At 63.1% G+C, this 56261-nt stretch carries 53 protein-coding genes (1 of these 53 running past the window's edge); 30 read left to right on the top strand and 23 right to left on the bottom strand.

The annotated features are described in order from the left end of the window. Positions 1-411, bottom strand: the 5' end (the start) of a protein-coding gene (pilM, locus tag ACK1VC_RS00300) for a type IV pilus biogenesis protein PilM (RefSeq protein WP_023048611.1). 471 nt of this gene lie to the left of the window's left edge; 411 of the gene's 882 nt are visible here — the first part of the coding sequence; the start codon lies at positions 409-411; its stop codon lies off the left edge, out of view. Positions 412-605: 194 nt separating this feature from the next. Between pilM and ACK1VC_RS00295 the strand changes: the two genes are divergently transcribed. Continuing rightward, on the top strand, positions 606-3056 hold the full coding sequence (locus ACK1VC_RS00295) for a penicillin-binding protein 1A (protein ID WP_371918298.1): 2451 nt from the start codon (positions 606-608) through the stop codon (positions 3054-3056). Positions 3057-3465: 409 nt separating this feature from the next. Here the strand turns inward: ACK1VC_RS00295 and ACK1VC_RS00290 are convergent, their stop codons facing one another. From ACK1VC_RS00290 to rpmE, 3 genes are all read right to left on the bottom strand, one after another. After that, a complete protein-coding gene (locus tag ACK1VC_RS00290; RefSeq protein ID WP_024717569.1) occupies positions 3466-4734 on the bottom strand; it encodes a malic enzyme-like NAD(P)-binding protein in 1269 nt (422 codons plus the stop codon). Positions 4735-4912: 178 nt separating this feature from the next. Further along, the gene (locus ACK1VC_RS00285) at positions 4913-5734 is read right to left on the bottom strand and encodes a thermonuclease family protein (protein WP_191087071.1); all 822 of its coding nucleotides are present in this window, start codon (positions 5732-5734) and stop codon (positions 4913-4915) included. Between the two features lie 2 nt (positions 5735-5736). After that, on the bottom strand, positions 5737-5952 hold the full coding sequence (rpmE, locus tag ACK1VC_RS00280) for a 50S ribosomal protein L31 (protein WP_016489630.1): 216 nt from the start codon (positions 5950-5952) through the stop codon (positions 5737-5739). A gap of 167 nt (positions 5953-6119) precedes the next feature. Here rpmE and ACK1VC_RS00275 point away from each other — a divergent pair, with 167 nt between their 5' ends. The 3 genes from ACK1VC_RS00275 (at position 6120) to ACK1VC_RS00265 (ending at position 10896) form a co-directional block, all read left to right on the top strand. Further along, positions 6120-8339: a primosomal protein N' gene (locus ACK1VC_RS00275; RefSeq protein ID WP_016489631.1), complete on the top strand. Its 2220-nt coding sequence runs from the start codon at positions 6120-6122 to the stop codon at positions 8337-8339. Positions 8340-8459: 120 nt separating this feature from the next. After that, positions 8460-10196 carry an arginine--tRNA ligase gene (argS, locus tag ACK1VC_RS00270; RefSeq protein ID WP_016489632.1) on the top strand — a complete coding sequence of 579 codons (1737 nt, stop codon included), beginning with the start codon at positions 8460-8462 and terminating at the stop codon, positions 10194-10196. 1 nt (position 10197) lies between these two features. Continuing rightward, positions 10198-10896, top strand: a complete 699-nt coding sequence (locus ACK1VC_RS00265) for an SPOR domain-containing protein (RefSeq protein ID WP_016489633.1) — start codon at positions 10198-10200, stop codon at positions 10894-10896. A gap of 66 nt (positions 10897-10962) precedes the next feature. On the opposite strand, the gene ACK1VC_RS00260 is transcribed toward ACK1VC_RS00265, so the two are convergent. After that, positions 10963-11379, bottom strand: a complete 417-nt coding sequence (locus ACK1VC_RS00260) for an NINE protein (RefSeq protein ID WP_016489634.1) — start codon at positions 11377-11379, stop codon at positions 10963-10965. Between the two features lie 166 nt (positions 11380-11545). Between ACK1VC_RS00260 and ACK1VC_RS00255 the strand changes: the two genes are divergently transcribed. Next, positions 11546-12172: a C40 family peptidase gene (locus tag ACK1VC_RS00255; protein ID WP_016489635.1), complete on the top strand. Its 627-nt coding sequence runs from the start codon at positions 11546-11548 to the stop codon at positions 12170-12172. A 53-nt stretch (positions 12173-12225) separates the two neighbouring features. On the opposite strand, the gene ACK1VC_RS00250 is transcribed toward ACK1VC_RS00255, so the two are convergent. Then, on the bottom strand, positions 12226-13221 hold the full coding sequence (locus tag ACK1VC_RS00250; RefSeq protein WP_060516924.1) for a type IV pilus twitching motility protein PilT: 996 nt from the start codon (positions 13219-13221) through the stop codon (positions 12226-12228). Between the two features lie 65 nt (positions 13222-13286). Here ACK1VC_RS00250 and ACK1VC_RS00245 point away from each other — a divergent pair, with 65 nt between their 5' ends. From ACK1VC_RS00245 to ACK1VC_RS00205, 9 genes are all read left to right on the top strand, one after another. Continuing rightward, positions 13287-13973 (top strand): YggS family pyridoxal phosphate-dependent enzyme, encoded by a 687-nt coding sequence (locus ACK1VC_RS00245; RefSeq protein ID WP_016489637.1) that lies wholly within the window; start codon positions 13287-13289, stop codon positions 13971-13973. 38 nt (positions 13974-14011) lie between these two features. Next, a complete protein-coding gene (gene proC, locus ACK1VC_RS00240) occupies positions 14012-14830 on the top strand; it encodes a pyrroline-5-carboxylate reductase (protein ID WP_016489638.1) in 819 nt (272 codons plus the stop codon). 10 nt (positions 14831-14840) lie between these two features. Further along, on the top strand, positions 14841-15431 hold the full coding sequence (locus tag ACK1VC_RS00235) for a YggT family protein (RefSeq protein ID WP_016489639.1): 591 nt from the start codon (positions 14841-14843) through the stop codon (positions 15429-15431). 88 nt (positions 15432-15519) lie between these two features. Further along, the gene (metX, locus tag ACK1VC_RS00230) at positions 15520-16659 is read left to right on the top strand and encodes a homoserine O-succinyltransferase MetX (RefSeq protein WP_016489640.1); all 1140 of its coding nucleotides are present in this window, start codon (positions 15520-15522) and stop codon (positions 16657-16659) included. A gap of 7 nt (positions 16660-16666) precedes the next feature. Continuing rightward, positions 16667-17287: a methionine biosynthesis protein MetW gene (gene metW / locus ACK1VC_RS00225; protein WP_016489641.1), complete on the top strand. Its 621-nt coding sequence runs from the start codon at positions 16667-16669 to the stop codon at positions 17285-17287. A 22-nt stretch (positions 17288-17309) separates the two neighbouring features. After that, the gene (locus tag ACK1VC_RS00220) at positions 17310-17744 is read left to right on the top strand and encodes a DUF4426 domain-containing protein (RefSeq protein ID WP_016489642.1); all 435 of its coding nucleotides are present in this window, start codon (positions 17310-17312) and stop codon (positions 17742-17744) included. After that, a complete protein-coding gene (rdgB, locus tag ACK1VC_RS00215) occupies positions 17741-18337 on the top strand; it encodes an RdgB/HAM1 family non-canonical purine NTP pyrophosphatase (protein ID WP_019097207.1) in 597 nt (198 codons plus the stop codon). The genes ACK1VC_RS00220 and rdgB overlap by 4 nt, the downstream gene beginning before the upstream one ends. Then, positions 18334-19509 carry a radical SAM family heme chaperone HemW gene (gene hemW / locus ACK1VC_RS00210; RefSeq protein ID WP_191087073.1) on the top strand — a complete coding sequence of 392 codons (1176 nt, stop codon included), beginning with the start codon at positions 18334-18336 and terminating at the stop codon, positions 19507-19509. Before rdgB ends, hemW begins: the two co-directional genes overlap by 4 nt. Positions 19510-19518: 9 nt before the next feature. Beyond that, on the top strand, positions 19519-19845 hold the full coding sequence (locus tag ACK1VC_RS00205) for a DUF3392 family protein (protein ID WP_016489645.1): 327 nt from the start codon (positions 19519-19521) through the stop codon (positions 19843-19845). A gap of 204 nt (positions 19846-20049) precedes the next feature. On the opposite strand, the gene trmB is transcribed toward ACK1VC_RS00205, so the two are convergent. From trmB to ACK1VC_RS00185, 4 genes are all read right to left on the bottom strand, one after another. Continuing rightward, positions 20050-20772, bottom strand: coding sequence for a tRNA (guanosine(46)-N7)-methyltransferase TrmB (gene trmB, locus ACK1VC_RS00200; RefSeq protein WP_191087074.1), 723 nt, complete (start codon positions 20770-20772; stop codon positions 20050-20052). 9 nt (positions 20773-20781) lie between these two features. Next, a complete protein-coding gene (locus ACK1VC_RS00195) occupies positions 20782-21594 on the bottom strand; it encodes a thiazole synthase (protein ID WP_016489647.1) in 813 nt (270 codons plus the stop codon). A gap of 54 nt (positions 21595-21648) precedes the next feature. Beyond that, positions 21649-21849 carry a sulfur carrier protein ThiS gene (thiS, locus tag ACK1VC_RS00190; protein ID WP_012274654.1) on the bottom strand — a complete coding sequence of 67 codons (201 nt, stop codon included), beginning with the start codon at positions 21847-21849 and terminating at the stop codon, positions 21649-21651. A gap of 102 nt (positions 21850-21951) precedes the next feature. After that, a complete protein-coding gene (locus tag ACK1VC_RS00185; protein ID WP_016489649.1) occupies positions 21952-22323 on the bottom strand; it encodes a DUF423 domain-containing protein in 372 nt (123 codons plus the stop codon). A 64-nt stretch (positions 22324-22387) separates the two neighbouring features. Here ACK1VC_RS00185 and mtgA point away from each other — a divergent pair, with 64 nt between their 5' ends. Further along, the gene (mtgA, locus tag ACK1VC_RS00180) at positions 22388-23098 is read left to right on the top strand and encodes a monofunctional biosynthetic peptidoglycan transglycosylase (protein WP_024717568.1); all 711 of its coding nucleotides are present in this window, start codon (positions 22388-22390) and stop codon (positions 23096-23098) included. Positions 23099-23232: 134 nt separating this feature from the next. Here mtgA and rpoH read toward each other — a convergent pair whose 3' ends face one another. From rpoH to ftsY, 4 genes are all read right to left on the bottom strand, one after another. Beyond that, on the bottom strand, positions 23233-24087 hold the full coding sequence (gene rpoH / locus ACK1VC_RS00175) for an RNA polymerase sigma factor RpoH (RefSeq protein WP_191087075.1): 855 nt from the start codon (positions 24085-24087) through the stop codon (positions 23233-23235). Positions 24088-24198: 111 nt separating this feature from the next. After that, positions 24199-25224, bottom strand: coding sequence for a permease-like cell division protein FtsX (ftsX, locus tag ACK1VC_RS00170; protein ID WP_016489651.1), 1026 nt, complete (start codon positions 25222-25224; stop codon positions 24199-24201). Further along, on the bottom strand, positions 25221-25892 hold the full coding sequence (gene ftsE, locus ACK1VC_RS00165) for a cell division ATP-binding protein FtsE (protein WP_009684915.1): 672 nt from the start codon (positions 25890-25892) through the stop codon (positions 25221-25223). Before ftsE ends, ftsX begins: the two co-directional genes overlap by 4 nt. Before the next feature lie 2 nt (positions 25893-25894). Further along, positions 25895-27439, bottom strand: coding sequence for a signal recognition particle-docking protein FtsY (gene ftsY / locus ACK1VC_RS00160; RefSeq protein ID WP_016489652.1), 1545 nt, complete (start codon positions 27437-27439; stop codon positions 25895-25897). Between the two features lie 231 nt (positions 27440-27670). Here ftsY and ACK1VC_RS00155 point away from each other — a divergent pair, with 231 nt between their 5' ends. From ACK1VC_RS00155 to ACK1VC_RS00130, 6 genes are all read left to right on the top strand, one after another. Beyond that, complete coding sequence (locus ACK1VC_RS00155) at positions 27671-29026, top strand: M16 family metallopeptidase (RefSeq protein ID WP_016489653.1); 1356 nt, start codon at positions 27671-27673, stop codon at positions 29024-29026. Beyond that, positions 29019-30509: a M16 family metallopeptidase gene (locus ACK1VC_RS00150; RefSeq protein ID WP_016489654.1), complete on the top strand. Its 1491-nt coding sequence runs from the start codon at positions 29019-29021 to the stop codon at positions 30507-30509. The genes ACK1VC_RS00155 and ACK1VC_RS00150 overlap by 8 nt, the downstream gene beginning before the upstream one ends. After that, positions 30509-31111: a 16S rRNA (guanine(966)-N(2))-methyltransferase RsmD gene (gene rsmD / locus ACK1VC_RS00145; protein WP_016489655.1), complete on the top strand. Its 603-nt coding sequence runs from the start codon at positions 30509-30511 to the stop codon at positions 31109-31111. Before ACK1VC_RS00150 ends, rsmD begins: the two co-directional genes overlap by 1 nt. 94 nt (positions 31112-31205) lie before the next feature. After that, a complete protein-coding gene (locus ACK1VC_RS00140; RefSeq protein WP_191087076.1) occupies positions 31206-32507 on the top strand; it encodes a M16 family metallopeptidase in 1302 nt (433 codons plus the stop codon). Continuing rightward, positions 32500-33873: a M16 family metallopeptidase gene (locus tag ACK1VC_RS00135; RefSeq protein ID WP_016489657.1), complete on the top strand. Its 1374-nt coding sequence runs from the start codon at positions 32500-32502 to the stop codon at positions 33871-33873. Before ACK1VC_RS00140 ends, ACK1VC_RS00135 begins: the two co-directional genes overlap by 8 nt. Positions 33874-33933: 60 nt before the next feature. Then, positions 33934-34926 carry a hydrolase gene (locus ACK1VC_RS00130; RefSeq protein ID WP_023048382.1) on the top strand — a complete coding sequence of 331 codons (993 nt, stop codon included), beginning with the start codon at positions 33934-33936 and terminating at the stop codon, positions 34924-34926. 46 nt (positions 34927-34972) lie between these two features. Here ACK1VC_RS00130 and ACK1VC_RS00125 read toward each other — a convergent pair whose 3' ends face one another. Both ACK1VC_RS00125 and ACK1VC_RS00120 read right to left on the bottom strand, forming a co-directional pair. Beyond that, entirely contained in the window at positions 34973-35827 is an 855-nt protein-coding gene (locus tag ACK1VC_RS00125; RefSeq protein ID WP_191087077.1) for a sulfurtransferase, read from the bottom strand. A 35-nt stretch (positions 35828-35862) separates the two neighbouring features. Then, positions 35863-36528, bottom strand: a complete 666-nt coding sequence (locus tag ACK1VC_RS00120) for a TetR/AcrR family transcriptional regulator (protein WP_016489660.1) — start codon at positions 36526-36528, stop codon at positions 35863-35865. A gap of 150 nt (positions 36529-36678) precedes the next feature. Between ACK1VC_RS00120 and ACK1VC_RS00115 the strand changes: the two genes are divergently transcribed. The 3 genes from ACK1VC_RS00115 (at position 36679) to ACK1VC_RS00105 (ending at position 39138) form a co-directional block, all read left to right on the top strand. Then, on the top strand, positions 36679-38109 hold the full coding sequence (locus ACK1VC_RS00115; protein WP_191087078.1) for a coniferyl aldehyde dehydrogenase: 1431 nt from the start codon (positions 36679-36681) through the stop codon (positions 38107-38109). A 189-nt stretch (positions 38110-38298) separates the two neighbouring features. Continuing rightward, a complete protein-coding gene (gene coaD / locus ACK1VC_RS00110; RefSeq protein ID WP_016489662.1) occupies positions 38299-38778 on the top strand; it encodes a pantetheine-phosphate adenylyltransferase in 480 nt (159 codons plus the stop codon). Positions 38779-38886: 108 nt separating this feature from the next. Continuing rightward, positions 38887-39138 (top strand): YfhL family 4Fe-4S dicluster ferredoxin, encoded by a 252-nt coding sequence (locus tag ACK1VC_RS00105; protein WP_016489663.1) that lies wholly within the window; start codon positions 38887-38889, stop codon positions 39136-39138. A gap of 161 nt (positions 39139-39299) precedes the next feature. On the opposite strand, the gene mutM is transcribed toward ACK1VC_RS00105, so the two are convergent. Both mutM and ACK1VC_RS00095 read right to left on the bottom strand, forming a co-directional pair. Beyond that, on the bottom strand, positions 39300-40112 hold the full coding sequence (gene mutM, locus ACK1VC_RS00100; RefSeq protein WP_016489664.1) for a bifunctional DNA-formamidopyrimidine glycosylase/DNA-(apurinic or apyrimidinic site) lyase: 813 nt from the start codon (positions 40110-40112) through the stop codon (positions 39300-39302). A gap of 3 nt (positions 40113-40115) precedes the next feature. After that, entirely contained in the window at positions 40116-40934 is an 819-nt protein-coding gene (locus ACK1VC_RS00095; RefSeq protein WP_172455958.1) for an HDOD domain-containing protein, read from the bottom strand. 233 nt (positions 40935-41167) lie between these two features. Here ACK1VC_RS00095 and ACK1VC_RS00090 point away from each other — a divergent pair, with 233 nt between their 5' ends. The 3 genes from ACK1VC_RS00090 to ilvD all read left to right on the top strand — a co-directional run bounded on the left by ACK1VC_RS00090 (position 41168) and on the right by ilvD (position 45764). After that, positions 41168-42364 carry a class I SAM-dependent rRNA methyltransferase gene (locus tag ACK1VC_RS00090; protein ID WP_016489666.1) on the top strand — a complete coding sequence of 399 codons (1197 nt, stop codon included), beginning with the start codon at positions 41168-41170 and terminating at the stop codon, positions 42362-42364. 194 nt (positions 42365-42558) lie between these two features. Then, positions 42559-43551, top strand: coding sequence for a hypothetical protein (locus ACK1VC_RS00085; protein ID WP_145913570.1), 993 nt, complete (start codon positions 42559-42561; stop codon positions 43549-43551). A 371-nt stretch (positions 43552-43922) separates the two neighbouring features. Continuing rightward, a complete protein-coding gene (gene ilvD / locus ACK1VC_RS00080) occupies positions 43923-45764 on the top strand; it encodes a dihydroxy-acid dehydratase (protein ID WP_016489668.1) in 1842 nt (613 codons plus the stop codon). Positions 45765-45876: 112 nt separating this feature from the next. On the opposite strand, the gene ACK1VC_RS00075 is transcribed toward ilvD, so the two are convergent. Next, entirely contained in the window at positions 45877-46932 is a 1056-nt protein-coding gene (locus ACK1VC_RS00075) for a haloacid dehalogenase-like hydrolase (RefSeq protein ID WP_191087079.1), read from the bottom strand. 245 nt (positions 46933-47177) lie between these two features. Between ACK1VC_RS00075 and ACK1VC_RS00070 the strand changes: the two genes are divergently transcribed. Beyond that, a complete protein-coding gene (locus tag ACK1VC_RS00070) occupies positions 47178-48569 on the top strand; it encodes an L-cystine transporter (RefSeq protein WP_023048385.1) in 1392 nt (463 codons plus the stop codon). A gap of 34 nt (positions 48570-48603) precedes the next feature. Here the strand turns inward: ACK1VC_RS00070 and ACK1VC_RS00065 are convergent, their stop codons facing one another. Then, positions 48604-49119, bottom strand: a complete 516-nt coding sequence (locus ACK1VC_RS00065) for a dihydrofolate reductase (RefSeq protein WP_016489671.1) — start codon at positions 49117-49119, stop codon at positions 48604-48606. Positions 49120-49172: 53 nt separating this feature from the next. On the opposite strand from ACK1VC_RS00065, the gene ACK1VC_RS00060 reads away from it, so the two are divergent. Further along, a complete protein-coding gene (locus ACK1VC_RS00060; RefSeq protein WP_191087080.1) occupies positions 49173-50564 on the top strand; it encodes a DUF2868 domain-containing protein in 1392 nt (463 codons plus the stop codon). Beyond that, entirely contained in the window at positions 50557-51921 is a 1365-nt protein-coding gene (locus ACK1VC_RS00055; protein ID WP_060516944.1) for a GTPase/DUF3482 domain-containing protein, read from the top strand. The genes ACK1VC_RS00060 and ACK1VC_RS00055 overlap by 8 nt, the downstream gene beginning before the upstream one ends. A gap of 456 nt (positions 51922-52377) precedes the next feature. Here ACK1VC_RS00055 and ACK1VC_RS00050 read toward each other — a convergent pair whose 3' ends face one another. From ACK1VC_RS00050 to ACK1VC_RS00040, 3 genes are read right to left on the bottom strand one after another with little or no spacing between them, the layout of a single operon-like run. Continuing rightward, complete coding sequence (locus tag ACK1VC_RS00050; RefSeq protein WP_016489674.1) at positions 52378-53403, bottom strand: putative 2-aminoethylphosphonate ABC transporter substrate-binding protein; 1026 nt, start codon at positions 53401-53403, stop codon at positions 52378-52380. 18 nt (positions 53404-53421) lie between these two features. Continuing rightward, positions 53422-55146, bottom strand: coding sequence for a putative 2-aminoethylphosphonate ABC transporter permease subunit (locus tag ACK1VC_RS00045; RefSeq protein WP_191087081.1), 1725 nt, complete (start codon positions 55144-55146; stop codon positions 53422-53424). Between the two features lies 1 nt (position 55147). Further along, positions 55148-56206, bottom strand: a complete 1059-nt coding sequence (locus ACK1VC_RS00040) for a putative 2-aminoethylphosphonate ABC transporter ATP-binding protein (RefSeq protein ID WP_197884376.1) — start codon at positions 56204-56206, stop codon at positions 55148-55150. Between the last annotated feature and the right edge of the window lie 55 nt (positions 56207-56261).

Below are 56261 nucleotides of genomic sequence, written 5' to 3'. Positions count from 1 at the left end.
GCACCCCGGTTGCGTTCCGGATGCCCCCAAGACCTGAAAGTCCAAGGCCAGGTCCTCCAATGGAAATGGAAACAGCCGCTCGGCATCGGCCAGCAATTGCGTCTCCAGTTCAGCCCCGACCTGCTCCATCGGCACATGGCACCGCTTGCAGATCACCTGGCTGGCCGGTAACGCCAACGCTATCCGGTGCTGCCTGAGGCCGCTGCGCAGGTAGGCACGGCGCAAGGCAGCCACCACGGCATCGGGCTCTGCGACCCAATCCTTGCCAGCTGCGGATTCAAATGGTTCTTGTGCCGATGCAAGTACCCTGTAGCGCCGACTGCGCCGCTGCAGTTGCACAACACGAACAGCGTCAGGGGCGATTTCCACCCCCACGATTGAACTGGCATCCTTGCCGAAGCGTCCTAGCATCGCGGCTTCCTTGCTGCGTGGTGCAGCGGTCTGTCGCAACCCCGCGTCAACACCAGGCCCGGCCTGCCCATCGAGGCGACGGACAGCCTGGCCGGTAACCCGGAGGGGCGAAAAAATGCTTATAATGCCCAGCGTTTTCTGGTCCGCCGGACCTGCGTGCAACTCACTCCCAACCTGGACACCGAAAAGCCTTGATACGCCTGCTGAAGTTCTTCTGGTGGTCTTCCGTCGCCGTCATTTGCGCGCTCGTACTCGGTGTGAGCGGTGCGTTTCTGTATCTTAGCCCCAGCCTGCCCTCGGTCGAGTCCCTCAGAAGCATCCAGTTGCAGATCCCCCTCAGGGTGTACAGCAGCGACGGCAAGCTGATTGCCGAGTTCGGCGAAATGCGTCGTTCGCCGATCCGCTTCGCAGAAATTCCGCCACAGTTCATTCAGGCGCTTCTGTCAGCCGAGGACGACAATTTCCTCAATCACTATGGTGTCGACCCCAGCAGCCTGATGCGCGCGGCGACCCAGCTGGTGAAAACCGGGCATATCCAGACCGGCGGCAGCACCATCACTATGCAGGTGGCGAAAAACTTCTTCCTCACCAGCGAACGCAGCTTCTCGCGCAAGACCAACGAAATCCTGCTGGCACTGCAGATCGAACGTGAGCTGACCAAGGACGAAATCCTTGAGCTTTACGTGAACAAGATCTACCTGGGCAACCGCGCCTACGGCATCGACGCCGCCGCGCAGGTGTACTACGGCAAATCGATCCGCGACGTGAGCCTGGCGCAGATGGCGATGATCGCCGGCCTGCCCAAGGCACCGTCACGCTTCAACCCGCTGGCCAACCCGGTGCGCGCCAAGGAGCGCCGCGACTGGATCCTCGGCCGCATGTACAAGCTGGGCAAGATCGACCAGGCCAGCTACCAGGCGGCCCTGGCTGAGCCGCTCAATGCCAGCTACCACGTGCCGACGCCTGAGGTGAATGCGCCTTACATCGCCGAAATGGCCCGCGCCGAAATGGTCGGGCGCTACGGCAGCGAGGCCTACACCGAAGGTTTCCGCGTTACCACCACGGTGCCCAGCGACATGCAGGAAATGGCCAACAAGGCCATCCTCAAAGGCCTGTCCGACTACGATGAGCGCCACGGCTACCGCGGCCCCGAAGCACGCTTTCCGGGGCGTACCCAGGCAGCCTGGCTACAGGAACTGGGCAAGCAGCGCACCTTGGGTGGCCTGGAACCGGCCATCGTTACCCATGTCGATAAAACCGGCCTCCAGGTACTGACCCGGGACGGCCAGCAAGCCGAAGTGGCCTGGGACACCATGAAGTGGGCGCGCCCGTTCATCAACAGCAACGCCCAGGGCCGCGCACCACAATCGCCGGCCGACGTGGCACAGGTCGGTGACCTGGTACGCCTGCAGCGCCTGGAAGACGGCAAGCTCAAGTTCAGCCAAGTGCCTGGCGCGCAAAGTGCGCTGGTCACCCTCGACCCTTACAACGGTGCCATTCGTGCACTGGTTGGCGGCTTCTCGTTCGAGCAGAGCAACTACAACCGCGCCATGCAGGCCAAGCGTCAGCCGGGTTCGAGCTTCAAGCCGTTCATCTACAGCGCCGCACTGGACAGCGGCTACACCGCATCCACTCTGGTCAACGATGCGCCGATCGTGTTCGTCGACGAATCCGTGGACAAAGTATGGCGACCGAAGAACGACACCAACACCTTCCTCGGCCCGATCCGCATGCGCGAAGCCCTGTACAAGTCGCGCAACCTGGTGTCGATTCGCTTGCTGCAGGCCATGGGTGTAGACCGCACCATCGACTACATCGCCAAGTTCGGTTTCAACAAGCAGGACCTGCCGCGCAACCTGTCCCTGGCCTTGGGCACCGCCACCCTGACCCCTATGGAAATCGCCACAGGCTGGAGCACCTTCGCCAACGGCGGCTACAAGATCAGCCCATACCTGATCGAGCGCATCGAAAGCCGCAGCGGCGAAACACTGTTCACCGCCAACCCGGCCCGCGTCCCCCAAGGGGCCCAGGATCAGGCTGGCCTGGCGGCTCCCGAGCAGCCGATCAGCACCGCGGCCATGCCAGGTGAGGCACCTTCTGCCTTCAACCAGGTGGCCGCCGCACCGCAAGCGCCGGCTGTGGCCGAACAGATCATCGACGGGCGCACCACCTATATCCTCACCAGCATGCTGCAAGACGTGATCAAACGCGGTACCGGGCGCCGGGCGCTGGCCCTGGGCCGCACCGACCTGGCAGGCAAGACGGGCACTACCAACGAGTCCAAAGATGCCTGGTTCTCCGGCTACAACGCCGATTATGTGACCACGGTATGGGTCGGTTTCGATCAGCCGGAAACCCTCGGCCGCCGCGAGTACGGTGGCACGGCGGCGCTGCCGATCTGGATGAGCTTCATGGGCGCGGCACTCAAGGACAAGCCGGCGCATGCGCCAGCAGAACCTGAAGGCATCCTCAGCTTGCGCGTCGACCCGGTCAGCGGCCGTGCTGCCTCCCCGAGCACGCCGAATGCCTTCTTCGAGCTGTTCAAGGCCGAAGATTCGCCACCCTCGGTGGACGAACTGGGCAATGGCGCAGCACCGGGCAGCCCGCTGCCGGCCGATGAAGCGGCGCCGATGGACCTGTTTTAAGGCAGGGCGCCTGACTCAGGTTTTGCGTGGGCGCGTGAATCGAGCGCCGCCCGCGCGGCGCATCGCGACGCAAGGCCGCTCCCACATTTGTTGCAACGTGCCGAACCTGCCAAGCCATGGTTGCCCGCCTGGGTGCATGCCTTGAGACAGGCAGGGCGGCATCAATGCCCACCTCCAAATCCAGTCATGCCAGCAAGGCTGACAACCATGACCTCACAGACATGGCCACGTTGCAACAAATGTGGGAGCGGCCTTGCGTCGCGATGCGCTGCGCGGGCGGCGCTCGGTCTCATAGGCGCCACAAGTACCCTGACGAACACCTGGCAGCCCTGACGCATTCCAACGCCCCAACAAAAAGCCCCGGCTCATGCGAGCCGGGGCTTTTTGTGTCGCGACAGGGGTGGGGTAATCAGCCCTTGAACACGTCATCCACGCTGGTGAGCGGGTAGTGCTTCGGATACGGCAGGGTAGCCACACCGGATTCGATAGCGGCCTTGGCCACAGCGTCGGAAACAACAGTGATCAGGCGTGCGTCCAGCGGCTTCGGAATGATGTACTCACGACCGAACTCCAGGCCTTCGACACCGTAGGCTTCGCACACTTCCTTCGGCACTGGCAGCTTGGCCAGGTCTTTCAGGGCGATGGCGGCGGCGATCTTCATTTCTTCGTTGATACGCTTGGCACGAACGTCCAGAGCACCACGGAAGATGAACGGGAAGCCCAGTACGTTGTTGACCTGGTTCGGGTAGTCGGAACGACCGGTAGCCATGATCACGTCGCTGCGAGTGGCGTGCGCCAGCTCTGGCGAAATTTCCGGGTCCGGGTTCGAGCAGGCGAACACGATCGGGTTGGCAGCCATCGACTTCAGGCCTTCCGGGCTGAGCAGGTTCGGGCCGGACAGGCCTACGAACACGTCCGCACCGTCGAGTGCGTCAGCCAGGGTGCGCTTGTCGGTTGCGTGAGCGAACTGTGCCTTGTACTGGTTCAGGTCGTCACGGCCAGCGTGGATGACACCGCTGCGGTCGATCATGAAGATGTTTTCGACCTTGCCACCCATGCTCACCAGCAGCTTCATGCAGGAGATGGCGGCAGCACCGGCACCCAGGCAGACGATCTTGGCGTCTTCGAGCTTTTTGCCGGCGATTTCCAGGGCGTTGATCATGCCGGCCGCGGTAACGATGGCGGTACCGTGCTGGTCATCGTGGAACACCGGGATGTCGCACTGTTCAATCAGGGTGCGCTCGATTTCGAAGCACTCTGGCGCCTTGATGTCTTCAAGGTTGATGCCACCGAAGGTGATCGAGATGCGGCGGACAGTGTCGATGAACGCTTGTGGGCTTTCCGATTCGACTTCGATGTCGAACACGTCAATACCCGCGAAACGCTTGAACAGAACACCCTTGCCTTCCATGACCGGCTTGGAAGCCAGTGGGCCGAGGTCACCCAGACCGAGGATGGCGGTGCCATCGGAAATCACCGCAACCAGGTTACCTTTACCGGTGTATTTGTAAGCCAGCTCTGGATCACGGCCAATTTCACGCACGGGCTCAGCAACACCTGGGCTGTAGGCCAGGGCGAGATCACGGGCGGTGGCAGTGGGCTTGGAGAGTTCGACGCTCAGTTTCCCCGGACGAGGGTGAGCGTGATATTCGAGAGCGGCGGTTTTCAGGTCTGACATGGTGGGCATTCCGCTATTTACTGTTCTGACGGACCGCCGAGGATACGCAAAGAGCCGGGGAGTCACAAGACTGGTCGGTCACTTGTGTCAAGGCCTTTAGCCTACGACTTTACGCTATAACCCACGGGGGCATACGGCTCACAGTGTGTACAATCCAATAGCGAAATGTCTACATCTTTTAGCCTGAAAAACGCTCCAACATGCTCGGATCGGTCAATGGCAATACCCAGCGTCGCTGCCCAGGCTTGAGGCCGCCCTTGCGGGAACGATCCAGCACCCAGCCACGCGCTTCGACCTGGCGTCCCTCGAGATTATCGAAGAAGCTGGCGGGGAAGTTACGTTGCAGACGAGTGGGAACCTGTAGCACAACAGCCTCGTCCAGGGTCAACCAGACCCCGCCACGGTTGCGCTCGACACCCTTGATGCGGCCACTGACCACCGCGAAACCCGACTGCCTGACATCGGCTGCAGCCACCACAGGCGAGCGCCGCCACACACCATTGCCGGCCTTGCGCGCTGCTTGCTCGGCAACCTGCTGGCAGCCGCTGAGGCTTACATTGGGGGCAACTGCCACCCGGTAGCCCAAACCCTCGCTGAGCAACCGTGCTTCAATATTGTCCCCACTGATGCCGTAGATATGCGCCAGTGTGCGGCCATACTTGTCTTTTTCCTCAACGCCCGGTACCAGCCCGATGCGCCCGTCACTGGCGTTGACCAATGCTTGGAGGCGCCGCCTGGCAGCCTCGGCATAGGGCTCGCTGGTGCGCCCTTTGCGGCCAATTTCCGGAGCATTGATGCCGATCAGCCGCACGCTGCGGCCATCAACCAGGCGCAAGGTATCGCCATCCACTACCTGGCGCACAACCACTTGCTGCGCCTGCTGCGGCAGCGGGCAGAACGCCAGCGCCGGGAAATGCCAGATGACGCCCATAAAAAAAGCGCCCACAAGGGACGCTTTTTTGTGCAGCAATGCGAAACCCGAGGGGTTCGCCATGCGCATGATTACTTCTTGGCACCGAACATGCCGAAGCGATCGGCGAACTTCTGTACGCGACCACCGGTGTCCAGGACTTTCTGCTTACCGGTGTAGAACGGGTGGCACAGGTTGCAAACGTCGATCGACAGGGTGTTGCCCAGGGTCGAACGGCTTTCGAACTTGTTGCCGCAGCTGCAGGTGACTGCAACTACTTCATAGTTCGGGTGGATACCTTCTTTCATGGTCGCTTCCTCGAGCTGCGTGCCGCCATCCAACACCAATTGTTGAATACCGCACGTAATTAGGCGGCAAATAATACCAGAGCGCTGCGTCAGTGCAAGTTGTCGCTTGCACCGGCCGTCGTCTGCTAGGCTCGCCAGTCTTTGATACGCCCTCCGAGACCTTCCGCGTGCCCGACGTCATCCTGCGCCTTGCCCTGCCCTCCCCGCTGCGTCGCCTGTTCGACTACAAGGCACCCGCGAGCATGGCGCGCCAGGCCTTGACCCCGGGCATGCGCATTCGCGTGCCATTCGGCCGCCGCGAAATGATCGGCGTGCTGGTGGAGGTATGCGCGCAAAGCGAGGTGCCCGCCGACAAGCTCAAGCCGGCCAGCGCCCTGCTCGATCCGGTATCACCAATCCCGCCATCGCTGTTCAAGCTGTGCCTGTGGACCGCCCAGTACTACCAGCACAGCCTGGGCGACACCCTGAGCTGGGCCCTGCCGACATTATTGCGCCAGGGCGAGCCCGCCGAGATGCGCCAGGAGCGCTTCTGGCACGTCGCCCCCGGCGCCCGCCTGGAAGACCCGCGCATCGCCCGCGCGCCGCGCCAGCGCGACGCGCTCAAGACCCTGGCCCAGCACCCACACGGCGTGGCCCACAGCCTGCTGGCCAAGCTCAACCTGAACAAGGACAGCCTCGACCTGCTGTTGGCCAAGGAACTGGTACAAATTGAAGTACGCCGGCACCTGCCGGGGCTACGCCACGAACACTGGCTGGCGCAGCCGGAATTGCCGCTCAACGAGGAGCAACGCGACGCCTTTGATGCTGTGCGCGAAGGCTTTGGGGGCTTTGGCGCGTTCCTGCTGGCGGGCGTTACCGGTAGCGGCAAGACCGAGGTCTACCTGCAGCTGATTCGTGAAACCCTGGAAGCCGGCAAACAGGCGCTGGTGCTGATTCCGGAGATCAACCTCGGCCCACAGACCCTGGCGCGCTTCGAGCAACGCTTCAACGCCCGCATCGCCCTGCTGCATTCGGCAGTGAACGACCGCGAGCGCCTGGACGCCTGGCTGGCTGCCCGGGACGGCGAAGCCGACATCATCATCGGCACCCGCTCGGCATTGTTCACACCGATGAAAAACCCCGGCCTGATCATCATCGACGAGGAGCACGACGGCTCCTATAAACAGCAGGAAGGGCTGCGCTACCACGCCCGCGACCTGGCACTGGTGCGCGCCCACCAGGAAAACATCCCGATCCTGCTCGGCTCTGCCACGCCGTCGCTGGAAACCCTGCACAACGCCCTTACCGGCCGTTACCGCCTGCTGCGCATGAACCAGCGCGCTGGCGGAGCCCGCCCGCCGCGCATGTTGCGCCTGGATGTAAAGAGCCTGCCACTGGACAGCGGCATCAGCGGCCCGTTGCAACAAGCCATCCGCCAGACCCTGGAAGCAGGCCAGCAAGTGCTGGTGTTCCTCAACCGCCGCGGCTTCGCCCCTACCTTGCTGTGCCACGATTGTGGCTGGCTGTCCGAGTGCCCGCGCTGTGATGCACGCATGACCGTGCACCAGCGTTCTGGCGTGCTGCGCTGCCACCACTGCGGCTATGACGAACGCCTGCCGCACCAGTGCCCGCAGTGCAACCACGTGGACCTGCGCCCGGTCGGCGCAGGCACCGAGCGGGCCGAAGAGCGCCTGAAAGTGCTGTTTCCGGACTACCCGATCCTGCGGGTGGACCGCGACAGCACAGCGCGCAAAGACGCCATGCACAACCTGTTCACGACTATTCAGCGGGGCCAGCCGAGCATCCTTGTCGGTACGCAGATGCTTGCCAAGGGTCACCATTTCCCCCGGGTGACCCTGGTGGCCATCCTCGATGCCGATGGCGGGCTGTTCTCGGGTGATTTTCGCGCCAGTGAGCGCATGGCGCAGCTGATGGTGCAGGTGGCCGGCAGGGCCGGGCGGGCCGAAGAGCCAGGCAAGGTCATCATCCAGACCCACCTGGCCGACCACCCGCTGTTGGTGCAGCTTACCGAGCAGGGCTACTTCGCCTTTGCCGAACAGGCCCTGGACGAACGCCGCGCCGCCGGGCTGCCGCCCTACTCCCACCTGGCCCTGCTACGCGCCGAAGCGCACAAGCCGGGGCAGGCCGAAGGCTTTCTCGACGAAGCCTGCGCCGCCGCCGAGCGCCTGGTCGCCGAGCAACACCTGCCGGGCATCGAACTGCTGGGCCCGGTGCCGGCGCCCATGGAGCGCCGCGCCGGGCGCTTCCGCGCGCAACTGTTGATACAGGCCAATACCCGGGCGCCTTTGCATCGACTCATCAGCGCCTGGTTGCTAGTGTTGGAGCAGATGCCCAGCGGGCGCCAGGTACGTTGGTCGCTGGACGTCGACCCGGTCGACCTGTATTGACGTCTGGCGCTGCTTTGCAGCCCCAAAGGTTGGCAACCCGCTCCCGGCAACGGATAATGCCCAGTTTTTCCACCTGCGCATCCAGGCGCTCACCGCGCTTGCGGTCGAAAAGAGATCCCCATGAAAGACACCATTCGCCAGCTGATCCAGCAAGCCCTCACCCAACTCGTCACCGACGGTGTGCTGCCTGAAGGGCTGTCGCCGGCGATCCAGGTGGAAAACGCCCGGGACAAGACCCACGGCGACTTCGCCAGCAACATCGCCATGATGCTGGCCAAGCAGGCAGGCATGAAGCCACGCGACCTGGCCGAAAAACTGATCGCCGCCCTGCCGGCCAGCGCCGACATCAGCAAGGTGGAAATCGCTGGCCCCGGCTTCCTCAACTTCTTCCAGAACACCGACGCCTTGGCCAACCGCCTGGATGCTGCCCTGGCCGATGACCACCTGGGCGTGCGCAAGGCCGGCCCGAGCGAAAAGGTCGTCATCGACATGTCGGCGCCAAACCTGGCCAAAGAGATGCACGTCGGCCACCTGCGCTCGACCATCATCGGTGACAGCGTCGCACGCGTGCTGGAATTTTTGGGTGACAACGTCATTCGCCAGAACCACGTCGGCGACTGGGGTACCCAGTTCGGCATGCTGATGGCCTACCTGCAGGAAAACCCGATCACCAGTGACGAGCTGTCAGACCTGGAAAACTTCTACCGGGCGGCGAAGAAACGCTTCGACGAATCGGAAGAGTTCGCCAATCGCGCCCGTGGCCTGGTGGTCAAGCTGCAGGCCGGCGACCCCGAGTGCCTGGCCCTGTGGACACGCTTCAAGGACATTTCGCTGTCGCACTGCCAGAAGACCTACGAGCTGCTCAACGTCAAGCTGACCATGGCCGACGTGATGGGCGAAAGCGCGTACAACGACGACCTGGCCAACGTGGTAGCCGAGCTCAAGGCCAAGGGCCTGTTGGTCGAGGACCAAGGCGCCCAATGCGTGTTCCTCGAGGAATTCAAGAACAGCGAAGGCGAACCACTGCCGGTGATCGTGCAGAAAGCCGACGGCGGCTACCTGTACGCCACCACCGACCTGGCCGCCGTGCGCTACCGCAGCAACGTACTCCACGCTGACCGCGCCCTGTACTTTGTCGACCAGCGCCAGGCCCTGCATTTTAACCAGGTGTTCGAAGTCGCCCGCCGCGCAGGCTTTGTCGGCCACCCGATGCAGATGGAGCACATGGGCTTCGGCACCATGAACGGCGCCGACGGCCGCCCGTTCAAGACCCGCGACGGCGGCACCGTCAAGCTGATCGACCTGCTCACCGAGGCCAAGGAGCGTGCCTACGCGCTGGTCAAGGAAAAGAACCCGAGCCTGGCCGACGAAGATCTGCGCCACATCGGCGAAGTGGTGGGCATTGGCGCAGTGAAGTACGCCGACCTGTCCAAGCACCGCACCAGCGACTACAGCTTCAACTTCGAGCTGATGCTCAACTTCGAAGGCAACACCGCTCCATACCTGCTGTACGCCTACACCCGCGTAGCCGGCGTGTTCCGCAAGCTGGGCAAGGGCTTTGACGAAGTCGACGGCAAGATCGTGCTGCAGGCCCCCCACGAGCAGGACCTGGCTGCGCGCCTGGCCCAGTTTGGCGAAACCCTCAACAGCGTCGCCGAAAAAGGCACGCCGCATGTGCTGTGCAGCTACCTGTACGACCTGGCCGGCCTGTTCTCCAGCTTCTACGAGAACTGCCCGATCCTGGCCGCCGAAACCCCGGAACAACAGCAGAGCCGCCTGCGTCTGGCCGCCCTGACCGGCCGCACCCTCAAACAAGGTCTGGAACTGCTCGGCCTGGAAACCCTGGAGCGCATGTAAGTTGGCTGCCAAGAAAAAACCCGCCCCCAAACGCGGCGCCAGCCGCCAGACGGCGCCGGCCAAACAGCCGATCCCTGGTTGGGTATGGATGGCCGTCGGCCTCACCGTCGGCGCGTTTATCGTGTTCCTGATGAAGCTCGAGCCAGGCGGCGAAGACATCAAGCGCGCCAAGCCCGAGCAACAGAAGGTGGAGAAAGCGGCCGAAGCCAGCAAGCCTGCGCAGGCCACCCCACAGCAGCCCGTGAAGCCGAAGTATGACTTCTACACGCTGCTGCCAGAGTCCGAGGTGATCGTGCCACCGGAGGCCGTGCCCGAGAAGACACCACCGGTACCCGCCCAGCCGGTGACCCCGGTAACGCCGGCAGAAGCTGCGAAGATCGACACCGCGCGCGCGCAGGCGGCATTGCTGGGCCAGACCCCGCCACCGCCCCCGCCGGTGATCAAGCCGGCAGCGACCACCCAGTATTTCCTGCAGGCCGGCTCGTTCCGCAAGCAGGCCGATGCCGACAAGGTCCGCGCGCAGATCATCCTGCTGGGCCAGTCGGTGAAGGTGGAGTCGGGTACGGTCAAGGACGAGACCTGGTACCGCGTACTGGTCGGGCCCTTCAGCAACCGCGAGCAACTGACCGGCGCGCAGAAGCAACTGGCCGGGGCCGGGTTCACCAACCTGCTGCTGCAACAACGGCAGACCCGGCAGTAACCCAGCAACAAAAAAGGCCTTGCCGCTTCGGTGCGACAAGGCCTTTTTCATTACCCGCAAAGCATTTCAACGCAAGGCGTTGCGCTCGGACACCTGGCTGTTCAATGTCCAGAAGTCGTACAGCACCCCCACCAGGAACAAGCCGCCAGTAAAGAAGTAAATGATCGCGGTGATCCATTTGCCCTGGTACAGCCGGTGCAGGCCGAACACCCCAAGGAAGGTCAGCAGAACCCAGGCGATGTTGTAATCGATGCGACCAGACTGGAACCGCAGATCGGCTTCACGGTCCATGGACGGGATCAGAAACAGGTCGATCAGCCAACCGATGCCCAGCAGGCCGAATGTAAAGAACCAGAGGGTTCCGGTAATCGGCTTGCCGTAATAGAACCGATGCGACCCGGTGAAGCCGAAAATCCACAGCAGGTAACCGATGGTCTTGCTATGGGTGTCGTGAAAGGGCGCCCCCTGTTGATAACTGTTCATGCATAGCCCTCGTGGGTTATCCGAAAATTTTCTAAAAAAAAATGTGACTTTCTCGTTGCAGGCCGACGTACGGCACCTGGGCAATCGACCAACGGATCAAAGATTGATCAAAAAGCTGTTATAAAGTTGCGCGCCCAACACATAACTATTCATAAGAGCTTCATCTATGCCGCCTTTGATCAAGACATGGCTGACCCTCTGCCTATTATTGCCCCTGGCCGCCCACGCCACCAATCGTGAGCAACGTCTTCCTAATGGTTTCACCGGCTATACCTCCAATGCCTCGGTGAAACACGCGCCGGTCAAACAGACCTCCCTGCGCACGCGACCAGGCAATGCCGCCAGCAACCGCGGCTTGCCTGTCGCTGCCATGTCGCCGAAGCAGAGCAGCGATGTGCTTAGCCGTGCGGTGAATGTGCTCGGCACCCCTTATGTTTGGGGTGGCAGCAGCCCGAAAAAAGGCTTTGACTGCAGCGGGCTGGTTAAATACGCCTTCAACGATGTCGCTGACGTCGACCTGCCGCGCACCTCCAACGCCATGGCCCAGGGCCACGGCGTCAAGGTAGCCAAGGGTGACCTGAAGCCTGGTGACCTGATCTTCTTCAACATCAAGAGCCGCCGCGTAAACCATGTTGCCATCTACCTGGGCAACGACCGCTTCATCCACGCACCCCGGCGTGGCAAGCGGGTAAGCATCGACAACTTGAGCAAGCCGTACTGGCAGAAGCACTACGTAGTGGCCAAGCGGGTGCTGCCGAAGGAACAGCAGCAGCTGAACCTGGCCAAGCGCTAACAGCGCCCGGCCTCTTCGCGGGCACGCCCGCGAAGAGGCCTGAGCGTGCACTATCACCCTCTGATCAGTCCGCTCTCCTTAAGCCCCCGCATCGCCCCTTCCATCGTCCGCATCCCCTGCGACGCCCCGCCCTGCATCACCGAACATAACTGCGCCATTCGCCCCTCCCGAACCAGGTTGCGCACCGCCGGCGTCGCCACCAGCACTTCCCGCGCCGCCACCCGCCCACCGTCCACACGCCGGACCAGCGTCTGCACCACCACGAGGCGTAACGATTCGGCCAGCATTGCCCGCACCAACGGTTTTTCCTCGGCAGCAAATACCTCCACCAATCGGTCAATGCTGCTGGCCGCCGAGCGCGTATGCACGGTCGCCAGCACCAGGTGCCCGGTCTCGGCGGCGCGCAAGGCCAGGCGAACGGATTCCAGGTCCCGTAGCTCACCGATCATGATCACATCAGGGTCCTGGCGCAGCGCACTGCGCAGCCCCTGGGCGAACCCGCCGCTATGGCGGCCAATCTCACGCTGATTGATCAGGCTGCGCTGGCTGCTGTGGATAACTTCGACGGGGTCTTCGAGGGTGATGATATGCAGCGCCCGGTCGCGGTTCAGTTGGTCGAGCAAGGTCGCCAGGGTGCTGGACTTGCCACTGCCCGTAGGCCCACCTACCAGGACCAGGCCATCAGTGCACTGCGCAACAGCTTGATACACATCCCCTAGGTCGAGTTCACCGACCGTGGCGATCCGCCCCGGGATCAACCGGAAGGTAACCGCAGGGCCGTTCAACTGGCGAAACAGGTTCAGCCGAAAACGGCCCAGGGCGGGCAGCTGCAGCGCCAGGTCCAGCTCATCGCCCTCTGCCCATTGCCGCCGTTGGCGTTCAGCCAGCAAGGCCGCCATGCCGTCGGCCAGGTCTGCCGGCACCAACGGCGGCATGTCCAGGCGCTGCAAGTCGCCCTCAAGGCGCAGCATCGGGATCTGGCCCGCCGCCAGGTGCAGGTCCGAAGCCCCTGCATCCACAGCACGGGCCAACAGGTCGGTCACATCCATGAGACTCCCCAAAGGCCTTCAAGTAGGTAGAATGCCGCAGACCCTACAGCCGTCGGCATCCGTCCATGTCCACCCTAGCAGACAACCTTTCCGCTATTTCCGCCCGTATTGCCAGCGCTGCCCAGGCTGCCGGGCGCGATCCGGCCAGCGTCCAGTTGCTGGCCGTGAGCAAGACCAAGCCCGCCAGCGCCATTCGCGAAATCCACGCCGCTGGCGTGCGCGATGTCGGGGAAAATTACCTACAAGAAGCGCTGACAAAGCAGCAGGCGCTAAGCGACCTGCCCTTGATCTGGCACTTCATCGGCCCCATTCAGTCGAACAAGACCAAAGCCATCGCCGAGCATTTCGACTGGGTGCATTCCGTGGACCGCCTGAAAATTGCCCAACGCCTGTCCGAGCAGCGCCCTGCCGGCCTGGCGCCACTGAACCTCTGCCTGCAAGTGAACGTGAGCGGCGAAGACAGCAAGTCTGGCTGCGCCCCCGCTGACCTTCCGGCCCTGGCCCAGGCAGTGGCCGGGCTGCCCAACCTGCGCTTGCGTGGGCTGATGGCAATCCCCGAGCCCACCGACGACCGCGCCGCCCAAGAGGCAGCGTTCGCCCGCTTGCGCCAGCTGCAGGAAAGCCTGGGCCTTGGCCTGGACACGCTCTCCATGGGCATGAGCCACGACCTTGAAGCGGCTATTGCACAGGGTGCGACCTGGGTACGCATTGGTACCGCCCTGTTCGGCGCCCGCGACTACGGCCAACACTGACTCCATGCTTTACTCACTCTTCCCCACAAGGACCTGACATGAGCAAGACACGTATTGCCTTTATCGGCGCCGGCAACATGGCCGCCAGCCTGATCGGTGGTTTGCGTGCCCAGGGCCTGGACGCCTCGCAGATCCGCGCCAGCGACCCGGGCGTCGAGACCCGCACCCGTATCCAGGCCGAGCACGGCATCGAAACCTTCGAGCACAACGCCCAGGCCATCGACGGCGCTGACGTCATCGTGCTGGCGGTCAAGCCGCAGGTCATGAAAACCGTGTGCCAGGCCCTGCAACCCCACCTGCAGGATGGCCAGCTGATCGTTTCCATCGCCGCCGGCATCACCTGTGCCAGCCTGCAAAGCTGGGTGGGCGCTCGCCCGGTGGTGCGCTGCATGCCCAATACCCCAGCGCTGCTGCGCCAGGGCGTAAGCGGCCTGTACGCCACCGCTGAAGTGTCCGACGCGCAGCGCCAGCAGGCCGAACAGCTGCTGTCGGCCGTCGGCACTGCCCTGTGGCTGGAGCAGGAACAACAACTGGACGCTGTGACCGCTGTATCCGGCAGCGGCCCTGCGTATTTCTTCCTGCTGATTGAGGCCATGACGGCAGCGGGCGAAAAACTCGGCCTGCCACGTGAAACCGCCTCCCAGCTGACCTTGCAGACTGCCCTTGGTGCTGCCCGCATGGCGGTTGCAAGCGATGTCGATGCCGCCGAGCTGCGCCGCCGCGTCACCTCGCCCGCCGGCACCACCGAAGCGGCCATCAAGTCGTTCCAGGCCAGCGGCTTCGAAGCCATCGTCGAGCAGGCACTGCAGGCTGCGGCCACGCGCTCCGCCGAGCTGGCCGAACAACTGGGCAAATAAGGAGCTTTAGATGAATGCACTGTCTGGCGCCGCGATCTTCGTGGTGCAAACCCTGGTCAGCCTCTACCTGGTGATCGTCCTGCTGCGTTTTGTCCTGCAACTGGTCAAAGCCAACTTCTATAACCCGCTGTGCCAGTTCGCTGTGCGTGCCACGCAGCCGCTGCTCAAGCCGATCCGCCGGATCATCCCCAGCATCGGCGGGTTGGACACCTCGTCGCTGTTGCTGGCGATCGTCATCCAGGCGCTGCTGATGGGCTTTGTGCTGATGGTCACCTACGGCACCTTCGGTGACGTCCTGCACCTGCTGATGTGGGCGATCATTGGCATCACCTCGCTGTTCCTGAAAATTTTCTGGGTGGCGATGATTGTCATGGTGATCGTGTCCTGGGTTGCCCCCAACAGTCACAACCCGGCAGCGGAACTGGCCTACCAGATCAGCGAACCGGTGCTGGCACCGTTCCGCCGCATCGTGCCCAACCTGGGCGGCATGGACATCTCGCCGATCTTCGCCTTCCTGGCGATCCAGGTAATCCAGTCGTTCGTCATGCCCCCGCTGGCCGCCTACGCAGGCATGCCACAAGAACTGTGGCGCATGATCTGACCCTGGTTGCTTCCAGCGGCAAGCCTTTGCTTGCCGCTGGGGGTAGCGCTCTTTAGACTTACGCCTCCGTCAAGCGTGAGCAGGGTCGATGTCCACTGTCTTTCCCGAAGATTCCGTCGGTCTGGTAGTACCGCAAACCGCCCGGTTCGATGAACCGCTGGCACTGGCTTGTGGCCGCTCCCTGGCCAGTTACGAGCTGGTCTACGAGACCTATGGCACCCTGAACGCCAGCGCAAGCAACGCCGTGCTGATCTGCCATGCCCTGTCCGGCCACCACCATGCCGCTGGCTATCATGCCGCCACCGACCGCAAACCAGGCTGGTGGGACAGCTGCATTGGCCCTGGCAAACCGATCGACACCAACCGCTTCTTCGTCGTCAGCCTGAACAACCTTGGCGGCTGCAACGGCAGCACCGGCCCCAGCAGCGTCAACCCGGCCACCGGCAAGCCTTATGGCGCCGACTTCCCGGTACTGACCGTAGAGGACTGGGTGCACAGCCAGGTGCGCCTGGGCGAGCGCCTGGGCATCCAGCAATGGGCCGCTGTAGTCGGCGGCAGCCTGGGCGGCATGCAGGCACTGCAATGGACCATCAGCTACCCGGAGCGTGTGCGCCATTGCGTCGACATCGCCTCGGCCCCCAAGCTGTCGGCGCAGAACATCGCCTTCAACGAAGTGGCTCGCCAGGCGATCCTCACCGACCCCGAATTCCACGGCGGTTCGTTCCAGGACCAGGGCGTGATTCCCAAACGCGGCCTGATGCTGGCACGCATGGTCGGCCATATCACCTACCTGTCCGACGACTCGATGGGCGAAAAATTCGGCCGCGAGCTGAAGAGCGACAAGCTCAACTACGACTTCCACAGCGTCGAGTTCCAGGTCGAAAGCTACCTGCGCTACCAGGGCGAGGAGTTTTCCGGCCGTTTCGATGCCAACACCTACCTGCTGATGACCAAGGCGCTGGACTATTTCGACCCGGCCGCAGCCCAAGGCGGCGACCTGGCCGCTACCCTGGCCCACGTCAAAGCGGATTACTGCATCATGTCGTTCACCACCGACTGGCGCTTCTCGCCGGCCCGTTCGCGCGAGATCGTCGACGCCCTGATGGCTGCACGCAAGAACGTCTGCTACCTGGAGATCGACTCGCCTTACGGGCACGATGCCTTCCTGATCCCTACACCTCGCTATATGCAGGGCTTCTCGAACTACATGAACCGCATTGTCATCTGAGGACAGCATGAGAGCCGATCTGGAAATCATCCACGACTGGATCCCCGCCGGCAGCCGGGTACTTGACCTGGGCTGCGGCAGCGGCGAACTGCTGGCCTCGCTGCGTGACCGTAAACAGGTCACCGGCTATGGCCTGGAAATCGACGCCGACAACATCGCAGCCTGCGTGGCCAAAGGCGTCAACGTTATCGAGCAGGACCTGGACAAGGGCTTGGGCAACTTTGCCAGCAACAGCTTCGACGTCGTGATCATGACCCAGGCCCTGCAGGCCGTGGAGTACCCCGACCGCATCCTCGACGAGATGCTGCGCGTGGGCCGCCAGTGCATCATCACCTTCCCCAACTTCGGCCACTGGCGCTGCCGCTGGTACCTGGCGACCAAAGGCCGCATGCCAGTATCGGACTTCATGCCGTATACCTGGTACAACACGCCGAACATCCACTTCTGCACCTTCGCCGACTTCGAAGAACTCGTGCACGAACGCAGGGCCAAGGTACTTGACCGTCTGGCCGTCGATCACTTGCACCGCAACGGGTGGGGTGGCCGGCTATGGCCTAATCTTCTAGGTGAAATCGGCATCTATCGCGTCAGCAGCCCGGCCCTGCAAGAACATCAGCTCGCCGTCTGACGCCCACTGGAGGAATCGCACCATGCGTCGCCTAGCCCTGTTCCTGTTCAGCCTGTGCCTGGCATTGCCGGTACTGGCTGCCGATGCCGCCCGGCCCGAGCGCAAGGAAGTGTTTGGCGACGTGACGGTGCACTACAGCGCATTCACATCAAGCATGCTCACGCCCGAGGTGGCCGCAGCCACCGGCCTGGTGCGCAGCAAGAACCAGGGCGTGCTCAACATTGCCGTGCTCAAGGCCGGCAAGCCCGCCCCGGCGCTGGTCAGCGGCACAGTCAAGGACCTGACCGGGCGCAGCAGCCCGCTGTCATTCAAGCAGGTTACCGAACAGGGCGCGGTGTACTACATCGCTCAGTTCAAGATCGAACAGCCAGAAACCGTCACCTTCGACCTGAACATCGAAACCGGCGGCATCAGCAACTCCCTCAGTTTCAATCAGGAAGTTTTCCCAGGCGAATGATGAATTTCCAGCAACTCGTATTGGCCAGCCATAACGCCGGCAAACTCAAGGAACTCCAGGCCATGCTCGGCCAGTCCGTGCAGCTGCGCTCGATTGGTGAGTTCAGCCAGGTCGAGCCCGAAGAAACCGGCCTGTCGTTCGTCGAGAACGCCATCCTCAAGGCACGCAATGCCGCGCGTATTTCCGGCCTGCCCGCCTTGGCCGACGATTCCGGCCTGGCCGTGGACTTCCTCGGTGGGGCGCCGGGCATTTACTCGGCACGCTATGCCGACGGCAAGGGTGACGCGGCGAACAACGCCAAACTGCTCGAGGCCCTGAAAGACGTGCCCGAGGCCGAACGCGGCGCACAGTTCGTCTGCGTCCTGGCGCTGGTGCGCCATGCCGACGACCCGCTGCCGATCCTGTGCGAAGGCCTGTGGCACGGCAGCATCCTGTTCGAGGCCAGCGGTGAGCACGGCTTTGGCTATGACCCGCTGTTCTGGGTACCGGAGCGCAACTGCTCCAGCGCCGACCTGGCCCCTGTGGATAAAAACCAGCTCAGCCACCGCGCCCGTGCCATGGCCCTGCTGCGCCAACGTCTGGGCCTGGCATGATCGCAACGCTGTCTTCACCCGGCGCGGCGGGCTTTACCAGCCTGCCGCCGCTGGCGCTGTACATCCACATACCGTGGTGCGTGCGCAAATGCCCATATTGCGACTTCAACTCCCACGCTGCCGGGCCTGAACTGCCCGAAGACGCCTACGTCACAGCCCTGCTGGACGACCTGGACCAGGAGCAGGCCGCGGTACAGGGCCGCCCGATCAGCTCGATCTTCTTTGGTGGCGGTACGCCCAGCCTGTTCAGTGCCAACGCCTTGGGCCGGCTGCTACGCGGCGTGGAACAACGCATCCCGTTTGCCCCAGACATCGAAATCACGCTGGAGGCCAACCCGGGCACGTTCGAGCAGGACAAGTTCAAGGCCTACCGGCAAACCGGCATCAACCGCCTGTCCATCGGCGTACAGAGCTTCCAGGCCGCCAAGCTGGAGGCACTGGGGCGCATACACAATGGTGACGAAGCAGTCCGTGCCGCCGGCACGGCGCGTGCCGCGGGCTTCGACAACTTCAACATGGACCTGATGCATGGCCTGCCCGACCAATCACTGGATGACGCACTGGGCGACCTGCGACAGGCCATCGACCTTGGGCCGACGCACCTGTCTTGGTACCAGCTGACCGTGGAGCCGAACACGGTGTTCTGGAACCAGCCGCCAGAGCTGCCCGAAGACGACATCCTCTGGGACATCCAGGAAGCCGGCCAGGCATTGATGGCCAAGCACGGGTTCCGCCAGTACGAAGTCTCGGCCTACGCCCAGGCGGGCCGTGCTGCGCAACACAACCTCAACTACTGGCGTTTCGGCGACTTCATAGGTATTGGTGCCGGTGCCCACGGCAAACTGACCTTCGCCGACGGGCGCATCCTGCGCACCTGGAAAACCCGCCTGCCCAAGGACTACCTAAACCTGGCCAAACCGTTCAAGGCCGGCGAGAAGCTGCTGCCGGTCGACGAGCTGCCGTTCGAATTCCTGATGAACGCCCTGCGGCTTACCGATGGCGTGGAGGCCGAACTGTTCACCCAGCGCACGGGATTGCCGCTGGCACAGCTGCGCGAGGCACGCCGCGCCGCCGAACAAAAGGGCCTTTTACAGGTCGAACCGGATCGACTGGCAGCCACGCCAAGGGGCCAGTTGTTTCTCAATGACCTGCTGCAGTATTTCTTGACCTAAGGATGACCCATGGATCTGGTACTTGATCTGCTCGCGACGGTTTCCCGCTGGAGCCGCAGCAACCTGTCGGAGATTTCACTGGCCTTGGTAGGCTGCCTGCTGGTGCTGTTCGGCACCGATGTCAAAGCCTGGGCCGAGCAACGCCTGGGTGGGCTGGCGGGCGCACTGCGGGTGCCGTTCATGGCGCTGATGGTGGTGGTCGGCAGCGGTGCAGCGCTAATCTATGCCACGCCGTGGGTAGTGAAGGGGTTGGGCCAGTTCAACAACTACGCGCTGGCGCCGGTGTTGCTGGTGGTGCTGGTGTTGATTGGCGTGGTGGCTGATCGCAGGGGTTGATTCCATCTACAAAGGCCCTTGCAAGGGCCACTGCCTTGCTCAAAATCTTGACGGTTGCGTAATTTCTGTGGGGATGTTTGAGGTGAAGTCTCAGAGCCAAGGATACTCAGTCCTGTCGCTCACAAAAAAACCGCCTTTCTCAAGGCGGTTTTTTTCGCCCGCATTTCTGCAAGCACCAGCACATCGAAAGGCCAGATCAGCCGATCAATCCGCCTTCTCGAACTTCAAGTCCCACACCCCATGCCCCAGCCGCTCGCCGCGGCGTTCGAACTTGGTGATCGGGCGCTCTTCCGGCCGTGGCACGTAGGTGCCATCGACCGCACGGTTGCGATAGCCCGGGGCGGCGCTCATCACTTCCAGCATGTACTCGGCATACGGTTCCCAGTCGGTGGCCATGTGGAACACGCCACCGGGCTTGAGTTTGCGACGTACCAGCTCGGCAAATTCCAGCTGGACGATGCGGCGCTTGTGGTGGCGCGCCTTGTGCCAAGGGTCGGGGAAGAACAGCATCAGGCGGTCGAGGCTGTTGTCGGCCACACAGCGGTTCAGCACTTCGATGGCATCGCAGTCGTACACACGCAGGTTCTTAAGCCCCTGGGTCAGTACGCCGTTGAGCAGCGCGCCTACACCCGGGCGGTGCACTTCCACACCGATGAAGTCCTGCTCAGGTGCGGCAGCAGCCATTTCCAGCAAGGAATGGCCCATGCCGAAGCCGATCTCCAGGGTGCGCGGCGCCGACCGGCCGAATACCTGGTCATAGTCCACCGGGCTGTCGGCCAGCGGCAGGATGTACAGCGGGCCGCCCTGATCCAGGCCGCGTTGCTGGCCTTCGGTCATGCGCCCGGCGCGCATCACGAAGCTCTTGATGCGGCGGTGTGGGCGGGCTTCGCCGTCGGGAGTGATCGGCGTATCGTGCGATTCAGTCATCAGGAGCTCTTACTTGATCAGACCATCCAGCGGCGAAGAGGCGCTGGCATAGAGTTTCTTCGGCATACGGCCGGCCAGGTAGGCCATACGACCGGCGACAATGGCGTGCTTCATGGCTTCGGCCATCAGCACCGGCTGCTGGGCGTGGGCGATGGCCGAGTTCATCAGCACCGCCTCGCAACCCATTTCCATGGCGATGGTGGCGTCGGAAGCAGTACCTACGCCGGCATCGACCAGCACCGGCACCTTGGACTCTTCCAGAATGATCTGCAGGTTGTAGGGGTTGCAGATACCCAGGCCAGTGCCAATCAGGCCAGCCAGCGGCATGACCGCGATGCAGCCGGCTTCAGCCAGCTGGCGGGCGATGATCGGGTCGTCGCTGGTGTACACCATCACGTCGAAACCTTCCTTGACCAGCACTTCGGCGGCCTTGAGGGTTTCGATCACATTGGGGAACAGGGTTTTCTGGTCGGCCAGCACTTCCAGCTTTACCAGCGTCCGGGACTCGTGCGATTTGCGCCCGTCGAGCAGTTCGCGGGCCAGACGGCAGGTACGTACCGCTTCTACCGCGTCAAAGCAGCCTGCAGTGTTCGGCAGGATGGTGTACTTGTCGGGCGACAGTACGTCGAGCAGGTTCGGCTCGCCCGCATTCTGACCAAGGTTGGTGCGGCGCACGGCGACGGTGACGATTTCGGCACCCGAGGCCTCGGTGGCCAGGCGGGTTTCTTCCATGTCACGGTACTTGCCGGTACCGACCAGCAGGCGCGACTGAAAAGTACGCCCGGCCAGGGTGAAGGGCTTGTCGCTACGAACGTTGCTCATCGTTGTTCCTCGGGAAAAGGTTGCTGGGCTTGCTTGTAAACCGCCGGGCTGCTGTCAGCCGCCACCGATGGCGTGGACCACTTCGACCTGGTCGCCGTCGTTCAGCAGCGTGCTGTCGTGCTGGCTACGCGGCACGATATCCAGGTTCAGTTCCACTGCCACACGGCGCCCGGCCAGCTCCAGGCGCGTCAGCAGGGCTGCAACGCTTTCGCCAGCAGGCAGTTCGTAAGGTTCACCGTTCAGTTGAATGCGCATGCGCACGGCCACCATTGTTCTTTGGGGCCCGCATTCTAGCGCCGAACCGGCCTGCAACCCAAGGCCGGTGCACGCCATTAGTCGCGATTGTGGACCACTCGGTCAGCCCAGTCGCCAAGCTGCCAGGCCCAGGCACAGCCAGCCGGCCAGGAAGCACAGGCCGCCAATCGGGGTGATCATGCCCAGCTTGCCCACCCCGCTGAGGGTCAGCAGGTACAGGCTGCCGGAAAACAGCACTATCCCTAGCGCAAACAGGCCGCCAGCCCAGCCAACCAGGCGCCCGGGCAGGTGCGCCGAGAGCACGGCGACACCGAAGATCGCCAGGGCATGCACCAGCTGGTAGGTCACGCCAGTGTGGAAGATCGCCAGGTAGTCTGCCGTCAGCCGGCTTTTCAGGCCATGGGCGGCGAAGGCACCCAGGGCGACCCCGGTAAAGCCGAAAAAGGCGGCAAGCATCAGGAAGCTGCGAAGCATGGGACGACTCCTTGTATCGGGTCTGTATAATGGCCCCTTCCACCCGTACGGCCAAGCCATCGCCATGCTGCCAACCTTTATCCGTCGCCTCTTCCGCGCCCTGCTCTGGTTCGCTGCCGGCAGCGTCGTGCTGGTACTGGTGTTCCGCTGGGTGCCACCGCCCGGCACGGCGCTGATGGTCGAGCGAAAGGTCCAGTCCTGGGTTAATGGCGAGCCGATCGACCTGCAGCGCGACTGGGAGCCGTGGGAGAACATCTCCGATGAGCTCAAGGTCGCGGTCATTGCTGGCGAGGACCAAAAATTCGCCACTCACTGGGGGTTCGACATCCCGGCCATCCAGGCGGCGCTGGCCTACAACGAGCGTGGCGGCAATGTGCGCGGGGCCAGCACCCTGACCCAGCAAGTGGCCAAGAACCTGTTCCTGTGGTCCGGGCGCAGTTGGTTCCGTAAAGGGCTAGAGGCCTGGTTCACCGCGCTGATTGAGCTGTTCTGGTCGAAAGAGCGCATTCTCGAGGTTTACCTGAACAGTGCCGAATGGGGCAAGGGCGTGTTTGGTGCGCAGGCGGCGGCGCGCTATCACTTTGGTGTCGATGCCAGCCGGCTCAGCCGCCAGCAGGCCGCACAACTGGCTGCGGTGCTGCCAAGCCCGATCAAGTGGAGTGCCAGCAGGCCAAGTACCTACGTGGCCAGCCGGGCTGGCTGGATTCGCCGGCAAATGAGCCAGTTGGGCGGGCCCGGTTACCTGATGCAGCTGGATACATCGCGCAAGCTTTGAGTTTTGCGGTGATGCGCAAATCGAGCGCCGCCCGCGCGGCGCTCGATCTCACGGGCGTCACAACATTCACGCCGAGCACAAAAAAGCCGCTCGCCCCATCGGGGCCAGCGGCTTTCTCTACAACCAAGGCTCGATCAGGCTGCGATCAGTGCCTTGACCTTGTTCATCGCATTCTTCTCCAGCTGGCGAATCCGCTCAGCCGATACGCTGTACTTGTCGGCCAGCTCATGCAACGTGGCCTTCTCTTCCGCCAGCCAGCGCTGGTAGAGAATATCGCGGCTACGTTCGTCCAGACCTTGCAGTGCCTCGTGCAGGTTGCTGGTGGAGTTGTCGCTCCAATCGGCATCTTCCAACTGCACCGCCGGGTCGTAACGGTGGTCTTCCAGGTAATGCGCAGGCGACTGGAAGGCGCTGTCGTCGTCAGCTTCTGCTGCCGGGTCGAAGGCCATGTCCTGGCCACTGAGGCGGCTTTCCATCTCGCGCACTTCACGCGGCTCGACACCAAGGCTTTCTGCCACGCGATGCACTTCGTCGCTGTTCAGCCAGGCAAGACGCTTCTTCTGGCTGCGCAGGTTGAAGAACAGCTTGCGCTGGGCCTTGGTGGTGGCCACCTTGACGATGCGCCAGTTGCGCAGGATGAACTCGTGGATTTCTGCCTTGATCCAGTGCACGGCGAACGACACCAGGCGCACGCCCATCTCTGGGTTGAAGCGCTTGACGGCTTTCATCAGGCCGACGTTGCCTTCCTGGATCAGGTCGGCCTGGGCCAGCCCGTAGCCTGCATAGCTACGGGCGATGTGTACGACGAAACGCAGGTGGGCCATCACCATTTGACGAGCGGCCTCGACATCCTGCTCATAATAGAGACGCTCGCCCAGATCACGCTCCTGCTCGACCGTCAGCAGCGGAATGCTGTTGACCGTGTGCACATAGGCTTCCAGGTTTGCACCGGGTACCAGGGCATAGGCAGGTTGCAACGATGTGGTCATTCAAGAACCTCCGACTTACTAAACTCGCGCCTTGTGGGCACTGCCAACATTGACCTGGAACGACGGTACAAGTTCCGTAGTGAAGAAAATGTCAATGCTGGCACGTAAAAACTATCGCGGCGCCAGCTCGTTCAAGTGGCGGGCGACGGCAATCCATGCACCGATATACCCCAACAACACCGCTCCGATCAAGAGCGACAGACCATCGGACGCCGGCACCCCACCCAGGGCGAAGTCACTGCCGTACAGCCCGGAAAGCCCTACCACCGCGTCGTTGAGCCAGTTCAGGCCAAACGCCAGGATACCCCAAGCCAGCAGGCCCGCACCCAGGCCATACAGGGCGCCCATGTACAGGAAAGGCCGGCGCACGTAGGCGTCAGTGCCGCCTACCAGCTTGATCACTTCGATTTCCACACGGCGGTTTTCAATGTGTAGACGAATTGTGTTACCGATTACTAACAGAAGCGCAGAAATCAGCATCACGGCCAGGCCGAAGACAAAGCGGTCACCCAGTTTGAGGATTGCCGCCAGGCGCTCGACCCACACCAGGTCCAGTTGCGCCACTTCCACCCGCGGCAGCTCCGACAGGCGCTGACGCAAGGCGTCCAGGGCCGGCTTGTCGACCTCGGTCGGGGTCACTACCACCACCCCTGGTAGCGGGTTGTCGGGCAGTTCGCGCAGGGCCTCGCCCAGACCGGACTGCTGCTGGAATTCTTCCAGTGCCTGCTCGCGGCTGACGAATTGCGCGTCCGCCACACCCGGCATGCCCTTGATCTCGTCGCGCAGCGCTTCGCCATCGCGGCTGCCAGCATCGAGCTTGAGGTACAGCGATATTTGCGCAGCGCGCTGCCACGAACCGCCAAGCTGCTCGACGTTCTTCAGCAGCAACGACAGGCCCATGGGCATGCTCAGCGCCACCGCCATCACCAGGCAGGTGAAAAAGCTGCCGATCGGCTGCTTGCCCAGGCGGCGCAGGCTGTCGGCCATGCTGGCACGGTGGCTTTCCAGCCAGGCATGCAGCAGCGTACGGAAATCCGGGCCGTCATCGTCTTCGCCGCGCTTTTTCTTCGTCGGCTGCGGGTCGGCAGGCTTTGGCGCAACCCGCTCGGAAACCTTCGGCGTACGTGTAGTGCTCATTGCCCGGCCTCCCCATCGCCGATCAAGCGGCCGCGCTGCAAGGTCAGCATGCGGTGGCGCATGCGCGCAATCAGTGCCAGGTCGTGGCTGGCGATCAATACCGTGGTCCCCAGGCGGTTGATGTCCTCGAACACACCCATGATCTCTGCTGCCAGGCGCGGGTCGAGGTTACCGGTGGGTTCGTCGGCCAGCAGCAGGGCCGGCTGGTGAACGATGGCGCGGGCGATACCCACCCGCTGCTGCTGCCCGGTAGACAGGTCGGCCGGGAACAGCTCGCCCTTGTCGGCCAGCGAGACACGCTCCAGGGCCGAGTCCACACGTTTGGCGATCTCGGCCTTGGACAGGCCAAGAATCTGCAGGGGCAAGGCGATGTTGTTGAACACGGTGCGGTCGAACAACAATTGGTGGTTCTGGAACACCACGCCGATCTGCCGACGCAGGAACGGGATCTGCGCATTGCTGATCTGGCCCAGGTCCTGCCCTGCCAGCATGAGCTTGCCGCTGGTCGGGCGCTCCATGGCCAGCAACAGACGCAGCAAGGTGCTCTTGCCAGCGCCCGAGTGGCCGGTGACGAACAGGAATTCGCCCCGGCGCGCCCGGAAACTCAGCTCATGCAAACCCACATGACCGTTGGGATAGCGCTTGGCAACCTGTTCGAATCGGATCATGGTCAGTCTCGCTCGGCGAACAGAGCCTTCACGAACGGCTCGGCTTCGAAGGTGCGCAGGTCATCGATACCTTCACCGACACCGATGAAGCGAATCGGGATGTTGAACTGCTTGGCCAGGGCGAAGATCACCCCGCCTTTGGCAGTGCCGTCCAGCTTGGTCAGGGCCAGACCGGTCAGTTCGACGCTCTGGTTGAAGTACTTGGCCTGGCTGATGGCGTTCTGGCCGGTGCCGGCATCGAGTACCAGCAACACCTCGTGCGGTGCGTCGGCGTCCAGCTTGCCGATGACCCGGCGGACCTTTTTCAGCTCCTCCATCAGGTTGTCTTTGGTGTGCAGGCGGCCGGCAGTGTCGGCGATCAGCACGTCGGCGCCACGGGCCTTGGCGGCCTGCACTGCGTCGAAGATCACCGACGCAGAGTCGGCGCCGGTATGCTGGGCAATCACCGGAATCTGATTACGCTCGCCCCACACCTGCAACTGCTCGACCGCCGCAGCACGGAAGGTGTCACCGGCAGCCAGCATCACTTTCTTGCCTTCGAGCTGCAGTTTTTTCGCCAGTTTGCCGATGGTGGTGGTCTTGCCGGCGCCGTTCACGCCGACCACCAGGATCACATAGGGTTTGTTCTGCGCCTGCACTTTCAGCGGCTGCTCGACCGGGCGCAGCAGCGCGGCCAGTTCTTCCTGCAGCGACTTGTACAGCGCGTCGGCGTCGGCCAGCTGCTTGCGTGCGACCTTCTGGGTCAGGTTCTGGACGATGGCCGAGGTGGCTTCTACACCGACGTCGGCGGTCAGCAGGCGCGTCTCGATTTCGTCGAGCAGGTCATCGTCGATGACCTTCTTGCCGAGGAACAGGCTGGCCATGCCTTCGCCGATGCTGGCGCTGGTCTTGGACAAGCCCTGCTTGAGGCGGGCAAAGAAGCCGGGTTTGGCTTGTTCGGCAACGGTTGCGGCAGCGACAGGCTCGGGCTCTGCCTGCACGGGCTCTGTTACCGGACGCTCGGGAATCGCTGGCGGGGCCTTAGGCTCCAGGTCAGGGACGAGCGCGACGGGCTCCTCGGCAACGGGCAGGACCAGGTTGCTGACCGGGGGTTCGACAGCCTGATGGGCCGGGGCTGCAACTGGCGCAGGGGTTTCGAGCTGCGGGGCCGCAGGTTCCGCATTCGCGGGCACGCCCGCTCCCACAGGGGCGGGGGCCGGCTCAGGAGCTGGGGTAACCACCGGGGCAGGTGCTGGCTCAGGGACCGGGGCAACCACCGGGGCAGGTACTGGCTCAGGAACCGGGGCAGCCACCGGGGCAGGTGCTGGCTCAGCAGCCCGAGGGGCCTCAGTTGCAGTTGCGGGTGCTTCAGCAACCACCGGCTCGACCGGAGCAGCTTCAGGGTGCTCGACGGCAGACGGCGGCGCTACAGGCTCTGCAGCCTGGGATTCAGGGACTTGTGGCTGTTCGGCGACAGGTTGCTGCGGCTTCTTGCGAAACCAGCTGAACAGGCCTTTCTTCTCGCCAGCCTCGGCCGGCGCTTTTTTGTCGTCGTTGGAACCAAACATGGAGGACGGCTATCTCAGGGTAGCGATGAGCCAGCAATGGCACATCGGGAATTCTCTCTACGCAGAACAGACTATCTTGAAGCCGGCTGGTTCATGCGCAACGTTTTGTCGTAGTGTCCTGTGGGCCAGAACGGCGACAGGCATGGTCGCCAGGCAACCGGATCAGTATCCTAGCACCTCCTGGCCCGTCGACGCTAAACCCAGCGGGCCGCCGAACAGGTTAAACACCTTATGAATGCTCTAGCCCGCCGCGCCGCTGGCCTGTTGCTCGGCACGCTGTGCCTGCCACTGGCCGCCTTCGCCGCCGATGTGCAGCCCACCCACGAATTCATCCTCGACAATGGCCTGAAGGTGGTCGTGCGCGAAGACCATCGCGCGCCGGTGGTGGTCTCGCAGATCTGGTACAAGGTCGGCTCCAGCTACGAAACCCCCGGCCAGACCGGCTTGTCTCATGCGCTGGAACACATGATGTTCAAGGGCAGCGCCAAGGTCGGCCCCGGCGAAGCTTCACGCATCCTGCGTGACCTGGGCGCCGAAGAAAACGCCTTTACCAGCGACGACTACACCGCCTATTACCAAGTACTGGCCCGTGACCGCTTGCCGGTCGCCCTGGAGCTGGAGGCCGACCGCTTGGCCAGCTTGCGCCTGCCGGCCGACGAATTCAGCCGCGAAATCGAGGTGATCAAGGAAGAGCGCCGCCTGCGCACCGACGATCAACCCAATTCCAAGGCGTTCGAGCTGTTCCGCGCCATGGCCTATCCGGCCAGCGGCTACCACACGCCGACCATCGGCTGGATGGCCGACCTGGAGCGCATGAAGGTCGAAGAGCTGCGCCACTGGTACGAATCCTGGTACGCCCCCAACAATGCCACTCTGGTGGTGGTCGGCGATGTCACCGCCGACGAGGTCAAGGGCCTGGCGCAGAAGTACTTCGGCAGCATTCCCAAGCGTGCCGTACCGCCAGCCAAACTGCCCCTGGAGCTGGCCGAACCTGGCCAGCGCCAGCTGACCCTGCACGTACGCACCCAACTGCCCAGCCTGATCTATGGCTTCAACGTGCCCGGCCTGCCCACCGCCAAAGATCCGCGCACCGTGCATGCCCTGCGCCTGATCTCGGCACTGCTCGACGGCGGTTACAGCGCGCGCATGCCGGCACGCCTGGAGCGTGGCCAGGAGCTGGTCGCCGGCGCCTCGTCCAGCTACAACGCCTTCACCCGCGGCGACAGCCTGTTCCTGATCTCGGCCACGCCGAATGTGCAGAAGCAGAAAACCCTCGACGATGTGGAAAGAGGCATCTGGCAATTGCTTGAAGAACTCAAGACCACCCCGCCCAGCGCCGAAGAGCTCGAACGCGTGCGCGCTCAAGTCATTGCGGGCCTGGTCTACGACCGTGACTCCATCAGCAGCCAGGCCACCACCATCGGCCAGCTGGAAACCGTCGGCCTGTCCTGGAAACTGATCGACAGCGAGCTGGACGAGCTCAAGCAAGTCACCCCGCAGGACATCCAGAACGCCGCGCGCACCTATTTCACCCGTGAACGCCTGAGCGTTGCCCATGTACTGCCCGAGGAGTCCGCTCATGAGTGATCGTCGCGCACCACGCCCAACCCTGCTGGCCACCGGCATCCGCGCCCTGGCGCTGGCGGCAGTGCTGGCCGCACCGGCCATGGCCGACAACTCCGCCAAGGCTGACAACAGCGCCGCCCGGCCGGCCAACACGTTGCAGTCGCTGGCCGAGCTGGATGGCAAGGCCCCCAGCCGGCGCCAGCTGAACATTCAGCACTGGAGCACCGCTGAGGGTGCCCGGGTGCTGTTCGTCGAAGCCCGCGAACTGCCGATGTTCGACCTGCGCGTCACCTTCGCCGCCGGCAGCAGCCAGGACGGTGGAACACCCGGCGTGGCGGCGCTGACCAACGCCATGCTCAACGAGGGTGTGGCCGGTAAGGACGTAACCGCCATCGCCGAAGGTTTTGAAGGCCTGGGCGCAGACTTTGGCAACGGCTCCTACCGCGACATGGCTGTGGCGTCGCTGCGCAGCCTCAGCGCCAAGGACAAACGTGAGCCTGCGCTCAAACTGTTCACCGAAGTGGCAGGCAAGCCGACCTTCCCCGAGGACGCCCTCAAGCGCATCAAGAACCAGATGCTGGCCGGCTTTGAATACGAAAAGCAGAACCCCGGCAAGATCGCGGGCAAGGCCCTGTTCGGCAACCTTTATGGTGACCACCCCTACGCCCACCCAAGCGATGGCACCGCAGAAACCATCAACGGCATTACCCTGGAACAATTGCGTGCCTTCCACGCCAAGGCTTATACCGGTGGCAACGCGGTGATCGCACTGGTCGGCGACCTCAGCCGGGCCGAGGCCGAAGCCATCGCTGCCCAGGTTTCGGCAGGCCTGCCCAAGGGCCCGGCGCTTGCCGCGCCGGCCCAGCCCAGCGAAGCCAAGGCTGGCCTGACCCACATCGACTTCCCGTCCAAACAGACCCACCTGATGCTGGCAGAACTGGGTATCGACCGCCAAGACCCGGATTGGCCAGCCTTGTCGCTGGGCAACCAGATCCTCGGCGGTGGTGCCTTCGGTACCCGGCTGATGAGCGAAGTGCGTGAAAAGCGTGGCCTGACCTACGGCGTGTACTCGGTGTTCAGCCCCATGCAGGTGCGTGGCCCGTTCATGATCAACCTGCAGACCCGTGCCGAGCTCAGTGAAGGCACGCTCAAGCTGGTGCAGGGCATACTTGCCGACTACCTCTCGACAGGCCCCACCCAGCAAGAGCTTGACGATGCCAAGCGCGAACTGGCCGGCAGCTTCCCGCTGTCCAATGCCAGCAACGCCAGCATCGTCGGCCAATTGGGTGCAATCGGTTTCTACAATCTGCCGCTGACCTGGCTGGAAGACTTCATGCAGCAGTCCCAGGCCCTCACCGTCGAGCAGGTCAAGGCAGCCATGAACAAACACCTGTCAGCCGATAAACTGGTGATCGTCACCGTGGGCCCGAAAGTGCCACAGAAACCCCTGCCAGCACCTACTGAAAAGCCCTCCGAGCAAGCGCTCGGGGTACCGGAGCACTAATGCCAAGATCCACCCCTCCCGCCCGCCCGCAATCGGGCCAAAGCAAGGGCCAGGGCCACCTGCGCATCATCGCCGGCGAGTGGCGTAGCCGCCGCCTGGCGGTACCGGAAGGTGAAGGCCTGCGGCCAACGCCAGACCGCGTGCGCGAAACCTTGTTCAACTGGCTGGCGCCGCACATCGAGGGTGCCCGCATACTGGATGCCTTCACCGGCAGCGGTGCCCTGGTGCTCGAAGCCCTGTCTCGCGGCGCCAAGGATGCCGTGGCACTGGACAGCAACCCCGCTGCGATCGGCAACCTGAAGAACAACCTCGAGATCCTTCGTTGCCCGCGCGGGCAAATTCTGCAAACCGATGCCCTGCGCTACCTGCAAGGCCCGGCCAAGCAGCAGTTCGACGTGGTGTTCCTCGACCCGCCGTTCCACAAGGACCTGCTGGCCAACACCTGCAACCTGCTGGAGCAGAACCAGTGGCTGGGCGAACAGGCGCTGATCTACACCGAAAGCGAAGCGGCGCCTTCAACACTGCCGATGCCCGGCAACTGGCGCCTGCACCGCGAGAAGAAAACCGGCCAGGTGCATTACGCGCTCTGGCAGCGAGGATGACCCGGTAAACCGGGTTTGGCTTACTTAGTTACCGCATTCCCGCCGCCTGCGTGGCTGAAGCTGCTCCTTTGTTTCTTGAAGGAGCACTTCAACCATGACCGAACACCCCTCCCCGCCCACACCGGCTAGCCGGGTAAGTGCTTTTACCCTCGCCAATGGCCTGCGCGTCTGTCTGCGTGAAGACCACCGCGCACCTCTGGTCAGCGTGCAGCTTTGGTATCACGTGGGTTCCAGCTACGAGCCCGAAGGCCATACCGGCCTTTCGCATGCCCTTGAACATTTGTTGTTCGAAGGCAGCAGCAAACTGGCTGGCGGCCAATACTCCGCCCTCATGACCCAGTTGGGTGGTGAGGCAAATGCATTCACCCTCACGGATGCCACGGCCTTCCCGCTGACGTTGCCAGCCAGCCGCCTGGAGATCGCCCTGGAAGCCATGGCCGATATCATGGCCAGTGCCACCCTCAGCGATGCACCCTTTGCCCGCGAACTGGCGGTTGTCATGGCCGAACGACGCGAGGATGTCGATAACAACCCGTGGGCATTGGCTCTGGAGCATCATCTGCTGCTGGCCTATGGCAACAGCGGCTATGGTACGCCTGTGATCGGCCACAAGACCGACCTCGGCCACATGACGCCTGCGGCGGCACGCACCTGGTACCAGACCTGGTATCACCCCAACAACGCGACGCTTGCAGTGGCCGGCGCCATTACCCTGGCGCAACTGCAAACGCTGGTAACGCGACATTTTGCAGCGATCCCCGCGCACCGCCTGCCGGCCGGGCAAATACCTGCAGAGCCCTCCTCGCTGGCTCGGCGCGTCCAAACCCTGCGCCAGCAAGGCCTGCGCACGGGTGTGATCATCAGTTTCAACCTACCCAGTCAATGCACCGCCCAGTCTGAGTCACAAGCATATGCACTGCGCCTGCTACCCCAGATTCTTGCCCAAGGCCAAGCCAGCATCCTCCAGCGCCTGCTGGTGCACGATGAACCGCTACTGCAAGGTGTTGGGGCGAAGTACGAGCCCTGGCAGCGTGGGGACAGCCTGCTCATCATTTACGCGTTCTGCAGCCCGCAAGTGGCACCCGAGGCGGCGGCAGAACGGCTGCTGATGGAGATCGAAGCGTTCCGCCAGTCAGCGCCCGGCAAAGAAGACCTCCAGCGCGCCAAGGCACGGCTTCTGGCCGGGCAATTATTCGACAGGGACGATATCAGTCACCAGGCAGATGCCATCGGCAAGCAGGCCGCCTGTGGCCTGGACCCTGTTGCACTGGAGGATGAACGGCAAGCCATCGAAGCCGTGACAGCCGAGCAGGTAGGCCTGGCTGCCTATGACTTCCTGACCGAATCCCGGACCACCATTACCTTTACGTACCAGAAGGCAAGCGCTGATGAATGACTTGAGCTCAAACCCACAGCGTCCTGCTGCGATCAGTCCAGTTCATGGTGGCCTGGTTTCGGCCCAGGGGGTTGATCTTGACCGCTTGGAACCCATTGATACGCAGGTGCAAGCGTGGACCACAGATAACGGCACAGGTGTGAAATTCGTCGAAGCCCGAGGGCTGCCAATTGTCGATATCGTGCTGCGATTCAAGGCCGGCACGACTCAGGACACCGCACTCCCCGGCCTGGCATCCCTGGTGTTGTACATGCTCGACGAAGGCAGCCAGCTGCACACCGCCACCCAGCAAGCAGAGCAACTGGAGCGCCTGGGGGCTGTTTTGGAGAAGCAGATACGCCTGGAGCACGCGACCCTGAGCCTGCGAAGCCTGAGCACCCATGCGCTGTTCGACCCGGCGCTGGCGCTTTTCACTGACCTCGTCGCACGCCCTGCCTTCACCGCCGACGCGTTAGCCAAGATAAAATGCCAACTGCTGCGGCACAATGCATCTCGTGAGCAATACCCCCGCCTTAGGGCGCGCAGCGAAGCCTTTCGTCATTTGTTCAGTGGGCATCAATATGGCAACCCGCTGGGGAGCACCCAGCAAGGGATAGACCAGACTACGCCTGAGGATCTGAAGCGCTTCCACCAACGTGCCTACTGCGCAAGCAACCTGGACATCGTGATAGTGGGTGACGTTTCTGTTGCACAGGCCCAGGCCATTGCACAACGGATCAGTCAGGCCCTACCCCAAGGCTGGTCCGCAATCGAGCTGCCGACGGCTGCCCCGGCAGCCGGCACCACGCTCAACGTCGAACAGCCTGGCGCGAGCAGTGCCGTCCTGATTGCGTTACCCATGGGCGTACCCGCCCATCATCCGGAATATCAGGCCATGGTGCTGGCCAACGAGGTGCTAGGGTCGGGAATCGCATCCCGCTTGATGAATGAACTGCGGCACCGCCGCGGGTTGACGTATGGCATCCATACCCGGGTAAATGCATTGAGCGCGGGTGGCCTGTTCAGCGCCGAATGGGACATCACGCCCGCGTATGTCGAAGGCTCTCAAGAACTGGTGGTGACATTGCTGCGCGAGTTCATCGACCAAGGGCCAACCCAGGCCGAGCTGCAAGTGGCGCGTAAACAGCTGGCAGGGCAACTGCTGCGCGATGTGGCACAGAACAAGCACCTGGCAGCCTTGCTCACGCAGATCACCTATCAACGCCAGCCCGCCGATTATCTCGCCACCCGCATCGAGCGCCTCGCCAGGCTGACACCAGAAGACGTCCGCGCCGTCATGCAGCGTCGGCTGGATCTGAGCAACGCAGTACGTGTCAGTGTCGGCCCACGCGCCGAGCAACAGCCGCTGCCAGCCACCGACCAATAGCGCAGGTACAGTGGCGCTTTTTCATGGCACTCTAGGCAGGCACATCACGAGTTGCCCAGCATGCCCAGCCAAAGCGCCACCTTCCGTCCGGCCATCGGCCTGTCCAACCCCCACCTGCAAACGCTGTGGGGGCCGCTGTGGCGCAAACTGCCAGACCTGCAGCGCAACCGCGAGCGCTTGTGGCTGGCCGACGGCGACTTCATCGACCTCGACTGGCACGGCCCGCATCAGCCACAAGCGCCACTGGTACTCGTGCTGCATGGCCTGACCGGATCGTCTCAATCACCTTATGTAAAAGGCTTGCAGCAAGCGTTGCAACGTCGCAACTGGGCCAGCGTGGCGGTGAACTGGCGTGGTTGCTCAGGCGAGCCCAACCTGTTGCCACGCAGCTACCACTCCGGTGCCAGCGAAGACCTGGCGGAAATTGTCAGTCACCTGCGCGCCCAGCGCCCGTTGGCCCCGCTGTATGCCGTGGGTTACTCATTGGGTGGTAATGTGCTGTTGAAATACCTGGGCGAAAGCGGCGTTGCCAGCCAGCTGGAGGCGGCAGTTGCAGTGTCGGTGCCATTTCGCCTGGACCACTGTGCCGACCGTATCGGCCAGGGGTTCTCCAAGGTGTATCAGGCGCATTTCATGCGCGAGATGCTGGCGTACGTTCAGCTCAAGCAGCGGCACTTCCACGACCAGGGCCAGCATGAACGGCTGGCGGCGCTGGAGCGGCTGGGGCAATTGAGCAACCTGCGCACATTCTGGGACTTCGACGGCAAAGTCACTGCCCCACTCAACGGGTTTCGAGATGTGCACGATTATTATCGTCGCTCATCGAGCCACTTCTTTCTCAGCCACAACCGCACGCCGACTCTGATCATCCATTCCAGCGATGACCCGTTCGTGTCCGCCCATAGCCTGCCTACGGCCCGTGAACTGGCACCCCAAACACGCTTCGAACTGCACAGCCGCGGTGGCCATGTGGGCTTCGTCGATGGCAGCCTGCGTCACCCAGGGTATTACCTGGAGCGGCGGATTCCGCAGTGGCTGGTCGAAGGCCAGTAAGCACCGCAGTTTTCATTGGCAGTACCGGCCTGATCGCCGGGCCTGCTTACTCGCCGGTAGCTACGGCATGCTGCGGGTTGTTGATCCACTCGCTCCACGACCCGGCGTACAGCTTGCCCAGCGGGTACCCCGCCAGCGCCATCGCAAACAGGTTATGGCAAGCCGTCACCCCAGACCCGCAGTAAGACACCAACTGCTCCGGTGCCCGCCCGGCCAGCTTTTCGGCAAAGCGCTGCTTGAGTTGATCCACAGGCAAGAAGCGCCCATCAGCCCCCAGGTTGTCGGTAAACGCCGCGCACTGGGCCCCGGGAATATGCCCCGCCACCGGGTCGATCGGCTCCACCTCACCGCGAAAACGCGGCACGGCTCGCGCGTCGATCAAGGTCAGGTCTGTGCTCCCGAGACGCTTGCCCAAGTGGTCGGCATCGATCAGCAGCTTGGCATCCGGCTCACCACTGAAGGTGCCTTCGCGTTTGGGCGGTGAGTCCAGGCTCAACGGCAGGTGCGCCGCATGCCAGGCTTTCAGGCCACCGTCGAGGATAGCCACACCGTTGCGCTTGCCCAGCCAGACCAGCAGCCACCAGGCCCGGGCGGCAAAGGCACCCGGGCCATCGTCGTACAGCACCACCTCGCTGTCGTTGTCCAGGCCCCACTCACGCAGGCGCGCGACCAGCCGCTGCGCATCTGGCAGTGGATGACGCCCGGTGCGCCCCTTGCTCACCGGCCCGCTCAGGTCGCGGTCCAGGTCGGCAAAATGCGCCCCGGCAATATGCCCTTGGGCATAGCTGCGTTGGCCATAGTCCACATCCTCGAGGGCAAAGCGACAGTCGAGGACCACCAACTTGGGCGAGCCCAATCGCTCGACCAACTGCTGCGGGGTGATCAATTGCGCAAGGGGCATGACAATCTCCTGATCGATGGCACTAGGGCCCTGGGCTAGCGCTCCAGAGCCTGGTTGAACGGTACATGGAATTCCTGGCATAGGGCGTCCACGGCGGCGCGGGCGTTGTCGGTGACGAAGCCCAGTTCCAGCACCAGCACCTGATAGACGCCCCGCTTGAAGGCTTCTTCACCCAGATGCGCGGAATGCTCACGCGTGGTGCTGAGAAAACGAACCCAGGACGTCAGCACGATCCAGGCATTGATGGTCAGCGATTCGATCTGCGCCGGCACCATGGCCAGGATCCCCGCGTCGACAAAGCCACGGTAGATCGCCTGGCCCTGGCGCAGGCAGCGCTCGGAAAAACGCCGGTAACGGGCGGCAAGTTCCGCGTCACTGTCCAGCAGGTGCTCCAGGTCGCGGTGCAGGAAGCGGTAGTTCCACATCGCCGCCAACAAGGCCTTGAGGTAGAAGCGCTTGTCCTCCACGGTGGCCTTGCGGCCTTGGGGCGGGCGCAGGAAGCTGTCGACCAGTTCTTCATACTGGCTGAACAACAGGGCAATGATCGCCTGCTTGTTGGGGAAGTGGTAATACAGATTGCCGGGCGAGATTTCCATGTGCGCGGCAATGTGGTTGGTACTGACGCTGCGTTCGCCCTGCTCGTTGAACAACTCCAGGCTGTTCTGCACGATGCGCTCTCGGGTCTTCATGCGCGGGGCCATGCTCAGCTCCCAGTCTGCGGGCCTTCATCAAAGGATCATCTTACGGCGTATTGCTGGTGGAAGCACCGTTCGACGCCACGGAAAAATTCGCACCATCGTGCAGATTAGAGTATAGGCTCTAGGCACTCACTGCCCGGATCCGAAGCCGCCATGAACGCGCCCAGTGCCTTGTCCTCAGTGCAATCCGACCTCGACCTCGCAGCGATGTTCGCTGCCCAGCGCCAGGCATTTGCCGGCAACCCCCTGCCGCCGGCTGCCCAGCGCCTGCAATGGCTGAGAAGCCTGCGCGAAGCCCTGCTGGCCGGCCAGGCCGGATTGATCGAGGCCATCAGCGAGGACTTTGGCGGGCGTAGCGCCGACGAAACCCTGCTGGCCGAGCTGCTGCCCTCGATACAGGGCCTGCGTCACGCCGAAAGGCACCTGCATCGCTGGATGCGCGCCAGCCGGCGACGGGTCGGCCTGGCCTTCCAGCCCGCCAGCGCTCAAGTACGTTATCAGCCGCTGGGGGTGGTCGGTGTCATCGTGCCGTGGAACTACCCGCTGTTCCTCGCCATCGGCCCGCTGACCTGCGCCCTGGCCGCCGGCAACAGAGTCATGCTCAAACTCAGTGAAGCCACACCCGCCAGTGCCCAAGCCTTGAAACAATTGCTGGAGCAAGTGTTTCCTGCCGACCTGGTCAGCGTTGTGCTGGGCGAGGTAGAGGTGGGCCAGGCCTTCGCCCGCTTGCCCTTCGACCATCTGCTGTTCACCGGCGCCACCAGCGTAGGCCGACAGGTCATGCTGGCTGCCGCGCAGAACCTGACCCCGGTCACCCTGGAGCTGGGCGGCAAGTCACCGGCCATCGTGTCGGCCGATGCGCCGCTGGACAGCGCCGCCGAGCGCATCGCCTTCGGCAAGACCCTCAACGCCGGCCAGACCTGCGTCGCCCCCGACTATGTGCTGGTGCCACGCGAACGGCTATCAGCCTTCAGCGACGCCTATCAGCAGGCCGTGCGGCGTATGTACCCACGCATCGCCGACAACCCCGACTACACCGCCATCATCAACCCCCGCCAGCTTCAGCGCTTGCAGCACCTGCTGGACGATGCCCGCGACAAAGGTGCGCAGGTACTGGACCTGTACCCCGCTGAAACCCGCCAGGGCCGGCGCTTGCCACCCCACCTGCTGCTGGACGTCAACGACAGCATGCAGGTAATGCAGGACGAAATCTTCGGCCCGCTGCTGCCACTGGTGCCCTACGACAGCCTCGACCAGGCGCTGGCCTACATCAACCAACGCCCGCGCCCTCTGGCGCTTTACTACTTCGGTCATGACCGGGCCGCCCAGGAACATGTGCTGCGCCACACCCACTCTGGCGGGGTTTGCCTGAACGACACCCTGCTGCATGTAGCCCAGGACGATCTGCCTTTCGGCGGCATCGGCCCTTCCGGCATGGGCCACTACCATGGCCACGACGGTTTCCTGACCTTCAGCAAGGCCAAGGCGATACTCGCCAAGCACCGCTTCAACGCCGCACGGCTGATCTACCCGCCTTACGGCAAAACTTTGCAGCGCCTGGTCTACAAGCTTTTCATCCGCTGAGCGCCTGCCTGTGCACCGTATGCCATCAGTGCCAGGCTCACCGAGGCCTTGATTGCCCGCCTGGCACACAGTGCATGACAACGATTGCGGCCCCTGTCTATAGTGCCATCAGCTGGCCGCATGACTTGGCCGGGCGCAGTCGCTGCGCTACCATCCGACTCCCCAACGCACTCCAGCCAGGATGACGCGATGAACCGAGTGTTGTACCCGGGTACTTTCGACCCCATTACCAAAGGCCATGGCGACCTGGTCGAGCGCGCCTCGCGGCTGTTCGACCACGTGATCATCGCGGTGGCGGCCAGCCCGAAGAAAAACCCCCTGTTCCCACTGGAGCAGCGGGTGGCGCTAGCGCGTGAGGTCACCAAGCACCTGCCCAATGTCGAAGTCATCGGCTTCTCCTCCCTGTTGGCGCATTTCGCCAAGGAACAGGGCGCCAACGTCTTCCTCCGTGGCCTGCGTGCGGTGTCCGACTTCGAGTACGAGTTCCAGTTGGCGAACATGAACCGGCAACTGGCCCCCGATGTCGAGAGCCTGTTCCTGACGCCTTCGGAGCGGTATTCGTTCATTTCCTCGACCCTGGTCCGGGAAATCGCCGCACTGGGTGGTGATATCAGCAAGTTCGTCCACCCGGTGGTGGCCGAAGCGCTGACTGAACGCTTCAAGAAGTAAGCCCAATCGCCTGATTATCGCGCCCGCGTGCACTGCGGGCGCGAATGCGGCACAATTGTGCCCATTGCGTTGAACATGCCCGGGCACTGAGCCCCGGCCGGAGTCCCCATGTCCCTGATAATCACCGACGATTGCATCAATTGCGACGTCTGCGAACCCGAGTGCCCGAACGAGGCCATCTCCCAAGGCGAAGAGATCTACGTGATCGACCCTAACCTGTGCACCCAGTGTGTGGGCCATTACGACGAGCCGCAGTGCCAGCAAGTCTGCCCGGTCGACTGCATTCCGCTGGATGAAGCGCACCCGGAAACCGAAGAACAGCTGATGGCCAAGTACCGTCGGATTACCGGCAAGGACTGATCACTGCCTGCTCGCCTCTGTGCGGTCCTTGTGGGAGCGGCCTTGCGTCGCGATGGGCCGCACAGCGGCCCCGGCAATTTTTGCTGCGAAGCTAAACCAATGGGGCCGCTTCGCGCCCCATCGCGACACAAGGCCGCTCCCACAGGGGACAGCGATACACCTTAGCGCTGGCAGCGCGGGCAATACACGCTCGCCCGCTGCCCCAGCTTCACCTCGCGCAACTCCGTGCCGCACACCTTGCACGGCTGCCCGCCACGGCCGTACGCAAACAGTTCCTGCTGGAAGTAACCCGGCTGCCCATCGCCCCCGATGAAGTCGCGCAGGGTGGTACCGCCGCGCTCGATCGCCGCCGCCAGCACCCGCTTGATCTCGATCGCCAGCTTCAGGTAGCGCGCCCGTGAAATCCCGCCCGCCTCCCGACGCGGGTCGATACCTGCAGCAAACAGCGCTTCAGTGGCGTAGATGTTGCCCACCCCCACCACCACCGCGTTGTCCATGATGAACGGCTTGACCGCCATCGACCGCCCGCGCGACAGCTGGAACAGGCGCTCACCGTCAAACAGATCAGTCAGCGGCTCTGGCCCGAGGCGCAGCAATAGCTCGTGGTTCAGCGGGTCCAGGCTCCACAGCATGGCCCCGAAGCGGCGCGGGTCGGTGTAGCGCAGCATCAGCCCCGACTCCAGCTCGATGTCGACATGTTCATGCCGGGCCGCCGGCAAACCCAGTTCGACCAGCCGCAAGTTGCCCGACATGCCCAGGTGGCTGATCAGCGTACCCACCTCGGCATTGATCAACAGGTATTTGGCGCGCCGCTCGACACTGACAATGCGCTGCCCCGACAGGCGCACGTCCAGGTCTTCCGGGATTGGCCAACGCAAGCGCCGGTCACGCACCACCACGCGGCTGACACGCTGGCCTTCCAGGTGGGGCGCGATACCGCGCCGGGTGGTTTCTACTTCTGGCAATTCCGGCATGTGTCAGTGCCCGCTCAGCTCGCGAATGTTCTGTTTGAGGTTTTCGAAATCGTATTCCGACAAGCCAATGTAATCGAGCACCAGCGGGCCGACCGCGTTCCATTCGTGGTCCACCGCCTGGTTGCCCAGCACCCGGTAGGACGCGCAGATGTGCTCGGCCATCTTCAGTACCGCCAGCAGGTTTTTCAACTGGCTCTGGGTATTGCGCGAGCTCTCATCACGGAACACGGCCAGTGCATTGTGATGGTTGGCGATGGCTGCCGTGAGGTGCTCAGGCAGGCGCCACGACTTGGCGGTGAAATAACCGACTACCGAATGGTTGGTGTTGAACACGCGGTTTTCGGTGTCGACGACCCGCGTTTGCGCGCTGGCCTGAGCATAGGCCTGCACCAGCACATCCATGTAGTCGGGGAAGCGCTTGAGCATCAGCGGCACGCCACAGTCATGGAACAGGCCCAGGGTGTAAGCCTCGTCCGCGGCCTGGACACCGGTGCGCTTGGCCAGCGTCAGGCAGGTCATCGCCACGTCCTGGGCGGTATCCCAGAAGCGGTTGAGGGTGACGATGGTCTCGTCGCTCATCTCGCCCTTGATCGACTGGGCGTTGATCAGGTTGATGATCGAACGGCTGCCCAGCAGGTTCACTGCGCGCTGGATCGAGCCGATCTTGTTGGAAAGGCCGAAGTGCGGGGAGTTGACCAGCTTGAGCAAGGCGCCCGAGAGCCCCGGGTCCTGGGAAATCAGCTTGGCAATGGTTTCCAGATCCGGGTCAGGCATGTATTGCTCGAACTGCAGGTCGACCATGATCTGCGGTTGCGGCGGAATGGTGATGCCTTGCAAGGCTTGCTGGATCTGTTCGGCGCTGAGTTCTTGGGACATACGTGCACACTCGTTTAGGACCGGGGATTTTAACCCTCTCTGCGCTCGCCGTGACAGGTGCAGCGGCTGCGAGATTGAGCGCCACCCGCGCGGCGCTCGATCTCCCAGGCGCTGCACCTCTAAAGGCGAAAGCACCGCAGACACGCTATACTCCCGCTCTTTTTTCCCGGAGCGACGTCATGTCCCTGCCCAGCCTTCGCCTCAAAGCCAACGCCGACCGCCGCCTGCGCGCCGGCCACCTGTGGGTCTACAGCAACGAAGTCGACGTCACCGCGACCCCGCTGCAAGGCTTTCAGGCCGGTCAGCAGGCCGTTCTCGAGGCAGCCAACGGCAAACCGCTGGGCATCGTCGCACTCAGCCCGAACAACCTGATCTGCGCCCGCCTGCTGTCGCGCGACATCAAGCTGCCGCTGGACAAGTCGCTGCTGGTACACCGCCTGAACGTCGCCCTGTCGCTGCGCGAGCGCCTGTTCGATCAACCATGCTACCGCCTGGTCTACGGCGATTCCGACCTGCTGCCGGGCCTGGTGGTCGACCGCTTCTTCGATATCCTCGTGGTGCAATTGGCCTCGGCCACCATGGAAGCGCACAAGGACGACGTGATCGCTGCCTTGGTGCAGGTGCTCAAGCCCAGCGGCATCCTGTTCAAGAACGACTCCGCTGCGCGTGATGCCGAAGGCTTGCAGCGCTATGTCGAGACCGTCTACGGCGAGGTGCCGGACTGGGTGCCGCTGGAAGAGAACGGCGTCAAGTTCGAAGCCCCGGTGCGTGAAGGCCAGAAGACCGGCTGGTTCTACGACCACCGCATGAACCGCGCGCGCCTGGCGCCGTACGTGAAGGGCAAGCGTGTACTCGACCTGTTCAGCTACATCGGTGGCTGGGGCGTGCAGGCCGGTGCCTTCGGCGCCAGCGAAGTATTCTGTGTCGATGCCTCGGGTTTTGCCCTGGATGGCGTGGAGCGTAACGCTGCACTGAACGGCATCAGCGAGAAGCTGACCTGCATCGAAGGCGACGTGTTCGAAGCCCTGCGCGAGCTCAAGGCTGCCGAAGAGCGCTTTGACGTGATCATTGCCGACCCACCCGCCTTCATCAAACGCAAGAAGGACCTGAAAAACGGCGAAGCGGCCTACCGCCGCCTGAACGAACAGGCCATGCGCATGCTGAACAAAGATGGCATTCTGGTCAGCGCTTCGTGCTCGATGCACTTGCCCGAGGACGACCTGAACAACATCCTGCTCACCAGCGCCCGCCACCTGGACCGCAACATGCAGCTGCTCGAGCGCGGTGGCCAAGGCCCGGACCATCCGGTACACCCGGCCATTGCAGAAACCCGCTACATCAAGAGCATCACCTGCCGGTTGCTGCCCAACAGTTAAGTAAGGATTCCGGGAATTCCGTTTAGTTTCCCGAAACGACGATTACGGCCTCGGCCTGCACAGCCGAGGCCCTTCCCATATTTCGTACAGCAGTGTCGATTAAGGGCCTACGCCTGGCATTTCTGCCAGTTGTCTTCGCCCCCTCACCGGATTCCAATAAGCCCAGCCACCCGGGAAAATTGGAGAAAACGGCAATGAGGAATAACCATCACCACCAAGGGCTGGAAGCCCCAACCATTAAAGAAGCCAACAGCGATAACTTCTTACCGTTTGAAACACTAAACCAAGGCATAACCATCCTGATTCCAGGGTCGAGCGTATTCCAGAAAGGCGACCACATCGTCATAAACGTGGGCCAGATAAGCAGCTTTATATTATTAGATTGTGAAGCGCCCGGGGAAACAATCGAACATTTCATATCCGGCGAACGGCTGAATGAGCAGCATGGGCGCCGCGTCACGTTAAATTACATAATCGTTAGAACTGGCAATACATCACCGACCACCACGTATGATTTCGGTGCAGAGCTCTATCATCCTGTTGCAAAAGACATCGTAGAAGGCGTGCTGCCTTGGGACGCTGTAAAAAATGGGTTCAGCGTTACGATACCCGTGTACCCTGGCGCCACACCATCCGATACCATTCGGCTGTTCTTTGTAGGGTCCCACCCTCTCGCCAGTGGGATACTTGAAGAACAATTCGGCGACGTGGGGCAACCACTCGAAATAGCCATTGGAAAAGAATTGACGTTCCCCACCAACGGCGGCGAAGTGCACATTATTTATCAAGTCGTCCGTGACGGCGAGGCACGCACTTCCCCCTCTGTCAGCTTCTGGAGCGAAGCTCAGGTATTGGCTCCGAACCCGACCCACATGTACGCGGAGGACGCCTACTCCCCCGCCCAGATGAGTGCTGTTGAGAGCAGCCCAGGGAAATATGCTTTTACCACAGCATTGAGCGCCGAGCTGATAGCGGGCGATGAAGTTTTTTTACTGGCCCTGAACAGTGCTTCGCGTAAAAATGAAATTGCTCACAAAAAAATAAGTGAGCCCACAGAAACGGTAGAGCACACGCTTTCAAAACCCAACCTTGATTACATGTCAAGTTTTAAACTAGTGGCACTGGTACGCACCCCAGCAGCCACCTGCTCATCTCACACGCGCTCAATCGTTATAAAAAGCGCTTAACACCGCATTCAGCTGCAGCTATGGGTTCGTGGCAAGCCGATAGCAGCTGGCCTTTCAAGGCAGCTTAAGGCTTGGAGTGCACTGCTTGTCAGCGCCACGGGGCGGGTTTCAGAACGGTCCTGCAAAAACGCCCATCGCGCGCCCGATGCCACCGCCCAGACACATCGCCATTCCCTCGCCGCGCCAGCGGTGTAGAATCGGGCTATTCATCGCCAGTCATCCCCGGCGGGTTTATGAGCTCTGGTCGAGCACGCGGCGATCCCGTGCTGTCTTCGGCCCCATCCGTGCCAGTGGCAACCGGCCTAAGGCGCATAGGAAAAGAGAAGCTCACTCCCCTTTTTGTGACCTGATTAAGCCGCCAGGAGTGCTTCATGCCTGATTATCGTTCCAAGACTTCCACCCAAGGCCGCAACATGGCCGGCGCCCGTGCCTTGTGGCGTGCCACCGGGATGAAAGACGAAGACTTCAAGAAACCGATCATCGCCATCGCCAACTCGTTCACCCAGTTCGTCCCGGGCCACGTGCACCTGAAGGACCTGGGCCAGCTGGTCGCCCGCGAGATCGAGCGCGCCGGTGGCGTGGCCAAGGAATTCAACACCATCGCGGTCGATGACGGCATCGCCATGGGCCACGACGGCATGCTGTACTCGCTGCCAAGCCGCGAGATCATTGCCGACGCCGTGGAATACATGGTCAACGCCCACTGCGCCGACGCCATCGTGTGCATCTCCAACTGCGACAAGATCACCCCCGGCATGCTGATGGCCGCCCTGCGCCTGAACATCCCGGTGATCTTCGTTTCCGGCGGCCCGATGGAAGCCGGCAAGACCAAGCTGGCCAGCCACGGCCTGGACCTGGTCGACGCCATGGTCATCGCCGCCGATGCCTCGGCCTCCGATGAAAAAGTCGCCGAATACGAGCGCAGTGCCTGCCCGACGTGCGGTTCGTGCTCCGGCATGTTCACCGCCAACTCGATGAACTGCCTGACCGAAGCCCTGGGCCTGGCCTTGCCGGGCAATGGCTCGACCCTGGCCACCCACGCCGACCGCGAGCAGCTGTTCCTCACTGCCGGCCGCACCATCGTCGAGCTGTGCAAGCGCTACTACGGCGAGAACGACGAGTCGGTGCTGCCCCGCAGCATCGCCAACTTCAAGGCGTTTGAAAACGCCATGATGCTCGACATCGCGATGGGTGGCTCGACCAACACCATCCTGCACCTGCTGGCCGCAGCCCAGGAAGGCGAAGTCGCGTTCGACCTGCGTGACATCGACCGCCTGTCGCGTAAAGTGCCGCAGTTGTGCAAAGTGGCGCCGAACATCCAGAAGTACCACATGGAAGACGTGCATCGCGCCGGCGGCATCTTCAGCATCCTCGGTTCGCTGGCCCGTGGCGGCCTGCTGCACACCGACCTGCCGACCGTGCACAGCCGCAGCATGGAAGAAGCCATCGCCAAATGGGACATCACCCAGACCGATGACGAAGCCGTGCACACCTTCTTCAAGGCCGGCCCTGCCGGTATCCCGACCCAGACCGCATTCAGCCAGTCGACCCGTTGGGAAACCCTTGATGACGACCGTGAAAACGGCTGCATCCGCAGCTTCGAGCACGCCTACTCGCAAGAAGGCGGGCTGGCCGTGCTGTACGGCAACATCGCGGTCGACGGTTGCGTGGTGAAAACCGCCGGTGTCGACGAGTCGATCCACGTGTTCGAGGGCAACGCCAAAATCTTCGAGAGCCAGGACAGCGCCGTGCGCGGCATCCTCGCCGACGAGGTGAAGGCCGGCGACATCGTGATCATCCGCTACGAAGGCCCGAAAGGCGGCCCGGGCATGCAGGAAATGCTGTACCCGACCTCGTACCTGAAGTCCAAAGGCCTGGGCAAGGCCTGCGCCCTGCTCACCGACGGCCGCTTCTCGGGCGGCACCTCGGGCCTGTCGATCGGCCACGCCTCGCCAGAAGCTGCTGCTGGCGGCGCCATCGGCCTGGTCCGTGATGGCGACAAGGTATTGATCGACATCCCTAACCGTTCGATCAACCTGCTGGTCAGCGACGAAGCGCTGGCCGAGCGCCGCATCGAGCAGGACAAGAAGGGCTGGAAACCCGCTGAAGTACGCCCACGCAAAGTAACCACCGCGCTGAAGGCCTACGCCCTGCTGGCGACCAGTGCCGACAAAGGTGCGGTGCGCAACAAGGCGATGCTCGAAGGGCTCTGAGGCTTTTCTAGCGTGAAAGAAGAACCGGCGCCTTGGGTGCCGGTTTTTTTATGCCTGTTCCGGCCTCTTCGCGGGCACGCCCGCGAAGAGGCCGGAACAGACAACGCAACAACTACTGGATTTGCTCCGGCGTCACGATCACCCAGTTCTTGTCCGCCGTCACCGGCAACCCTTCCTTGGCCTGCGCCGCCGCATTCCTGGTAATCATGCCGTTGAGCTGGTCCATGTACTTGGCCTTGCGGTTTATCCACAGGTGGATGCCACCTTTGCCCACATCCACCCCGTGGAACTGCATGTAGCCATCGCTGGTCGGCGTGTCGCCGCCCACCAGCACCGGCTTCTTCCATTCATCGATGTAGGTCAGGATGGCCGCCTGCTTGCCCGCCATCCAGGTAGCCGGGGTCCACAGATACGGGGTCAGCTCCAGCCCTTCATTGGCCTTGGCATCGTAATGGCCGGCACTGATCTGCTTGCGCGCCGTGGTCAGTTGGCCATTGCTGCGGTCCTTTAACAGCAGACTCACGCCAATCACGTTCTGCGGCTTCACGTTGTAGCCGTACTTGGGATCTGATGCGACCATGCGCACCAGTTCCTCGGAGGCAGCAGAAATCACATAGACCTCGATGCCGTTCTCCATCAGTTTGTTGTACAGCTCGGCCTGGCCCCTGAAGACCTTGGGGGGCTGTACTTCGATGCCCTTGACCTGGTCACCTTCGTAATAAGTGCTGGGGATGGGCTTGGTCGAAGCCATCAGCTCATCCACCTGCACCTTCAACTCCTTCAGGGTAAAACCGGAAAACACCTGGGCCACCCACGGGTAGCAGACCATATCGTCGACTTCGCACAACCGGTAGTAGTAGCTGAACAGGCTTTCCTTGTGCTCGGCAGTGTCCTTGAACGGCATCAGTTTCAGCGAAGGGTCGAGCTTGTCGCGGCTCAGCAGGCCTTTGTTTTCCATGAAGGGCAGCAAGGCTTCTTCCAGGTCATAACGGTAACTGGTGTTGTCCATGTCGAACACCGCGTAGTTACCTTTATTGGCATTGGCGGCGATCATGCTGTCGAGCTGCCTGGCCGCCTCGGCAGGCCAATGTTGGAGCTCGGTGGCGAAGGTTTCGATACTGAACAGCAGGGACAGGCCGATGGCGGCAGCTTTCACAGCGGATTTCATGTACGAATCTCCTGAAAGTGACCCAGAAACGCTAGTGCAACAATCACCCCTGGCAACCCTCGATAACGACCTCCAGACAGCCGTAAACGCCGTGTTCATTGCAATACGCGACACTTCGTTATTCCATAAACGACTATGCAAATTCCATTTGGGTATAAATTCGTTTGTTTTCAGGCTGTTAGCATTTCCGTTCGCAATCGCTCACAGAGGCGATGCCAATTCTGCCTTTTTCTGCTGGAGCTTCAATGAACCTGCCGCTGTCCCTAAACCTGCTGGCGTTCCTGGCCCTGTTGCTGGGCCTGGCACAAACCCGCCGCACCGACTGGAGCCTGGCCAAGAAGGTACTGCTGGGCCTGGTGCTGGGCGTCGTCTTCGGCCTGGCCCTGCACACGATCTACGGCGCTGGCCACCCCGTGCTCAAGGCCACCATCGCCTGGCTTGACCTGGTCGGCAACGGCTATGTGGGCCTGCTGCAGATGATTGTCATGCCGCTGATCTTCGCCTCGATCCTCAGCGCCGTGGCGCGCCTGCACAATGCCTCGTCGCTGGGCCGCATCAGCGTGCTGAGCATCGGCACCCTGCTGCTGACCACCGCCATTGCCGCGCTGATCGGCATCGTGCTGACCAACCTGTTCGGCCTGAGTGCCGAAGGCCTGGTGGCCGGTGTGCAGGAAAGCGCCCGCATGCAGGTTATCCACAGCGACTACGCTGGCAAGGTCGCCGACCTCAACATCCCGCAGCTGCTGCTGTCGTTCATCCCCAGCAACCCGGTGGGTGACCTGGCGCGGGCCAAGCCGACGTCGATCATCAGCGTGGTGATCTTCGCCGTGTTCGTCGGCCTGGCCGCGCTGCAGCTGATCAAGGACGATGCCGAGAAAGGCGAGCGCGCCCTGTCGGCCATCGACACCCTGCAAGCCTGGGTGATGCGCCTGGTGCGGGTGGTAATGAAACTGACCCCGTATGGCGTGCTGGCGTTGATGACCAAGGTGGTTGCCAGCTCGAACATGGAAGACATCCTCAAGCTGGGCAGCTTCGTGGTGGTGTCGTACCTGGGGCTGGGGCTGATGTTCGTGGTGCATGCCCTCATCCTGGCGGCGACCGGTGTGAGCCCGCTGCGCTTCTTCCGCAAGGTGTGGCCGGTGCTGACCTTCGCCTTCACCAGCCGCTCCAGCGCCGCCAGCATTCCGCTGAACATCGAAGCGCAAACCCGCCGCCTGGGTGTGCCGCAGTCGATTGCCAGCTTCAGCGCATCGTTCGGCACCACCATTGGCCAGAACGGCTGCGCTGGCCTCTATCCCGCCATGCTGGCGGTGATGGTGGCACCGGCGGTGGGCATCGATACCTTCGACCCGCTGTGGATCGCTACCCTGGTGGCCATCGTCACGCTGAGTTCTGCAGGGGTTGCCGGCGTGGGTGGCGGGGCCACCTTTGCCGCGCTGATCGTGCTCCCAGCCATGGGCTTGCCGGTGGAGCTGGTGGCGTTGCTGATTTCGGTGGAGCCGCTGATCGACATGGGCCGCACGGCGTTGAACGTCAATGGCTCGATGACCGCAGGCGTGGTGACCAGCCAACTGCTCAAGGAGACAGACAAGGATGTGCTGGCTGACGATGAGCACGCCGAGTTGAGCCACTCCTGAAACGGCTGGGGCCGCTAATGCGGCCCCAGAATCATCACACCTTGTTCCACACCTCGAAGTGATACGCAGGCTTGTCCGCCTCTGCCTGCGCTTCACTCGACGCCAGTTGCCACTCCCCTTTGTCGAACTCGGGGAACCACGCATCACCTTCCGGCTCAAGCTCCACCCGGGTCAGGTACATACGGCTCACCAAGCCTTTCTCCAGCGCCTGTGCATACAACTGCGCGCCGCCGATCAGCATCAGCTCATCCACGCCCTGCTCGCGTGCCCACTGCCCGGCGCGCACAATCGCGTCTTCCAGCGAGGCGAAAACCTCGGCACCCGCCAATTCCAGGCCCGGTTGGCGGCTGACCACGATATTCAAACGCCCCGGCAGCGGTCGGCCCAGGGAGTCCCAGGTCTTGCGGCCCATGATGATCGGCTTGCCCAGGGTGGTGGCCTTGAAGTACTTGAAATCCCCCGGCAAATGCCAGGGCATGGAATTGTCGATGCCGATCACGCGGTTCTCGGCGAGCGCCGCAATCAGGCTGAGGGGGAGTGAAGTCGTCATGCAGCGAGGATAGCAAACCCGCGGTGGGTTATGCTTCTGCCCTGAACCGTGCAATGGAAGACCTTGTGACTGGACCGACTCCACTGGACAAGCGCTGGCTCACCGAAGCGGTACGCCTGCGCGAGGAACACGCCGGCCCCCTGGAGGACCAGGAAGCCAACCGTCGCGCCCGCCAATTGGGCGGCGACCTGGCGGCCCGCATCGAAACCCGTGCACTGTTCCTGGCCGAACGCGATGGCATGAGCACCGCCCTGCGCCACTGGAAGCAAGGCGCGCGCCTGGCGCTGCTGGCCTTGCTGCTGATGGCCGTGCTCAGCGGCGCGGGCCTGGCCCTGGCCGCCCTGGGCGACGGGCAGCGGCCGGTGAACGTGTTCTGGGCCCTGGGCAGCCTGCTCGGGCTGAACCTGCTGATGCTGCTGGGCTGGGCCATCGGTTTTGCCGTAAGCGGCGAGCATGGCGCAGGGCTGGGCCGCTTGTGGCTATGGCTGAGTGAACGCTTTGCCCGCGATGCCAAGGCCGCACACCTGGCACCTGCGCTGCTGGTGCTGCTGCAACGCCAACGCCTGAACCGCTGGCTGCTCGGCCTGCTGGTGCATGGCCTGTGGCTGCTGGCCATGCTCACCGCCCTGGGCATGCTGCTGGCCTTGCTGGCGACCCGGCGCTATGGTTTTGTCTGGGAAACCACGCTGCTTGCCGCCGACCCGTTCATCCACCTGACCCAAGCCCTGGGCGCCCTGCCTTCGCTGCTGGGCTTTGCCGTGCCTGACGAAGCCATGATCCGCGCCAGCGGCGACACCTTGCCGGCCCTGGAGCAAGCCCGACAGGCCTGGGCCAGCTGGTTGCTGGGGGTGGTGCTGGTGTATGGCCTGTTACCACGCCTGGTACTGGCTGCATTGTGCCTGTGGCGCTGGCGCCAAGGCCGCGAGCGCCTGGCACTGGACTTGAGCCTGCCCGGCTACGCGCAACTGCGTGATGCACTGATGCCGCGCAGCGAACGCATCGGCGTGCAGGATGCCGCGCCCGAGGCCCTGCCACAGTTTGCCGCCGGCCAGCTGGAAAGCGGCAGCAGCGGTGCCCTGCTGGTGGGCCTGGAACTGGACGACCAGCGCCCCTGGCCGCCCGCCCTGCCGAACAGCGTGATCGATGCTGGCGTGCTCGACAGCCGCGAATCGCGCAACAGGCTGCTCGAACAACTCAGCCGCTTCCCCCCGGCACGCCTGGCCATCGCCTGCGACCCCCGGCGCTCACCCGACCGCGGCAGCCTGGCGTTGCTCGCCGAACTGGCGCGCAATGCCGGCGCAACCCGTATCTGGCTACTGCAGTCCGCACCCGGCCAGGCTGTTGATGCCCAGCGCCTGGGCGATTGGCACGAAGCCCTCGACCGCCTTGGCCTGCAGCACGCCGACACCTCACCACTGATCTGGCTGGAGCATGGCCATGACTGAGCCACTGAAACTGGCCGTGGTCGGCCATACCAACGTCGGCAAGACCTCGCTGCTGCGCACGCTGACCCGCGACGTAGGCTTTGGCGAAGTGTCCCACCGCCCCAGCACCACCCGCCATGTAGAAGGTGCGCGCTTGTCGGTGGACGGCGAACCCTTGCTGGAGTTGTACGACACCCCGGGCCTGGAGGACGCCATTGCCCTGCTCGACTACCTGGAGCGGCTGGAGCGCCCGGGCGAGCGCCTGGACGGCCCGGCACGTCTGGAGCGCTTTCTGCAAGGCAGCGAGGCGCGCCAGCGCTTCGAGCAGGAGGCCAAGGTGCTGCGCCAGTTGCTGGCCAGCAATGCCGGCCTGTACGTGATCGACGCGCGCGAGCCGGTGCTGGCCAAATACCGCGACGAACTGGAAGTGCTGGCCAGCTGCGGCAAGCCGTTGCTGCCGGTGCTCAACTTCGTCGCCAGCCATCAGCACCGCGAGCCGCAATGGCGTGAAGCCCTTGCCCGGCTTGGGCTTCACGCGTTGGTGCGGTTCGACAGCGTGGCCCCGCCCGAGGATGGCGAGCGCCGCTTATATGAAAGCCTGGCCCTGCTGCTGGAGGATGCTCGCCCGGCCCTGCAGCGGCTGATCGACGACCAGCAGGCACAGCGCCTGGCCCGCCAGCACAGTGGCAAGCGGCTGATTGCCGAGTTGCTGCTGGACTGCGCCGCCTGCCGGCGTAGCGTCGAGGCCGAGCCAGCGGCCGAAGCCAAGGCCATAGAGGCCCTGCGCCAGGACATACGCCAACGTGAACAGCGTTGCGTCGAAGCCCTGCTCAAGCTGTATGCCTTCCGCCGCGAGGATGCCCATGCCAGCGACCTGCCGTTGCTCGATGGCCGCTGGGGCGATGACCTGTTCAATCCTGAAACCCTGAAGCTGCTGGGCGTGCGCCTGGGCAGCGGCGTGGCGGCCGGCGCTGCAGCCGGGGCCGGCGTCGATCTGCTGGTCGGCGGGCTTACCCTCGGCGCGGCAGCGCTGGCCGGGGCGATTGCCGGCGGTGCGCTGCAGACGGCGCGTAACTATGGCTCACGGTTGATGGGCAAGCTCAAGGGCAAACGCGAGCTGACCGTGGACGACACGGTATTGCGCCTGCTGGCTTTGCGTCAGCAGCAGTTGATGGTGGCGCTGGATAACCGCGGGCATGCGGCGCAAGACAGCATCAGGCTGGGTGAGCTGGATGAGAAGGCATGGCGCGAGGGCAAGTTGCCAGAAGCACTGGTGAAGGCGCGGGCGCACCCACAGTGGTCCACCCTCAACCCCGGGGCGAAGCTGAATCAGGCTGAGCGGCAGGAACAGTTGGAGGCGTTGGTTTCACAGATCTGAGCCCGCAGGGTCTGGCCTCCTCGCGGGCAAGCTCGCTTCCACAGGGATAGCGCAGTTTTTTAGGCGTGTGCGGTCTCTGTGGGAGATTCTATGGTTTCTGGCAAATTGCATTAGGGCCGCCAGGCGCTTGCCTATGCATTTCCATCGCCTGTGAGATCGAGCGCCGCCCGCGCGGCGCTTCGCGGGGCAAGCCCGCTCCCACATTCGTTGCAACGTGCCAAACCTGTCAGGCCATAGTTGTAAGCCTTGATGGCTTGACCCGATTACTTGGCTGCCGCCGCCGCCGCCCCGCCCTGTTTCAAGACATGCACCAAGGCTGACAACGCCGCTTCCACAGGCATGGCCACGTTGCAACAAATGTGGGAGCGGGCTTGCCCCGCGAAGCGCCGCGCGGGCGGCGCTCGATCTTGCAGGCGCCACACCACGCAAGCCATACCCCTGCCAGCCCTCACTCAATCACTGCTGGGCCACCTTCTCCGACTTGCCGTCGTAGCGCTTGCGCCACTCGGCCAGAATCTGGTCACGGTTCTTCGATGCCCAGGCAAAGTCGTTCTTGATCAGGCGCTGTTCATAGTCCGCCGGTAGCTCGGTCTGTGGCTTGGCAATACCCGGCGCGGCCAGCACGGCGAAGTTTTCCTTGTACAGCTCCATCGCCGCCGGGCTGGCCGAGAAATCAGCCAGGCGCTTGGCCGCATCCGCCTTGGGCGAGCCTTTGATCACAGCAGTCGCCTCGATCTCCCAGCCCAGGCCTTCCTTCGGCAACACGATGTCCAGCGGCGCGCCCTGGCGCTTCAGTTGCACAGCCGGGTATTCGAACGAGATACCGATCGGGAACTCGCCCGCAGCCGCCAGCTTGCACGGCTTGGAGCCGGAGTGAACATACTGGCCGATATTCTGGTGCAGTGCGTCCATGTAGGCCCAGCCTTGCGGCTCACCAAAGGTCTGCAACCAGGCACTCACATCAAGGAAGCCGGTACCCGACGAGGCCGGGTTCGGCATGACGATCTTGCCCTTGTACTCCGGCTTGGTCAGGTCCTGCCAGCTCACCGGCTTGCTCAGGCCCTGCTTCTCGGCCTCGATGGTATTAAAGCAGATGGTTGCGGCCCACACGTCCATGCCCACCCACGCCGGCGGGTTGGCAGCGTCCCGGTAGTTGCCGGAGATCTTGCCCAGGTCCTTGGGTGCGTAGGCTTCAAGCATGCCGTTCTGGTCGAGAATGGCCAGGCTGGACGCTGCCAGGCCCCATACCGCGTCGGCTTGCGGGCGGTCTTTCTCGGCCAGCAGCTTGGCAGTGATGATGCCGGTGGAATCGCGTACCCACTTGATCTCGATGTCCGGGTTGGCCTTCTCGAAGGCCTGCTTGTAGCTCTTCAACTGCTCGGCTTCCAGTGCGGTGTAGACCGTCAGCTGGGTACCGGCGGCCGAAGCCTGCAGGCTGAACACGGTGCAAACAGCAGCGGCAAGTGCAAGGTGCTTGTACATGGATAGGTTCCTTACAGGTCAGACGGTCGCGGCGCGTTGGCGCCAGGCTTGGGAGCGGCGCAGCAGGCCGCGTGAGGCTGCGGCCAGCAGCAGTGAAGCGCCGGCACTGGTCAGCAGGATCAGGGTGGACATGGCAGCAGCACCGCCAACGTTGCCGGCATCGTCCATATTCAGCACGGCAACGGCAGCCAGGATGGTGTCGGGGCTGTACAGGAAGATCGCCGCAGACACCGTGGTCATCGCCGAAACGAACAGGTAGCGGATGATGTCCAGCAGCGCTGGCAGGCAGATCGGCACTGTGACCCGCACGAAGTGCTTGTACAGCGGCGCCTTCAACGAGAGCGCCGCGGCCTCGAACTCGCCATCAAGCTGGCGCAGCGCGGTGGTTGCGGTCATCTGCGCGGTGGTCAGGTAATGGGCGATGGTGCACACCACCAACAGCCCCATGCTGCCGTACAGCACATGCAGCGGGTTGCCGTTCAGGTTGAAGAAGAAGACGTAGCCCAGGCCCAGCACCAGGCCCGGCACGGCCATGGGGATAAAGCTGAGCAGGCGCAGCACCTGGTTGAGCAGGCGCTGCCCTTGGGTCTTCTCCATCAGGTAGGCACCGGTGAAAATCACGATGCTGCCGATCAGCGCGGTGCCGATGGCCATGGTCACGCTGTTGCGGTAGGCCAGCCAGCCGCCACCGGCGGTGTCTTCGAACATGTAGTGACGCAGCGACAATGACAGGTTGTATGGCCAGAAAGTGACCAGCGACGAATACACCGCCATGCCGATCACCAGCAGCAATGCCGCACACACCAGCAGCACGAGGGCCAGGAAGCAGGCATCGCGGCCACGCGATGGCTTGGGTTCGAACACCTGGGCGCGGCCGCTCATGGCGTCGCCCTGGCGCCGGCGCAGCCAGGCGTCGACGCTGAAGCTGAACAGGGCCGGCAACAGCAGCACCATGCCGATTAGCGCACCACGGCCGAACTGTTGCTGGCCGACCACCGCCTTGTAGGCCTCCAGCGCCAGCACCTGATAGTCGCCACCGACCACCACCGGCACACCGAAGTCGGTGATGGTCAGGGTGAACACCAGGCAGAACGCCGCAAACACCGCCTGGCGCGTGGCCGGCCAGGTGATGCTGGTGAACGCCCGACCTGGGCCGGCGCCCATGCTGGAGGCAGCATCGAATAGCCGAGCATCGGCCAGCGACAGCGCCGACAGCAGGATCATCAGCGCATGCGGGAAGGTGTAGATGGCCTCCCCCAGCACGATGCCCCAGAAGCCGTAGATGTTGTCGCTGAGCAACCCGCGTAGCAGCCCTTGGTTACCGAACAGGTAGACCAAAGCGATGGCCGGCAGCATCGACGGGGCAAGCAGCGGCAGCAGCGAAATCCCCCGCCACAGGCCCTTGGCCGGGATCAGCGTACGTTGCAGGGCATAGGCAAACAGGTAGGCCAGCGGCACCACAATGGCCGCGACGGTGAAAGCCACCGACAGGCTGTTGCCCAGCAACCAGTGGAAGTTGTCGCTGGCGAACAGCTCCCTGGCTGCCAGCAAGCCGCCACCCTGGCCCGCGTCCGCGCTGAAGCCACGCCAGAAGATCGCCAGCAGCGGCATCAGCACGGCCAGCACCAACAGGATCAGCAGCAGGCTCTTGCCGCCGACGACGAACAACCGGTCGCCCAAGGCAACGCCAGCACGCGGCGCGGCTTTGGCCTGGCTCAGCGGTAAGGACATTGGCGCGGCCATCTCAGGCAAACACCTGCAGGCTCTGCGGTGGCAATGCCACCCAGATGTCCTGCGAACCCAGGCGCGGCATGGCCTCGGGGGCCAGCTCGGCCAGCAGGGCATGGCCTGGCAGGGCCTTGAGTTCAAAACTCATGCGGCAGCGGTTACCGAGAAAGGTGATTTCGCGGACCATAGCCGGGAACAGGTTTTCTTCGTGTACCACCGGGTTGACCGTGATCGCCTCCGGGCGACAGAACAGCCGGCCGCTGCTGGCCTGGGCCGACCCCGGCGCCAGGCGCATGTTCATGCCGCCAACCTGGGCATGGCTGTCGCCGCTGCGCTGGAATGGCAGCCAGTTGCCCTGGCCGACGAACTCGGCAACGAACGGCGTGGCCGGCTGGTCGTAGATTTCCTGCGGGGTGGCGTACTGCTCGACCTGGCCGTTGTTCATCACCGCAATGCGGTCGGCCATCAGCATGGCTTCGTCCTGGTTGTGGGTCACCATCAAGGTGGTGATGCCCAGCTGGCGTTGCAGCTGGCGCAGCTCGGTGCACAGGTGCTCGCGCACCCGGGCGTCCAGCGCCGACATCGGCTCATCGAGCAGTAGCAGGGATGGCGACGGCGCCAGCGCACGGGCCAGGGCCACACGTTGCTGCTGGCCACCAGAGAGCTGGCCAGGGTATTTCTTCTCGCTGCCAGAAAGGCCTACCAGTTCGAGCATTTCAGCCACCCGCTGGCGGGCCTGCTCGCGGCCACTGCCGGTCAGGCCGTAGCCGATGTTGGCTTCGACGGTCAGGTTGGGGAACAGCGCGTAGGACTGGAACAGGATGCCGTAGTCACGGGCCTGGGGCGGCAGCTCGGAGATATCGCGCTCGCCGATATACAGCGTGCCGCGGTCCTGGCGCTCCAGGCCGGCGATGCAGCGCAACAGCGTGGTCTTGCCACAGCCGGACGGGCCGAGCAGGCACACCAGTTCGCCGGCGGCGATGTCCAGCGAGACATCGTTGAGCGCCGTAAAGGCACCGAAGCGCTTGTGGATGTTGCGCACTTTCATCTGTGCGCCGGGGGTGGTGTGGTTCATGGCAGGGCCTCATCGAAGAGATGGGGCCATGCTAGGAAGGCTGTGCGAAGGTTCT

The sequence above is a fragment of the Pseudomonas sp. XP2 genome, assembly GCF_053557975.1.
Note: the sequence above shows the minus strand (reverse complement) of the source record. Positions and strands in the feature narration are given on the sequence as shown.

Coding starts and splice junctions, on each gene's coding strand:
- ACK1VC_RS00290 (WP_024717569.1), bottom strand. CDS start 4,734: ATGTCAGACCTGAAAACCGCCGCTCTCGAATATCACGCTCACCCTCGT.
- ACK1VC_RS00285 (WP_191087071.1), bottom strand. CDS start 5,734: ATGCGCATGGCGAACCCCTCGGGTTTCGCATTGCTGCACAAAAAAGCG.
- rpmE (WP_016489630.1), bottom strand. CDS start 5,952: ATGAAAGAAGGTATCCACCCGAACTATGAAGTAGTTGCAGTCACCTGC.
- argS (WP_016489632.1), top strand. CDS start 8,460: ATGAAAGACACCATTCGCCAGCTGATCCAGCAAGCCCTCACCCAACTC.
- ACK1VC_RS00260 (WP_016489634.1), bottom strand. CDS start 11,379: ATGAACAGTTATCAACAGGGGGCGCCCTTTCACGACACCCATAGCAAG.
- ACK1VC_RS00255 (WP_016489635.1), top strand. CDS start 11,546: ATGCCGCCTTTGATCAAGACATGGCTGACCCTCTGCCTATTATTGCCC.
- ACK1VC_RS00250 (WP_060516924.1), bottom strand. CDS start 13,221: ATGGATGTGACCGACCTGTTGGCCCGTGCTGTGGATGCAGGGGCTTCG.
- ACK1VC_RS00245 (WP_016489637.1), top strand. CDS start 13,287: ATGTCCACCCTAGCAGACAACCTTTCCGCTATTTCCGCCCGTATTGCC.
- proC (WP_016489638.1), top strand. CDS start 14,012: ATGAGCAAGACACGTATTGCCTTTATCGGCGCCGGCAACATGGCCGCC.
- ACK1VC_RS00235 (WP_016489639.1), top strand. CDS start 14,841: ATGAATGCACTGTCTGGCGCCGCGATCTTCGTGGTGCAAACCCTGGTC.
- metX (WP_016489640.1), top strand. CDS start 15,520: ATGTCCACTGTCTTTCCCGAAGATTCCGTCGGTCTGGTAGTACCGCAA.
- metW (WP_016489641.1), top strand. CDS start 16,667: ATGAGAGCCGATCTGGAAATCATCCACGACTGGATCCCCGCCGGCAGC.
- ACK1VC_RS00220 (WP_016489642.1), top strand. CDS start 17,310: ATGCGTCGCCTAGCCCTGTTCCTGTTCAGCCTGTGCCTGGCATTGCCG.
- rdgB (WP_019097207.1), top strand. CDS start 17,741: ATGATGAATTTCCAGCAACTCGTATTGGCCAGCCATAACGCCGGCAAA.
- hemW (WP_191087073.1), top strand. CDS start 18,334: ATGATCGCAACGCTGTCTTCACCCGGCGCGGCGGGCTTTACCAGCCTG.
- ACK1VC_RS00205 (WP_016489645.1), top strand. CDS start 19,519: ATGGATCTGGTACTTGATCTGCTCGCGACGGTTTCCCGCTGGAGCCGC.
- trmB (WP_191087074.1), bottom strand. CDS start 20,772: ATGACTGAATCGCACGATACGCCGATCACTCCCGACGGCGAAGCCCGC.
- ACK1VC_RS00195 (WP_016489647.1), bottom strand. CDS start 21,594: ATGAGCAACGTTCGTAGCGACAAGCCCTTCACCCTGGCCGGGCGTACT.
- thiS (WP_012274654.1), bottom strand. CDS start 21,849: ATGCGCATTCAACTGAACGGTGAACCTTACGAACTGCCTGCTGGCGAA.
- ACK1VC_RS00185 (WP_016489649.1), bottom strand. CDS start 22,323: ATGCTTCGCAGCTTCCTGATGCTTGCCGCCTTTTTCGGCTTTACCGGG.
- mtgA (WP_024717568.1), top strand. CDS start 22,388: ATGCTGCCAACCTTTATCCGTCGCCTCTTCCGCGCCCTGCTCTGGTTC.
- rpoH (WP_191087075.1), bottom strand. CDS start 24,087: ATGACCACATCGTTGCAACCTGCCTATGCCCTGGTACCCGGTGCAAAC.
- ftsX (WP_016489651.1), bottom strand. CDS start 25,224: ATGAGCACTACACGTACGCCGAAGGTTTCCGAGCGGGTTGCGCCAAAG.
- ftsE (WP_009684915.1), bottom strand. CDS start 25,892: ATGATCCGATTCGAACAGGTTGCCAAGCGCTATCCCAACGGTCATGTG.
- ftsY (WP_016489652.1), bottom strand. CDS start 27,439: ATGTTTGGTTCCAACGACGACAAAAAAGCGCCGGCCGAGGCTGGCGAG.
- ACK1VC_RS00155 (WP_016489653.1), top strand. CDS start 27,671: ATGAATGCTCTAGCCCGCCGCGCCGCTGGCCTGTTGCTCGGCACGCTG.
- ACK1VC_RS00150 (WP_016489654.1), top strand. CDS start 29,019: ATGAGTGATCGTCGCGCACCACGCCCAACCCTGCTGGCCACCGGCATC.
- rsmD (WP_016489655.1), top strand. CDS start 30,509: ATGCCAAGATCCACCCCTCCCGCCCGCCCGCAATCGGGCCAAAGCAAG.
- ACK1VC_RS00140 (WP_191087076.1), top strand. CDS start 31,206: ATGACCGAACACCCCTCCCCGCCCACACCGGCTAGCCGGGTAAGTGCT.
- ACK1VC_RS00135 (WP_016489657.1), top strand. CDS start 32,500: ATGAATGACTTGAGCTCAAACCCACAGCGTCCTGCTGCGATCAGTCCA.
- ACK1VC_RS00130 (WP_023048382.1), top strand. CDS start 33,934: ATGCCCAGCCAAAGCGCCACCTTCCGTCCGGCCATCGGCCTGTCCAAC.
- ACK1VC_RS00125 (WP_191087077.1), bottom strand. CDS start 35,827: ATGCCCCTTGCGCAATTGATCACCCCGCAGCAGTTGGTCGAGCGATTG.
- ACK1VC_RS00120 (WP_016489660.1), bottom strand. CDS start 36,528: ATGGCCCCGCGCATGAAGACCCGAGAGCGCATCGTGCAGAACAGCCTG.
- ACK1VC_RS00115 (WP_191087078.1), top strand. CDS start 36,679: ATGAACGCGCCCAGTGCCTTGTCCTCAGTGCAATCCGACCTCGACCTC.
- coaD (WP_016489662.1), top strand. CDS start 38,299: ATGAACCGAGTGTTGTACCCGGGTACTTTCGACCCCATTACCAAAGGC.
- ACK1VC_RS00105 (WP_016489663.1), top strand. CDS start 38,887: ATGTCCCTGATAATCACCGACGATTGCATCAATTGCGACGTCTGCGAA.
- mutM (WP_016489664.1), bottom strand. CDS start 40,112: ATGCCGGAATTGCCAGAAGTAGAAACCACCCGGCGCGGTATCGCGCCC.
- ACK1VC_RS00090 (WP_016489666.1), top strand. CDS start 41,168: ATGTCCCTGCCCAGCCTTCGCCTCAAAGCCAACGCCGACCGCCGCCTG.
- ACK1VC_RS00085 (WP_145913570.1), top strand. CDS start 42,559: ATGAGGAATAACCATCACCACCAAGGGCTGGAAGCCCCAACCATTAAA.
- ilvD (WP_016489668.1), top strand. CDS start 43,923: ATGCCTGATTATCGTTCCAAGACTTCCACCCAAGGCCGCAACATGGCC.
- ACK1VC_RS00075 (WP_191087079.1), bottom strand. CDS start 46,932: ATGAAATCCGCTGTGAAAGCTGCCGCCATCGGCCTGTCCCTGCTGTTC.
- ACK1VC_RS00070 (WP_023048385.1), top strand. CDS start 47,178: ATGAACCTGCCGCTGTCCCTAAACCTGCTGGCGTTCCTGGCCCTGTTG.
- ACK1VC_RS00065 (WP_016489671.1), bottom strand. CDS start 49,119: ATGACGACTTCACTCCCCCTCAGCCTGATTGCGGCGCTCGCCGAGAAC.
- ACK1VC_RS00060 (WP_191087080.1), top strand. CDS start 49,173: ATGGAAGACCTTGTGACTGGACCGACTCCACTGGACAAGCGCTGGCTC.
- ACK1VC_RS00055 (WP_060516944.1), top strand. CDS start 50,557: ATGACTGAGCCACTGAAACTGGCCGTGGTCGGCCATACCAACGTCGGC.
- ACK1VC_RS00050 (WP_016489674.1), bottom strand. CDS start 53,403: ATGTACAAGCACCTTGCACTTGCCGCTGCTGTTTGCACCGTGTTCAGC.
- ACK1VC_RS00045 (WP_191087081.1), bottom strand. CDS start 55,146: ATGGCCGCGCCAATGTCCTTACCGCTGAGCCAGGCCAAAGCCGCGCCG.
- ACK1VC_RS00040 (WP_197884376.1), bottom strand. CDS start 56,206: ATGAACCACACCACCCCCGGCGCACAGATGAAAGTGCGCAACATCCAC.